Origin of the sequence: Streptomyces sp. NPDC002138 (assembly GCF_040296485.1) — a bacterium.
Classification (GTDB): Bacteria; Actinomycetota; Actinomycetes; order Streptomycetales; family Streptomycetaceae; genus Streptomyces.
The window spans coordinates 1-56,338 of record NZ_JBEOXE010000035.1; the positions used below are offsets into that span (position 1 = coordinate 1).

52 protein-coding genes and 1 riboswitch (1 of these 53 cut by a window edge) are annotated in these 56,338 nt (G+C 72.6%); of the genes, 33 read left to right on the forward strand and 19 right to left on the reverse strand.

The window, feature by feature from the left end:
* Positions 1-369: 369 nt before the first annotated feature.
* Positions 370-1,710, reverse strand: coding sequence for an SWIM zinc finger family protein (locus ABT084_RS22490; protein WP_351046689.1), 1,341 nt, complete (start codon positions 1,708-1,710; stop codon positions 370-372).
* Positions 1,711-1,845: 135 nt separating this feature from the next.
* Here ABT084_RS22490 and ABT084_RS22495 point away from each other — a divergent pair, with 135 nt between their 5' ends.
* The 5 genes from ABT084_RS22495 to sucD all read left to right on the forward strand — a co-directional run bounded on the left by ABT084_RS22495 (position 1,846) and on the right by sucD (position 8,915).
* Complete coding sequence (locus tag ABT084_RS22495; protein WP_351046692.1) at positions 1,846-2,952, forward strand: ATP-binding protein; 1,107 nt, start codon at positions 1,846-1,848, stop codon at positions 2,950-2,952.
* Complete coding sequence (locus ABT084_RS22500) at positions 2,949-5,324, forward strand: DUF5682 family protein (protein ID WP_351046694.1); 2,376 nt, start codon at positions 2,949-2,951, stop codon at positions 5,322-5,324. Before ABT084_RS22495 ends, ABT084_RS22500 begins: the two co-directional genes overlap by 4 nt.
* Positions 5,325-5,413: 89 nt before the next feature.
* Positions 5,414-6,547 carry a VWA domain-containing protein gene (locus tag ABT084_RS22505; protein WP_351046872.1) on the forward strand — a complete coding sequence of 378 codons (1,134 nt, stop codon included), beginning with the start codon at positions 5,414-5,416 and terminating at the stop codon, positions 6,545-6,547.
* 274 nt (positions 6,548-6,821) lie between these two features.
* The gene (gene sucC, locus ABT084_RS22510) at positions 6,822-8,000 is read left to right on the forward strand and encodes an ADP-forming succinate--CoA ligase subunit beta (protein ID WP_351046697.1); all 1,179 of its coding nucleotides are present in this window, start codon (positions 6,822-6,824) and stop codon (positions 7,998-8,000) included.
* A 21-nt stretch (positions 8,001-8,021) separates the two neighbouring features.
* Entirely contained in the window at positions 8,022-8,915 is an 894-nt protein-coding gene (sucD, locus tag ABT084_RS22515) for a succinate--CoA ligase subunit alpha (protein WP_351046700.1), read from the forward strand.
* Positions 8,916-9,041: 126 nt separating this feature from the next.
* Here sucD and ABT084_RS22520 read toward each other — a convergent pair whose 3' ends face one another.
* Positions 9,042-10,583 (reverse strand): helix-turn-helix domain-containing protein, encoded by a 1,542-nt coding sequence (locus ABT084_RS22520; protein ID WP_351046703.1) that lies wholly within the window; start codon positions 10,581-10,583, stop codon positions 9,042-9,044.
* A 119-nt stretch (positions 10,584-10,702) separates the two neighbouring features.
* Here ABT084_RS22520 and ABT084_RS22525 point away from each other — a divergent pair, with 119 nt between their 5' ends.
* Entirely contained in the window at positions 10,703-12,613 is a 1,911-nt protein-coding gene (locus ABT084_RS22525; protein WP_351046705.1) for a cell division protein PerM, read from the forward strand.
* Positions 12,614-12,650: 37 nt separating this feature from the next.
* Here the strand turns inward: ABT084_RS22525 and ABT084_RS22530 are convergent, their stop codons facing one another.
* The gene (locus ABT084_RS22530; protein WP_351046708.1) at positions 12,651-13,289 is read right to left on the reverse strand and encodes a hypothetical protein; all 639 of its coding nucleotides are present in this window, start codon (positions 13,287-13,289) and stop codon (positions 12,651-12,653) included.
* Between the two features lie 285 nt (positions 13,290-13,574).
* On the opposite strand from ABT084_RS22530, the gene purN reads away from it, so the two are divergent.
* Both purN and purH read left to right on the forward strand, forming a co-directional pair.
* Positions 13,575-14,174 (forward strand): phosphoribosylglycinamide formyltransferase, encoded by a 600-nt coding sequence (gene purN, locus ABT084_RS22535; RefSeq protein WP_351046711.1) that lies wholly within the window; start codon positions 13,575-13,577, stop codon positions 14,172-14,174.
* Positions 14,171-15,763, forward strand: coding sequence for a bifunctional phosphoribosylaminoimidazolecarboxamide formyltransferase/IMP cyclohydrolase (gene purH / locus ABT084_RS22540; protein WP_351046714.1), 1,593 nt, complete (start codon positions 14,171-14,173; stop codon positions 15,761-15,763). Before purN ends, purH begins: the two co-directional genes overlap by 4 nt.
* 83 nt (positions 15,764-15,846) lie before the next feature.
* Here purH and ABT084_RS22545 read toward each other — a convergent pair whose 3' ends face one another.
* The gene (locus ABT084_RS22545) at positions 15,847-16,452 is read right to left on the reverse strand and encodes a hypothetical protein (RefSeq protein ID WP_351046716.1); all 606 of its coding nucleotides are present in this window, start codon (positions 16,450-16,452) and stop codon (positions 15,847-15,849) included.
* Between the two features lie 254 nt (positions 16,453-16,706).
* Between ABT084_RS22545 and ABT084_RS22550 the strand changes: the two genes are divergently transcribed.
* Both ABT084_RS22550 and ABT084_RS22555 read left to right on the forward strand, forming a co-directional pair.
* On the forward strand, positions 16,707-17,582 hold the full coding sequence (locus tag ABT084_RS22550) for a bifunctional methylenetetrahydrofolate dehydrogenase/methenyltetrahydrofolate cyclohydrolase (RefSeq protein ID WP_351046718.1): 876 nt from the start codon (positions 16,707-16,709) through the stop codon (positions 17,580-17,582).
* On the forward strand, positions 17,579-18,178 hold the full coding sequence (locus ABT084_RS22555) for a DUF3017 domain-containing protein (RefSeq protein ID WP_351046721.1): 600 nt from the start codon (positions 17,579-17,581) through the stop codon (positions 18,176-18,178). The genes ABT084_RS22550 and ABT084_RS22555 overlap by 4 nt, the downstream gene beginning before the upstream one ends.
* Here the strand turns inward: ABT084_RS22555 and ABT084_RS22560 are convergent.
* Positions 18,165-19,097 (reverse strand): LysR family transcriptional regulator, encoded by a 933-nt coding sequence (locus ABT084_RS22560; protein WP_351046724.1) that lies wholly within the window; start codon positions 19,095-19,097, stop codon positions 18,165-18,167. The genes ABT084_RS22555 and ABT084_RS22560 overlap by 14 nt on opposite strands.
* Positions 19,098-19,168: 71 nt before the next feature.
* Here ABT084_RS22560 and ABT084_RS22565 point away from each other — a divergent pair, with 71 nt between their 5' ends.
* The 10 genes from ABT084_RS22565 to ABT084_RS22610 all read left to right on the forward strand — a co-directional run bounded on the left by ABT084_RS22565 (position 19,169) and on the right by ABT084_RS22610 (position 29,076).
* On the forward strand, positions 19,169-19,771 hold the full coding sequence (locus ABT084_RS22565) for a short chain dehydrogenase (RefSeq protein ID WP_351046726.1): 603 nt from the start codon (positions 19,169-19,171) through the stop codon (positions 19,769-19,771).
* A gap of 152 nt (positions 19,772-19,923) precedes the next feature.
* Positions 19,924-20,721, forward strand: coding sequence for an aspartate/glutamate racemase family protein (locus tag ABT084_RS22570; protein WP_351046728.1), 798 nt, complete (start codon positions 19,924-19,926; stop codon positions 20,719-20,721).
* On the forward strand, positions 20,721-21,737 hold the full coding sequence (locus tag ABT084_RS22575) for a DMT family transporter (RefSeq protein ID WP_351046731.1): 1,017 nt from the start codon (positions 20,721-20,723) through the stop codon (positions 21,735-21,737). The genes ABT084_RS22570 and ABT084_RS22575 overlap by 1 nt, the downstream gene beginning before the upstream one ends.
* A gap of 155 nt (positions 21,738-21,892) precedes the next feature.
* The gene (locus tag ABT084_RS22580; protein WP_351046734.1) at positions 21,893-22,801 is read left to right on the forward strand and encodes an iron-containing redox enzyme family protein; all 909 of its coding nucleotides are present in this window, start codon (positions 21,893-21,895) and stop codon (positions 22,799-22,801) included.
* A gap of 62 nt (positions 22,802-22,863) precedes the next feature.
* Positions 22,864-23,979 carry a fatty acid desaturase family protein gene (locus ABT084_RS22585; RefSeq protein WP_351046737.1) on the forward strand — a complete coding sequence of 372 codons (1,116 nt, stop codon included), beginning with the start codon at positions 22,864-22,866 and terminating at the stop codon, positions 23,977-23,979.
* The gene (locus ABT084_RS22590; protein ID WP_351046740.1) at positions 23,976-24,545 is read left to right on the forward strand and encodes a hypothetical protein; all 570 of its coding nucleotides are present in this window, start codon (positions 23,976-23,978) and stop codon (positions 24,543-24,545) included. The genes ABT084_RS22585 and ABT084_RS22590 overlap by 4 nt, the downstream gene beginning before the upstream one ends.
* 204 nt (positions 24,546-24,749) lie before the next feature.
* Positions 24,750-25,739 (forward strand): malate dehydrogenase, encoded by a 990-nt coding sequence (locus ABT084_RS22595; protein ID WP_351046743.1) that lies wholly within the window; start codon positions 24,750-24,752, stop codon positions 25,737-25,739.
* Positions 25,740-25,856: 117 nt separating this feature from the next.
* Positions 25,857-27,683, forward strand: coding sequence for an AbeC-like domain-containing protein (locus ABT084_RS22600; protein WP_351046746.1), 1,827 nt, complete (start codon positions 25,857-25,859; stop codon positions 27,681-27,683).
* Complete coding sequence (locus ABT084_RS22605) at positions 27,667-28,092, forward strand: hypothetical protein (protein ID WP_351046749.1); 426 nt, start codon at positions 27,667-27,669, stop codon at positions 28,090-28,092. Before ABT084_RS22600 ends, ABT084_RS22605 begins: the two co-directional genes overlap by 17 nt.
* A gap of 3 nt (positions 28,093-28,095) precedes the next feature.
* Positions 28,096-29,076 (forward strand): serine/threonine kinase C-terminal domain-containing protein, encoded by a 981-nt coding sequence (locus tag ABT084_RS22610; RefSeq protein ID WP_351046752.1) that lies wholly within the window; start codon positions 28,096-28,098, stop codon positions 29,074-29,076.
* A gap of 39 nt (positions 29,077-29,115) precedes the next feature.
* On the opposite strand, the gene ABT084_RS22615 is transcribed toward ABT084_RS22610, so the two are convergent.
* Entirely contained in the window at positions 29,116-29,628 is a 513-nt protein-coding gene (locus ABT084_RS22615; RefSeq protein WP_351046755.1) for a carboxymuconolactone decarboxylase family protein, read from the reverse strand.
* Positions 29,629-29,674: 46 nt separating this feature from the next.
* Here ABT084_RS22615 and pdxR point away from each other — a divergent pair, with 46 nt between their 5' ends.
* Positions 29,675-31,072, forward strand: coding sequence for a MocR-like pyridoxine biosynthesis transcription factor PdxR (pdxR, locus tag ABT084_RS22620; RefSeq protein WP_351046758.1), 1,398 nt, complete (start codon positions 29,675-29,677; stop codon positions 31,070-31,072).
* Positions 31,073-31,587: 515 nt separating this feature from the next.
* Here pdxR and ABT084_RS22625 read toward each other — a convergent pair.
* Positions 31,588-32,427, reverse strand: a complete 840-nt coding sequence (locus tag ABT084_RS22625; RefSeq protein WP_351046875.1) for a DMT family protein — start codon at positions 32,425-32,427, stop codon at positions 31,588-31,590.
* Between the two features lie 356 nt (positions 32,428-32,783).
* Between ABT084_RS22625 and ABT084_RS22630 the strand changes: the two genes are divergently transcribed.
* Complete coding sequence (locus tag ABT084_RS22630) at positions 32,784-33,098, forward strand: hypothetical protein (protein ID WP_351046760.1); 315 nt, start codon at positions 32,784-32,786, stop codon at positions 33,096-33,098.
* A 2-nt stretch (positions 33,099-33,100) separates the two neighbouring features.
* Positions 33,101-34,315 (forward strand): glutathionylspermidine synthase family protein, encoded by a 1,215-nt coding sequence (locus tag ABT084_RS22635; RefSeq protein ID WP_351046763.1) that lies wholly within the window; start codon positions 33,101-33,103, stop codon positions 34,313-34,315.
* 18 nt (positions 34,316-34,333) lie between these two features.
* On the opposite strand, the gene rocD is transcribed toward ABT084_RS22635, so the two are convergent.
* Complete coding sequence (rocD, locus tag ABT084_RS22640) at positions 34,334-35,566, reverse strand: ornithine--oxo-acid transaminase (RefSeq protein ID WP_351046766.1); 1,233 nt, start codon at positions 35,564-35,566, stop codon at positions 34,334-34,336.
* A 119-nt stretch (positions 35,567-35,685) separates the two neighbouring features.
* A riboswitch (ZMP/ZTP riboswitch) is annotated at positions 35,686-35,776 on the forward strand.
* Between the two features lie 35 nt (positions 35,777-35,811).
* On the opposite strand from rocD, the gene glyA reads away from it, so the two are divergent.
* From glyA to ABT084_RS22660, 4 genes are all read left to right on the forward strand, one after another.
* Positions 35,812-37,080: a serine hydroxymethyltransferase gene (gene glyA, locus ABT084_RS22645; protein WP_351046769.1), complete on the forward strand. Its 1,269-nt coding sequence runs from the start codon at positions 35,812-35,814 to the stop codon at positions 37,078-37,080.
* A gap of 604 nt (positions 37,081-37,684) precedes the next feature.
* Entirely contained in the window at positions 37,685-38,698 is a 1,014-nt protein-coding gene (gene trpS / locus ABT084_RS22650; RefSeq protein WP_351046772.1) for a tryptophan--tRNA ligase, read from the forward strand.
* A gap of 126 nt (positions 38,699-38,824) precedes the next feature.
* Complete coding sequence (locus ABT084_RS22655; protein WP_351046775.1) at positions 38,825-39,412, forward strand: 2'-5' RNA ligase family protein; 588 nt, start codon at positions 38,825-38,827, stop codon at positions 39,410-39,412.
* A gap of 178 nt (positions 39,413-39,590) precedes the next feature.
* Entirely contained in the window at positions 39,591-40,583 is a 993-nt protein-coding gene (locus ABT084_RS22660) for a YihY/virulence factor BrkB family protein (RefSeq protein ID WP_351046778.1), read from the forward strand.
* Here the strand turns inward: ABT084_RS22660 and ABT084_RS22665 are convergent.
* The gene (locus ABT084_RS22665) at positions 40,531-41,973 is read right to left on the reverse strand and encodes a D-alanyl-D-alanine carboxypeptidase (RefSeq protein ID WP_502968993.1); all 1,443 of its coding nucleotides are present in this window, start codon (positions 41,971-41,973) and stop codon (positions 40,531-40,533) included. The two genes, ABT084_RS22660 and ABT084_RS22665, sit on opposite strands and share 53 nt — an antisense overlap.
* On the opposite strand from ABT084_RS22665, the gene ABT084_RS22670 reads away from it, so the two are divergent.
* The 3 genes from ABT084_RS22670 (at position 41,912) to ABT084_RS22680 (ending at position 45,521) form a co-directional block, all read left to right on the forward strand.
* Entirely contained in the window at positions 41,912-42,211 is a 300-nt protein-coding gene (locus ABT084_RS22670; RefSeq protein WP_351046783.1) for an SCO4848 family membrane protein, read from the forward strand. The two genes, ABT084_RS22665 and ABT084_RS22670, sit on opposite strands and share 62 nt — an antisense overlap.
* A gap of 65 nt (positions 42,212-42,276) precedes the next feature.
* Positions 42,277-43,830 carry a metallophosphoesterase gene (locus ABT084_RS22675; RefSeq protein WP_502968997.1) on the forward strand — a complete coding sequence of 518 codons (1,554 nt, stop codon included), beginning with the start codon at positions 42,277-42,279 and terminating at the stop codon, positions 43,828-43,830.
* A 134-nt stretch (positions 43,831-43,964) separates the two neighbouring features.
* Positions 43,965-45,521, forward strand: a complete 1,557-nt coding sequence (locus ABT084_RS22680) for an ABC transporter substrate-binding protein (RefSeq protein ID WP_351046880.1) — start codon at positions 43,965-43,967, stop codon at positions 45,519-45,521.
* A 54-nt stretch (positions 45,522-45,575) separates the two neighbouring features.
* Here the strand turns inward: ABT084_RS22680 and ABT084_RS22685 are convergent, their stop codons facing one another.
* Genes ABT084_RS22685 through ABT084_RS22695 form a run of 3 tightly spaced genes read right to left on the reverse strand, consistent with a single transcriptional unit; the run spans position 45,576 to position 47,334 of the window.
* The gene (locus ABT084_RS22685; protein WP_502968994.1) at positions 45,576-46,424 is read right to left on the reverse strand and encodes a TetR family transcriptional regulator; all 849 of its coding nucleotides are present in this window, start codon (positions 46,422-46,424) and stop codon (positions 45,576-45,578) included.
* The gene (locus tag ABT084_RS22690; protein WP_502968995.1) at positions 46,406-46,927 is read right to left on the reverse strand and encodes a thiol-disulfide oxidoreductase DCC family protein; all 522 of its coding nucleotides are present in this window, start codon (positions 46,925-46,927) and stop codon (positions 46,406-46,408) included. The genes ABT084_RS22685 and ABT084_RS22690 overlap by 19 nt, the downstream gene beginning before the upstream one ends.
* Positions 46,928-46,929: 2 nt before the next feature.
* On the reverse strand, positions 46,930-47,334 hold the full coding sequence (locus tag ABT084_RS22695) for a hypothetical protein (RefSeq protein ID WP_351046789.1): 405 nt from the start codon (positions 47,332-47,334) through the stop codon (positions 46,930-46,932).
* A 154-nt stretch (positions 47,335-47,488) separates the two neighbouring features.
* Here ABT084_RS22695 and ABT084_RS22700 point away from each other — a divergent pair, with 154 nt between their 5' ends.
* Positions 47,489-48,814: a protein kinase domain-containing protein gene (locus tag ABT084_RS22700; protein WP_351046792.1), complete on the forward strand. Its 1,326-nt coding sequence runs from the start codon at positions 47,489-47,491 to the stop codon at positions 48,812-48,814.
* A 21-nt stretch (positions 48,815-48,835) separates the two neighbouring features.
* On the opposite strand, the gene ABT084_RS22705 is transcribed toward ABT084_RS22700, so the two are convergent.
* From ABT084_RS22705 to ABT084_RS22735, 7 genes are all read right to left on the reverse strand, one after another.
* Positions 48,836-49,399 (reverse strand): hypothetical protein, encoded by a 564-nt coding sequence (locus ABT084_RS22705; protein ID WP_351046794.1) that lies wholly within the window; start codon positions 49,397-49,399, stop codon positions 48,836-48,838.
* Between the two features lie 55 nt (positions 49,400-49,454).
* Positions 49,455-50,060: a Uma2 family endonuclease gene (locus tag ABT084_RS22710; protein ID WP_351046797.1), complete on the reverse strand. Its 606-nt coding sequence runs from the start codon at positions 50,058-50,060 to the stop codon at positions 49,455-49,457.
* Between the two features lie 207 nt (positions 50,061-50,267).
* Entirely contained in the window at positions 50,268-51,035 is a 768-nt protein-coding gene (locus ABT084_RS22715) for a succinate dehydrogenase iron-sulfur subunit (RefSeq protein ID WP_351046800.1), read from the reverse strand.
* Positions 51,035-52,789, reverse strand: a complete 1,755-nt coding sequence (gene sdhA / locus ABT084_RS22720) for a succinate dehydrogenase flavoprotein subunit (protein WP_351046803.1) — start codon at positions 52,787-52,789, stop codon at positions 51,035-51,037. Before sdhA ends, ABT084_RS22715 begins: the two co-directional genes overlap by 1 nt.
* An 11-nt stretch (positions 52,790-52,800) precedes the next feature.
* Positions 52,801-53,292, reverse strand: a complete 492-nt coding sequence (locus ABT084_RS22725) for a succinate dehydrogenase hydrophobic membrane anchor subunit (protein ID WP_351046805.1) — start codon at positions 53,290-53,292, stop codon at positions 52,801-52,803.
* Between the two features lie 5 nt (positions 53,293-53,297).
* Complete coding sequence (gene sdhC / locus ABT084_RS22730; RefSeq protein WP_330332151.1) at positions 53,298-53,678, reverse strand: succinate dehydrogenase, cytochrome b556 subunit; 381 nt, start codon at positions 53,676-53,678, stop codon at positions 53,298-53,300.
* 152 nt (positions 53,679-53,830) lie between these two features.
* Positions 53,831-54,433, reverse strand: coding sequence for a 2-oxo-4-hydroxy-4-carboxy-5-ureidoimidazoline decarboxylase (locus ABT084_RS22735; protein ID WP_502968996.1), 603 nt, complete (start codon positions 54,431-54,433; stop codon positions 53,831-53,833).
* Between the two features lie 318 nt (positions 54,434-54,751).
* Between ABT084_RS22735 and ABT084_RS22740 the strand changes: the two genes are divergently transcribed.
* On the forward strand, positions 54,752-55,627 hold the full coding sequence (locus ABT084_RS22740) for an RNA polymerase sigma factor (protein WP_351046889.1): 876 nt from the start codon (positions 54,752-54,754) through the stop codon (positions 55,625-55,627).
* A protein-coding gene (locus ABT084_RS22745; protein WP_351046808.1) for a hypothetical protein crosses the window boundary here: on the forward strand, positions 55,627-56,338 show its 5' portion. 290 nt of this gene lie beyond the right edge of the window; only the first 712 of its 1,002 coding nucleotides appear in the window; its start codon is at positions 55,627-55,629; the stop codon falls past the right edge of the window. The genes ABT084_RS22740 and ABT084_RS22745 overlap by 1 nt, the downstream gene beginning before the upstream one ends.

Genomic DNA, 56,338 nt, shown 5'->3' on the forward strand with positions numbered 1-56,338 from the left:
GGACGGCCGTGACGGCCGCCGCGTCCAGCAGGGCCCGCGGCGAGCCGGTCGCACCGCTGCCGCGCCGCCGCTCGGTGCCGAGCAGCGCGGCGGCGACCAGCTCGTCCCAGTCCGCGGGCGCGACCCCGCCCCCGTGTTTCTCCCCGTTCATGTGCCCCTCCCTCGTCGTCGCTTGCCTGCCGTGCGCTCCGGTCCCGCCCCCTCCGCGGGACCGGAGCAGTCTCCGTACCTCTCTATGGACCGGATCTCCGGAAGAGACGGCCTAGCTGGCGTGGTTGTCGTTCATCGAAGCCCCCCGGCTTGCTCGTTCGTGCCCCGTGGCGCCCCCGCGCCACCGGTACTGCCGCGCGGCTCGCGCCGCGTCGTCGTTCAGTTCAGGGCGACGGGCTCGGACGAGCCCTCCGCCCAGGCGGTCAGTGGGGTGAATCCGCGGTGCCCGCATTCGCCGAACACCGTCACCGGGCCGCCCCCGGACAGGGCCGCCAGCTGCCACAGCCCCGACCGCGATCTCCCCTGGGCCGTGGTCACGGGCAGGGCGGACGTCCCCTCCGCGTCCGCCAGCTGCCAGCCCCGCTCCCCGGGTATGGGGACCACCGGGCCGAGCACCACCGGCCAGGAGTCCAGCCACGGGTCCTCGCGCAGCGCCGTTCCATAGGCGTCGAGCGCGGCCCCCGTCGAGATCCCGGCCGGCGCCCGCGGCCACGGCGAGGGCGCGGCGAACCGCTCCCCCAGATCAGCCCGCAGCCCCGCCGACCCGGGCCGGAACCGGGCTTCCGCGTCCAGCGCCAGACCCACCGGGAGCGCCAGCGCGGGCGGCCGGCCGGGCGGACCGAAGTCCAGGACCAGCGCGGCCCGTCCGCTCACCGCACCGCGCAGCCAGATCCGGCGCGTGGTGAGTCGGCCGTCCGGCGAGACGGTGTCGTACTGGGCCAGCACCAGCCATCGGTCGCGCACCGCGTCTCCCTCCGCGGTGGCCGTCACGCCGATCCTGGTCCGTACGGTCGCTGCCAGCGGCCCGGGCAGTTCCCCCACCCCGAGCCACGCCCGGTCCAGCAGATGGAGCAGCGCGCACTCCTCCAGCATCCGGCCGGGCCAGCCCGGACCGGAGGTGGGAATCGTGCCCAACTCCCTTACGCGGGCGGCCAGTCCGGGCGCCTGTGCATCGACCATACGGGCCGCCGTCTCCTCCCACAGGGAATATCCGGCGTGCTCCTGACCGGCCAGTCCGCCGCGCAGCAGATCGGCCAGCCGCTGCTCCAGCTCGCTCACGCCCGCGCCGATCCGGGCCGCCCTGCGCTCCCCGCGGCGCCGGGCGGCTTCCGGGTCGGCCGCCCCCGGGGCCGGGCCCTGCCGGGCCCGGCCCGCCCGCGCGGCCCGCTCGGTCAGCCAGGCCGAGGCCCACTCCGGCGCCTCGGCCGGCTCGCCGAATCCCTCCGCCGCCCAGAGCAGCAGCAGCCCCAGCGCGTGCTTGCACGGGAACTTCCGGCTCGGACACGAGCAGGTGTACGCCGGGCCCGTCAGGTCCACGACCGTCCGGTACGGCGTACTGCCACTGCCCTTGCACCACCCCCATACGGCACCGGAAGCGGAACCTCCGGTCTGCGACCACGGACCCGCCCCACCCAGCTTGGCCCCCGCCTTGCGTGACGCCACGTCAGGAGCCAGAGCCAGTACCTGTTCCGCTGTCCAGCGGACCCCCTGCTCAGTCATGTGTCCCACCGTAGGGACCGCCACTGACAATCGCTCTGACCTGCAACAACGCCATGAGCAGGGGGCGTTGTCAGTGGTGTGGTGCACGGTGGTTCACAGCAGCCGGAAGCGGCTGTCGAGCATTGGAGGGGGACCATGACCATGCCCGAGAACGGCGCCGGTGCCGAGGTGCTGCGCCCGCACGCCGAAGACGCCTTCGCGCACGAACTGAAAGCCCTGGCGGCCGCCGACGACCGGCCCCGCCCGGCCCGCTGGAAGCTCTCGCCGTGGGCCGTCGCCACCTACCTGCTCGGGGGCGCGCTCCCCGACGGCACCGTCATCACGCCCAAGTATGTCGGCCCGCGCCGCATCGTCGAAGTCGCCGTCACCACCCTGGCCACCGACCGCGCCCTGCTCCTGCTCGGCGTCCCCGGCACCGCGAAGACCTGGGTGTCCGAACACCTCGCCGCCGCGGTCAGCGGCGACTCCACCCTGCTCGTCCAGGGCACCGCGGGCACCCCGGAAGAGGCCATGCGCTACGGGTGGAACTACGCCCGGCTGCTCGCCCACGGCCCCAGCCGCGAAGCCCTCGTTCCCAGCCCCGTCATGCGGGCCATGACCGAGGGCATGACCGCCCGGGTCGAGGAGCTGACCCGGATCCCCGCCGACGTCCAGGACACCCTGATCACCGTGCTGTCCGAGAAGACCCTGCCCATACCCGAGCTGGGCCAGGAGGCGCAGGCCGTCCGCGGCTTCAACCTCATCGCCACCGCCAATGACCGCGACCGCGGGGTCAACGAACTCTCCAGCGCGCTGCGCCGCCGCTTCAACACCGTCGTACTGCCGCTGCCCGCCACCGCAGACGCCGAAGTCGACATCGTGGCCCGCCGCGTCGACCAGATGGGCCGCGCGCTGGACCTGCCAGCCGCGCCCGAGGGCCTGGACGAGATCCGCCGCGTCGTCACGGTCTTCCGCGAGCTGCGCGGCGGCATCACCGACGACGGCCGGACCAAGGTGAAGTCTCCGAGCGGGACGCTGTCGACCGCCGAGGCGATCTCGGTGGTCACCAACGGCCTGGCCCTCGCCGCCCACTTCGGCGACGGCGTCCTGCGCCCCTCGGACGTGGCCGCGGGCATCCTCGGCGCGGTCGTCCGCGACCCGGCCGCCGACACGGTGGTCTGGCGGGAGTACCTGGAGGCCGTGGTCCGCGAGCGCGACGGCTGGAAGGACTTCTACCGCGCCTGCCGCGAGGTGACGGTATGAGCCCGCGCGCCGCCGGCCCGCTGCTGCTGGGCGTGCGGCACCACGGGCCCGGTTCGGCCCGGGCGGTGCGGGCCGCGCTCGACGCCGCCCGGCCGCGGGCCGTGCTGATCGAGGGACCACCGGAGGGGGACGCGCTGCTGCCGCTGGCCGCCGACCCCGGGATGCGGCCGCCCGTGGCGCTGCTGGCCCACGCCGCCGACGACCCGGGCCGGGCCGCGTTCTGGCCGCTCGCGGGGTTCTCCCCGGAGTGGGTCGCCATCCGCTGGGCCCAGAGCCGGGACGTGCCGGTCCGCTTCATCGACCTCCCCGCCGCCCACACGCTGGCCGCCGCGCCCGAGACGGACCCGGACGCCGGGGCGGGGGACGGCGGCCCCGCCGCCGGGGCCCGGCTCGACCCCCTCGCCGTGCTCGCGGAGACGGCCGGGTACGAGGACCCGGAGCAGTGGTGGGAGGACGTCGTCGAACACCGGGGGAGCGACGGCCGGGCCGCCCCGCTCGCCGCGTTCGAAGCGCTCGCCGAGGCGATGACCGCGCTGCGCGAGGTGTACGGCGACGGCGGCGGCCCCCGGGATCCGGTCCGCGAGGCGTACATGCGCCAGCGGATGCGGGCCGCCCGCCGCGAGTTCGGCGACGACTACGCGGTGGTGTGCGGGGCCTGGCACGTGCCCGCGCTGCGCGCCAGGAACACGGCGAGCGCCGACAAGGCCCTGCTCACCGGGCTGCCCAAGGTCAAGGTGGAGACCACCTGGGTGCCCTGGACCCACCGCAGGCTGGCCCGGGCCGGCGGATACGGCGCGGGCATCACCTCGCCCGGCTGGTACGCGCACCTCTTCGCGGCCCGCGACCGGCCTGTGGAGCGCTGGCTGACGAAGATCGCGGGGCTGCTCCGCGAGGAGGACCGGCAGGTCTCCTCGGCGCATGTCATCGAGGCGGTCCGGCTCGCGGAGACCCTGGCCGCGATGCGCGGCCGCCCGCTGCCCGGCCTCGGCGAGACCCTCGAGGCGGCCCGGGCGGTGATGTGCGAGGGCTCCGGCATACCCCTCGCGCTCATCGAGGACCGCCTGGTCGTGGGCGACGTACTCGGCGAGATACCGGACGCGGCGCCCGTCGTGCCCCTGCAGCGGGACCTGACCCGGCTCCAGCGCTCCCTGCGCCTCAAGGCGGAGGTCCAGGAGCGGGACCTGGAGCTCGACCTGCGCAAGGAAACGGACAGCGCCAAGTCCCTGCTGCTGCACCGGCTGCGGCTGCTGAACATCGGGTGGGGCGCGCCGACCGCCTCCCGGGGCGGCACCGGCACCTTCCGCGAGAGCTGGCGCCTGCGCTGGGAACCGGAGCTGTCGGTGCGGGTCGCCGAGGCCGGGATCTGGGGCACCACCGTGCTCGCCGCGGCCACCGCGAAGGCCGAGGCCGACGCGGCCGCCGCCGAGGAGCTCGGCCAGGTCACCGCCCTGGCCGAACAGTGCCTCCTGGCCGGGCTCTCGCAGGCGCTGCCCGCCGTCCTGCGGGCCCTGGCCGACCGGGCCGCGCTGGACACCGACGTGGCCGGCCTCGCCCGGGCGCTGCCCGCCCTCGCCCGCTCGCTGCGCTACGGCGACGTGCGCGGCACGGACACCGCCGCGCTGGGCACGGTCGCGGCCGGGCTCGCCGAGCGGATCTGCGTGGCGCTGCCGCCCGCCTGCGCCACCGGGCTCGACGCCGACGCCGCGGCCGAACTGCGGGGCCATGTCGACGCGGTCCACGGCGCGATCGGGCTGCTCGGCCGCGGCGATGACGCCGAAGACGCCGGTGATGGCGATGACGCCGGGCTGCGCGGGCGCTGGTCGGCGGTCCTGCGGGCGCTGGCCGGACGGGACACGGTGCCCGGGCTGATCCGCGGCCGGGCGGTCCGGCTGCTGCTCGACGACGGCGCCCTCCCGGCCGAGGAGACCGCCCGGCTGATGGGGCTCGCGCTGTCCCCGGCGGCCGGTCCGGCCGACGCGGCCGGGTGGATCGAGGGCTTCGCGGGCGGGGCCTCCGGCGGCGGCACCCTGCTGGTCCACGACGAGCGGCTGCTCGGCCTGATCGACACCTGGCTGACGGGGGTGCCGGAGCGCGCGTTCGTCGACGTACTGCCCCTGCTGCGGCGGACGTTCGGCGCGTACGAGCCGGGCGTGAAGCGGACCCTGGGCGAGCTGGTGCGGCGAGGCCCGGGCACCGCGGGCGCGGCCGCGGCCACGGCCGGGGCGGCGCCCGAGGGCTTCGGCCCGGAGCTGGACCCGGAGCGGGCGGACGCGGTGGTGGCCCTGGTCCGGATGCTGCTGGCGGGGGCCCGCGGCGAGGACGACGACCTGGTGGACGAGCTGGTGGACGACATGGTGGGGGTGGCCCGGTGAACACGACGTACACGACGTACACAGCGGAGACGGCGGAGACGGCAGTAACAGCGGAGACGGCCGGGACCGCGGACGCGGCGGGGGAGCGGCTGCGCCGGTGGCGCCTCGTGCTCGGCGGGGGCGAGGCCGACGGGACCGGACACGCGCTGACCGGACGCGACGCGGCGATGGACGCGGCCCTCGGGGCGCTCTACGGCGGCGCCGGGAGCGGGACCGGCAAGCCGCCCCGCCGCGCGGGCGAGCGGTCCGCCGGACTCGGGGCGTCCGCCCCGGCGGTGGCCCGCTGGCTCGGTGACATCCGTACGTACTTCCCCGCCTCCGTCGTCCAGGTCATGCAGCGCGACGCCATCGAGCGGCTCGGGCTCTCCGCCCTGCTGCTGGAACCGGAGATGCTGGAGGCCGTCGAGCCGGACGTCCACCTCGTCGGCACCCTGCTCTCCCTCAACAAGGCGATGCCCGACACCACCCGGGAGACCGCCCGGGTCGTGGTCCGCAAGGTGGTCGAGCAGCTCGAGAAGAAGCTCTCCGGCCGCACCCGGGCCGTCCTCACCGGCGCGCTCGACCGGTCCGCCCGGATCAGCCGCCCCCGGCACCGGGACATCGACTGGGACCGCACGATCCGCGCGAACCTCAAGAACTACCTGCCCGAATACCGCACGGTCGTCCCCGAACGGCTGATCGGCTACGGCCGAGCGGCGCAATCGGTGAAGAAGGAGGTGATCCTCTGCATCGACCAGTCCGGTTCGATGGCCGCCTCCGTCGTCTACGCCTCGGTCTTCGGCGCCGTCCTCGCCTCCATGCGCGCGATCGCCACCCGCCTGGTCGTCTTCGACACCGCCGTCGTGGACCTGACCGACGAGCTGGAGGACCCCGTGGACGTCCTCTTCGGCACCCAGCTCGGCGGCGGCACGGACATCAACCGGGCCCTGGCCTACTGCCAGTCGAAGATCACACGGCCGGCGGACACCGTCGTCGTCCTGATCAGCGACCTCTACGAGGGCGGCATACGCAACGAGATGCTGCGCCGGGTCGCGGCGATGAAGGCGGCCGGCGTCCAGTTCGTCACCCTGCTCGCGCTCTCCGACGAGGGCGCCCCCGCTTACGACCGCGAACACGCGGCGGCCCTCGCGGCCCTGGGCGCTCCGGCCTTCGCCTGCACTCCCGACCTGTTCCCGGAGGTGATGGCGGCCGCGATCGAGAGGAAGCCGCTTCCGGTGCCGTAACGAGCCATGGCCGTCGCTGGACAGGGGCGGATCACACGAATCTGCAGATCAACCGTGAGGCGATCTGTGACAGGTATCACCGCTCAGGTGTGATCTGCGATTTAGGGACCTACGGCCCACGGGGATAACCTGCGAGACGGACATGCCGCGTTCACGGTCACCGTGTGCGCCTCCCTTGTGACAGCGCCGTCACGTTGCCCTCCGCGGCACGCCCACGCAGATAGCAGAAAACCGCGAATCACTGCGAATCTTTGAAGACAAGGGACGGACGCGCGTGGACCTGTTCGAGTACCAGGCGAGGGACCTCTTCGCCAAGCACGGTGTACCGGTGCTGGCCGGTGAAGTGATCGACACGCCTGAGGCAGCCCGCGAGGCGACCGAGCGCATGGGCGGCAAGTCTGTCGTCAAGGCGCAGGTCAAGGTCGGCGGCCGCGGCAAGGCGGGTGGCGTCAAGCTCGCGGCGACCCCGGACGAGGCCGTCGCTCGCGCGACGGACATCCTCGGCATGGACATCAAGGGCCACACGGTCCACAAGGTGATGATCGCCGAGACCGCTCCCGAGATCGCCGAGGAGTACTACGTTTCGTACCTCCTCGACCGGACCAACCGCACCTTCCTGGCCATGGCCTCGGTGCAGGGCGGCATGGACATCGAGGAGGTCGCGGAGAAGACCCCCGAGGCCCTCGCGAAGGTCCCGGTCAACGCCAACGAAGGCGTGACCATCGAGAAGGCCCGCGAGATCGTCGCCCAGGCGAAGTTCCCGGAGGCCGTCGCCGAGCAGGTCGCCGAGATCCTGGTGACCCTGTGGGCGACCTTCATCGCCGAGGACGCGCTCCTCGTCGAGGTCAACCCGCTCGCGAAGGTGGCCGACGGCCGCGTCATCGCGCTCGACGGCAAGGTCTCGCTCGACGAGAACGCCGAGTTCCGCCAGCCGGGCCACGAGGAGTTCGTGGACCACGCCGCCGCGAACCCGCTCGAGGCGGCCGCCAAGGCCAAGAACCTCAACTACGTCAAGCTCGACGGCGAGGTCGGCATCATCGGCAACGGCGCGGGTCTCGTCATGAGCACCCTCGACGTGGTCGCGTACGCCGGTGAGAACCACGGCAACGTCAAGCCGGCCAACTTCCTCGACATCGGCGGCGGCGCGTCCGCCGAGGTGATGGCGAACGGTCTCGAGATCATCCTCGGTGACCCGGACGTCAAGTCCGTCTTCGTCAACGTCTTCGGTGGCATCACCGCCTGCGACGAGGTCGCCAACGGCATCGTCCAGGCCCTGGCCCTGCTGGAGAGCAAGGGCGAGGCGGTCACCAAGCCGCTCGTCGTCCGCCTCGACGGCAACAACGCCGAGCTGGGTCGCAAGATCCTCTCGGACGCCAACCACCCGCTGGTCCAGCGCGTGGACACCATGGACGGCGCGGCCGACAAGGCCGCCGAGCTCGCGGCTGCGAAGTAAGGGCAGAGGTCACAGACTCACATGGCTATCTTCCTCAACAAGGACAGCAAGGTCATCGTCCAGGGCATGACCGGTGCCACGGGCATGAAGCACACCAAGCTGATGCTGGCTGACGGCACCAACATCGTCGGCGGCGTGAACCCGCGCAAGGCCGGCACCAGCGTCGACTTCGACGGCACCGAGGTCCCGGTCTTCGGCTCCGTCGCCGAGGCGATGGAGAAGACGGGCGCCAACGTCTCCGTCCTCTTCGTCCCGCCGGCCTTCGCGAAGTCCGCGGTCGTCGAGGCCATCGACGCCGAGATCCCGCTGGCCGTCGTCATCACCGAGGGCATCGCGGTGCACGACTCCGCCGCCTTCTGGTCGTACGCGTCCGCCAAGGGCAACAAGACGCGGATCATCGGCCCGAACTGCCCCGGTCTGATCACGCCGGGCCAGTCCAACGCCGGCATCATCCCGGGCGACATCACCAAGCCCGGCCGGATCGGTCTCGTGTCCAAGTCCGGCACGCTGACCTACCAGATGATGTACGAGCTGCGTGACCTCGGCTTCTCCTCCGCCGTCGGCATCGGTGGCGACCCGGTCATCGGCACCACGCACATCGACGCCCTCGAGGCGTTCGAGGCGGACCCCGACACCGACCTGATCGTCATGATCGGCGAGATCGGCGGCGACGCCGAGGAGCGTGCGGCGGACTACATCGCCAAGCACGTCACCAAGCCGGTCGTCGGTTACGTCGCGGGCTTCACCGCCCCCGAGGGCAAGACCATGGGCCACGCCGGCGCCATCGTCTCCGGCTCCTCCGGTACCGCGCAGGCCAAGAAGGAGGCCCTCGAGGCCGCCGGTGTCAAGGTCGGCAAGACGCCGACCGAGACCGCGAAGCTGGCGCGCGAGATCCTGAACGCCGCGAGCGCCTGATTTCAGCCGCCGCGCTGGCGACGCGCGTCTGACGTACGCGTCTGACGTCCGCGTCCGATGTACGAGTACGGGCGTGGCCCGCACCCCTGGTGGGTGCGGGCCACGCCCGTTCGCGCGTTCCGGGCCCTACTCGCCCTTCGGGTGCAGCCGGTGGGGCCCGGCGGCCGGTTCCGAGCGGAGCTTCTCGTGGAGCTGCCTGCTCGCGTCGCTGAGCCGCGGCGGACCGTTGTGCGGCGCGGGCACCCCGCTGACCATGGCGCCGGGGGCGGGCGTGGGCTCGTACCGGGTGGGCGCCGTGACGGCCGTGTAGGAGGTCGCCGCCGTGATGGCGGCCGTCAGCCCGACGACCGCGCGGGTCCAGAACCGGGTGCGGTGCTCGGAGGTCTTCCGGACGGCCGCCGCCGGGCGCGGTTCGAGCGATACGGCGGGCGCGAGCGAGCCGAGCCGCTCGCGGAGCAGCGCCGACTGCTTCTCGGGCGGTACGTCGACCAGCTCGGGCAGCCGGTGGGCCAGCGCGGCATGCGCGTTGACCAGCCGGTTTCCGGCGGTCGGCGTGCTGGCCTCGGTCTCGGCGGCGGTGTCCGGGAGGTCGAGGCCGATGCCGTCGTAGAGCAGCACGGTGCGCCGGTGGGCCGGGGGCAGAGCGAGCATCGCGTCCATGAGGATGCGGTCGGCGGGCGCGGCCGGGGGCTTGTCGGGGTGCTTGTGCGCCCGGCCGAGCCGGTGCCAGGGGGAGAGCGCGTACTCGTACGCCGCCGCGCGGACCCACCCGACCGGATCGGGGTCGGTGGCGACCTCGGGCCAGTGCTGCCACGCCCGGTGGAAGGCGCGCTCGACGGACACGCGGGCGAGGGTGCGGCGGCCGGTGAGCAGGTACGTCTGGCGTACGAGCGCGGGCGCGGCGTACGCGTAGAGCGCGTCGAAGGCTTCGGCGGGGCCGAGGGGGCGGGGCGGGGGCTCGGGCTCGGGGTGCTCGTGGGCGGAGGGGGCGGGGTCTTCGGCTGTGGGCGGGGTGGGTGCGAGGGCGGCCAGGGGTTGAGGTGCCGGTGCCGGTGCCGGTGCCGGTGCGGGGGCGGGGGCGGCCGGGGTGGGGGCGGTGGCCGGGTGCGCGTGGGCGGTGCGGAGGGCGGCGAGGGCGGCGGCGGTCCGGGCCTCGTGGCGGGCCGCCGTGGCCGGGGGCTTCGCGGCCCGCTTGGCCGCGGGCTTGGGCCGGGTCTGGGCCGCGGCGGGCCGGGCGGGGGCGCCGGACTTGGTGAAGGTCCGCACGGCCCCGGTGGCGTGCGGCGGGGCCGGGGCGTGCTCGGGGTCGCCCGCGGCTCCGGTCGCGGCGGTTTCGTGCGGTGCGGTGTCGTGCGCAGCGGTCTCGCTCGGTGCGGTGTCGTGCGGGGGAGCCGGGGGCTGCGGGTCGGGGTCGGGGGCGCTGTCCGGGCTGCTCTCAGCGGCCTTGTCCGGGGAACTGTCCGCGCCGGTCAGCAGCTTGATGTACGCCTCGCGCTTGCGGCCGCGGGGGGTCGTGCGGCCGGTTTCCCAGGAGCGCACCGTGGAGGCGGTCACGCCCACGGCGGCGGCGACTTGATCGGGCGTCAGGTCGGCCGCCTCGCGCAGCCGGCGGCGCTCCTTCGGGGAGGGAAGGCGCAGCTTCGAGGTCGTCTCGACGCTTCGTGTCATGCCACACTCCCCGCGACCCGGCAGTCCTGGGCGAAAAAGTACATAAACGTATATTGAGCGACACCACGGGCAATCGCCTGTTACCCGCCCATAGCGCGTGTCGTTGGCACCATGGCGGGGTGACCCAAGTGACCGAACGCGGGACCTCATTGCCGACGGCGCCGCGGTCCGGCGGACGGCGGGGTACTCCGGCGGCCGCCGCGTGCGTGCTGGGCGGAGCCGTGGCCGCCGGACTGGGGCTCGGCTGCGTCGCCGTCCTCGTCATGGTGCTGTGGATCAGCTCGCCCTACCCCGACAGCGGCCCCGGCGGGGCCCTGCACGTGGCGGCCGGGCTGTGGCTGCTCGCGCACGGCACCGAGCTGATCAGGTACGACACGCTGTCCGGGGTGCCGGCGCCGGTGGGGATCACTCCGCTGCTGCTGCTCGGCCTGCCCATTCTCCTCATGCGGCGGGCCGCCCGGCTCGCGACCGACGACGGCGCCGGGGCCGGTGGTGGTGCCGGTGGCGGTGGCGGTGCCGCGGGTGAGGTGCTGTCCGCCGGGACCGTCTTCGCGGCGGTGCTCTGCGGCTATCTGGCCGTGGGGGCGGGCGCCACCGTGTACGCCGCCCGGGGGCCGGTGCCGGCCGATCCGCTGAGCGCGGCCTGGCACGTACCGCTGGTCGCGGTCGCCTCGGCCGCCGCCGGGGTCTGGGCCGCCCGCGGGCACCCGGCCGTGTGCTGGCCGTCCTGGGTGCCGGCAGGCGCGCGGAGGGCCTTCACGCGCCCCCGGTACGCGCTGGCGCTGCGGGCGGGGAGCGCGGGGGCGCTCGTTCTCGTCGGCGGGGGCGCGCTGCTGCTCGCGGCCTCCCTCGTCTGGCACGGCGGCCAGGTCCAGGCGTCGTTCCTGTCGCTGACGGGGGTGTGGTCCGGCCGGTTCGCGGTGCTGCTGGTGGCGCTGGCGCTGGTGCCGAACGCGGCGGTGTGGGGCGCGGCGTACGCGCTCGGGCCCGGCTTCGCCGTGGGCACCGGGGCGACGGCGACCCCGCTCGGCTTCGCCGGATCGCCCGCGATGCCGCGGTTCCCGCTGCTGGCGGGGCTCCCGCCGGAGGGGCCCGGCTCGCCGCTGACCTGGGCGGTCGCCGGGGTGCCGGTGGTGGCCGGGCTGGTGGTGGGGTGGTTCGTGGTGCGGCGGGCGCGGGAGGTCTCGTACGTCGAGACCGCGCTGACGGCGGCGCTGGGCGGGGTGGTGTGCGGAGTGCTGCTGGGCGGGCTGGCGGCGATGGCCGGGGGGCCGCTGGGCTCGCGCGAACTGGCCGACTTCGGGCCGGTGTGGTGGGCGACGGGGGCCGCGGCGACGGCGTGGACGCTGGGGCTGGCGGTGCCGGTGGCTCTGGTGGTGCACGGGTGGCGTGAGCGGCCGGCGCGGGGTGAGGCGGGCAGCTGGCACGACAGCGGTGTCCGCGAGGCGCGCTGGGCGGCCCTGCGCAAGGCCGCGGGCACCCTGGTCCCGGACTTCCCGTCCCCGTCCGCCTCCCCCTCCCCCTCCCCGTGGCCGGGCGGGGGTGCGGTGGCGGAGGGAGGCTCGGGTGCGGGTGCGGGTGCGGCGGTGGTGCCGGGTCCGGGGTCGGCGTCCGGGGCGGTGCCGGTGGCGGCCCCGGGGCCCGCGGCGGCAGCTCCGCCCGCTCCCTCGGACACGGACGCCACCCCCGCCTCGGCCGCGGCCCCCACGCGGGGCTCGGCCCCGGTTCCGGGCTCGCCTCCGGCCGTGGTGCCGCCGGGGGACCCTCGGGGCGTCCTCCGTCCGGGCCCGGCCCCGCAGGGTGCGCCCGCTCCGGGTGGTCAGGGTGGCGGGCCGCACGCGGATGCCACTGCCGAGGCCCTGCGGGCGGCCCTCGAGACGCTCGCCCCCGGCCCGGCCTCCGGTCCTGCGGAGGGTGCCCCCGGTGCCCCGGGGGCGGCCGGGGCCCGCTCCTCGACCCCGAGCCCTTTGTCGCCCGGGGTGGTGGGTGCGCGGGTCCTGACCAGGCGCGTCCCCCCGGGCGAGCAGTAGCGGGCCGGGGGGCGTGCCGCGTCCCGCTCCCCCCTCGTTACTCCTGGACCTTCAGCAGGTCGCCCAGGAAGTTGTCCGGGAGCTTCGTGTTGCACTGGAGGGCTGCGGTGCGCGTGAGGGCGTCGTCGCGGCAGATGTAGAAGTCCTTGTACGCGATGTGCGAGGCGTACGTGCCGAGGGCCAGGAGCAGTGCCAGCGACGCCGTCACCAGGCCGCTCACCGCCGCCGCGCGCTGGGGGCGGGCCGCCGGGCCCAGCGCGGCCAGGCCGCTTTCCGTGGGGCGGGGCGGGGCGGACGGCGCCGGGGCGTCCGACGGCTGCGGCTGCGCGGGGCGCTTGGCGCGCAGGGCGCTCACGCCCCAGTACAGGGCCAGCGCGCCCAGGAGCAGGCCCGCCGACGGGAATTCGAAGACGCCCAGGAAGAAGCCCCACATACCGGCGAGCAGCGCGTACCGCGCGCGCCGCTGGATGGGGTCGGTGGGGTCCCAGCGGGCCGGGCCGCCCCCGAGGCCGCCCGGTCCGTCACCGCCGTCCCGGTTCCGGCGTTCCTGCTCGTCCGCGCCCCTCCGCGGCTGCCACGGCTGGTCGGGCCGCCCTTCCGGGGGAGCCGCGTAGGGGTTGTCGTTCTCGGGCGCGGACGGCGGGGTGGGAGAGGAGGGCTGACGGCGGTCCGGCATCGGGTGCGTTTCTTCCCCTGTGGCGTGGTGTGTGAAGTGGTGTGGGCGCGGAGTGCGGTGTGGGGCGTGGTGGGCGGTGTGACCGGGTGGTGTGTACATGGGTGTGGACGGGTTGTATGCCTGACGCTACCTGCCGGTCGTCCCCCCGTCCCTCGGGGGCCGTCCGGTGTGCCGGTATCGTTGCAGGCGGTCGGTGGCTTCGTATGGTCCCCCGTATAGCGGGGTACCCGAGTTTCGTACGACCGTACAAAGACGAAACCCGCATTCCGCAAGAAAGGGCCTCCGATGGCCGCCTCCCGCCTGGTCGTGCTGGTCTCCGGCTCCGGCACCAATCTCCAGGCCCTGCTCGATGCCGTCGATCTCGGTGCCGAAGTCGTCGCCGTGGGGGCCGACCGCGAGAACATCGTGGGTCTGGAGCGGGCCGAGAAGGCCGGCATCCCCACGTTCGTGTGTCCCGTCAAGGGGTACGCCGACCGCGCGGAGTGGGACGCGGCGCTCACCGAGGCCACCGCCGCGTACGCGCCGGACCTGGTCGTCTCCGCCGGGTTCATGAAGATCGTGGGCCCGCGGTTCATCGACCGCTTCGGCGGCCGGTTCATCAACACCCACCCCGCCCTGCTGCCCGCCTTCCCCGGCGCGCACGGCGTACGGGACGCCCTCGCGTACGGCGCGAAGGTCACCGGGTGCACGGTCCACTTCGTGGACTCCGGCGTGGACACGGGTCCGATCATCGCCCAGGGTGTGGTCGGGATCCGGGACGAGGACGACGAAGCCGCTCTCCATGAGCGCATCAAGGAAGTCGAGCGCACGCTGCTCGTCGATGTCGTGGGGCGTCTAGCCCGGCACGGCTACCGCATTGAGGGACGAAAGGTAACAATCCAGTGACCGCCGTAGAGACCGCACAGAGCAACGACCCCGTGACGACCCAGCGGCCGATCCGGCGCGCGCTCGTGAGCGTCTACGACAAGACGGGACTGGAAGAGCTGGCCCGCGGCCTGCACGAGGCGGGCGTCACGCTCGTCTCCACCGGCTCCACCGCCTCCAAGATCGCCGCCGCCGGTGTGCCCGTCACCAAGGTCGAGGAGCTGACCGGCTTCCCCGAGTGCCTGGACGGCCGGGTCAAGACGCTGCACCCCCGCGTGCACGCCGGCATCCTCGCCGACCTGCGCCTCGAGGACCACCGCCGCCAGCTCGCCGAGCTGGAGGTCGAGCCCTTCGACCTGGTGATCGTCAACCTCTACCCCTTCCGCGAGACCGTCGCCTCGGGCGCGAGCCCCGACGAGTGCGTCGAGCAGATCGACATCGGCGGCCCCTCGATGGTCCGCGCCGCCGCCAAGAACCACCCGTCGGTGGCCGTGGTGACCAGCCCCGAGCGCTACGCCGACGTCCTCGCCGCGGCCCAGGGCGGCGGCTTCGACCTGACCGCGCGCAAGCGGCTGGCGGCCGAGGCCTTCCAGCACACCGCCGCCTACGACGTCGCCGTGGCCTCCTGGTTCACGAACGCGTACGCGCCGGAAGAGGGCGCCGTACTCCCCGAGTTCCTGGCCGGGGCCTGGGACCGCAAGGCGAGCCTGCGCTACGGCGAGAACCCGCACCAGGCCGCCGCGCTCTACACGGACGGTCAGCCGGGCGGGCTCGCCAACGCCGAGCAGCTGCACGGCAAGGAGATGTCCTTCAACAACTACGTCGACACGGAGGCCGCCCGCCGGGCCGCCCACGACCACGACGAGCCCTGCGTCGCGATCATCAAGCACGCCAACCCGTGCGGCATCGCGGTCGGCGCGGACGTCGCCGAGGCGCACCGCAAGGCGCACGCCTGCGACCCGCTCTCGGCCTTCGGCGGCGTCATCGCCGTCAACCGCCCGGTGACCGTCGCGCTCGCCGAGCAGGTCGCGGAGATCTTCACCGAGGTCATCGCCGCCCCGGCGTACGAGGACGGCGCCCTGGAGGTCCTCGCCAAGAAGAAGAACATCCGCGTCCTGAAGGTGGACGGCGACCCGCACCAGCCGGGCGACCTCAAGCCGATCAGCGGCGGCGCGCTGCTCCAGCACGCGGACCTCTTCCAGGCCGAGGGCGACGACCCGGCGAACTGGACGCTCGCCACCGGTGACGCCCTCTCGGAGAGCGAACTGGCGGAGCTGGCCTTCGCGTGGAAGGCCTGCCGCGCCGTCAAGTCCAACGCGATCCTGCTGGCCAAGGACAGCGCCTCGGTCGGCGTCGGCATGGGTCAGGTCAACCGCGTCGACTCGGCGAAGCTCGCCGTCGAGCGGGCGGGCGCCGAGCGCGCGCAGGGCTCGTACGCCGCTTCGGACGCGTTCTTCCCGTTCCCCGACGGGCTGGAGATCCTGACCGCCGCGGGCATCAAGGCCGTGGTGCAGCCGGGCGGTTCGGTCCGTGACGAGCAGGTCATCGAGGCCGCGAAGAAGGCGGGCGTGACGATGTACTTCACCGGGACGCGGCACTTCTTCCACTGACCCGGGACAGCTGAGAACGGCGAAGGCCGCGACCCGCGTTGCGGGTCGCGGCCTTCGCCGTGTGCGGGGGTGCCGGGAACGCGTCAGACGTTCTTGGGGCGGTTGAACCACGCGGCGCCGTCGGCCTTCGCCAGGAAGACGATGACGAGGATCGACAGGATGGTGTGCACCAGACCGATCAGGATGAACGGGTAGATGCCGAGCAGCGCGGTGATCGAGGCGAACACGATCGCCGTGATGCGGACGGCGTTGCCGCCGTTGCCGAACTTCGCGCCGAGCACGATGGCGACGATGCCCCACACGAGGATCGCGACCGCGAAGCCGTAGAGAACGCCGGTCGGGAAGTCCTTCAGCGCGTCGAACTGGCTGCTCGCCTGCACCGAGGGGTCGTTCTTCGCCTTGTCGATGGCGCCGGCGCCCAGCACGAAGAGGGCCGCGCCGATGACCTGGAACGCGCCGATGATGAACAGCATGACGCGCGCGCCGGAGACACCACCCGGCATCGTCAGCGGAGCGCCCGAGTAACCGCCCGGGTATGCCGGGGCGCCACCCTGCGGGTAGCCGTAGCCGCCCTGAGGCGGGACTCCCTGGGGGGCCTGCTGCGGGTACCCGTAGCCGGGCTGGCCGCCCTGCGGGGCCGCCGGCTGCTGCTGCTGGCCGTAGGGGTTGTTCGGGTCGCCGAAGCTCATGTTGGGCTGTTCCTCCGTAGAAGTGCGGGGACGCGTGGTCAGCGCGGAGGAACTCTTGCGATTGCGGTACGCCCCCCGGCCCTGCCCGCGGCACTATTGCCGCCATCGTGGTCGGATCCGCAGGAGATTGTCCAGTCCATGGCCGCCGGAGCCTGTCACTTGTTGTGCAAGTGCAATGAACCGGGCGCGGTCAGGGCTGGCTTGGACGCGGTGCGAGTGGAACCGGGGGCCGTCCATCCGGGAGGATGGGGCACATGACCGCCCAGATTCTCGATGGCAAGGCCACCGCGTCCGCGATCAAGTCCGAACTGACGGCCCGCGTGGCCGCCCTCACGGCCCGGGGTGTCACCCCCGGCCTGGGCACCCTGCTGGTCGGAGACGATCCGGGGAGCCGCTGGTACGTCAACGGCAAGCACAAGGACTGCGCCGAGGTCGGCATCGCCTCGATCCAGCGCGAACTGCCCGCGACGGCCACCCAGGAGGACATCGAAGCGGTCGTCCGTGAACTCAACGCGAACCCCGAGTGCACCGGGTACATCGTCCAGCTGCCGCTCCCCAAGGGCATCGACACCAACCGGGTGCTCGAACTGATGGACCCGGCGAAGGACGCCGACGGGCTGCACCCGATGTCGCTCGGGCGGCTGGTGCTGAACGAGCCGGGTCCGCTGCCGTGCACGCCGTACGGGATCGTGGAACTCCTGCGCCACCACGGCGTGGAGATCAACGGCGCGCACGTCGTGGTGCTGGGCCGCGGGATCACCGTCGGCCGGTCCATCGGGCTGCTGCTGACCCGCAAGTCGGAGAACGCGACCGTGACGCTGTGCCACACCGGTACGCGCGACCTGCCGGCTCTGCTGCGGCAGGCGGACATCATCGTGGCCGCGGCGGGCGTGCCGCACCTGGTCAAGCCCGAGTACGTGAAGCCGGGGGCGGCCGTCCTGGACGTCGGGGTCAGCCGGGACGAGAACGGCAAGATCGTCGGGGACGTGCACCCGGGGGCCGCGGAGGTGGCCGGGTGGCTGTCCCCGAACCCGGGCGGCGTCGGGCCGATGACGCGGGCGCAGCTGCTGGTGAACGTGGTGGAGGCGGCGGAGCGGCTCGCCGCGGCGGCGGAGACGGAGACCGCGTGAGCACGCCGGAACCGGCGGCGGCGAACGGCAAGGTCCCGCAGTCCGAGGCACCGCGGCCCGAGGCCCCGCAGTCCGAGGCACCGCAGTCCGAGGCCCCCGACTCCAAGGCCCCGCGGTCCGAGGCCCCCTCGGTCGATACGCCTGCCGCCACGCCCCGCAAGCCCCCCGCCGCACCCGACGGCCCCGCCGCCGGGCAGGAGCAGGCCGGGGCGCGGTCGCGGCGGCCGCCCGCCGTCACGCTGGACACCGCCCGGCCCGAGGGCGGTGGCCGGGCGGCCCCCGGCGGGGCGCCCGCGCCCGCGCGTCAGTGGCCCATGCTCAGCGTGCTCGGGGCCACCGCCGCCGGGCTGCTCATCACCGCGTTCGGGCACTCCCGGGTCGGCTGTCTGTTCATCGGGGTGGCGCTGGTCGCCGCCGCGGTGCTGCGGCGGGTGCTGCCGTCCGTGGGGATGCTCGCGGTGCGCTCCCGCTTCACGGACATGGTCACCTACGGCCTCCTCGGCGTCGCGATCATCCTGCTCGCGCTGGTGACGGAGCCGAAGCCGTGGCTGGAGATCCCGTTCCTGACCGACGCCGTGCGCTTCACCGTCCGCTGAGATCCGGATCGGCGTCCGGGGCGCCGGATCCCGGAGCGCCGAGCGCCGCCAGCGTGGCCAGGGTCGCCGCGATGGCGGGCTGCGCCTTGGCGCCCGTACGCACCAGCGCCTCGATGGTCCGGCCGCGCCCCGGCAGCGTGATGATCGCGGTGCCGGGCGGCGGGCTGTCGCACAGCAGCCGCGGCAGGATCGTCACCGCGTGTCCGGTGGCGACCAGCCCCAGCGCCCCGCGCAGGTCCCCGCAGTCGTGCTCGATCCGCGGGGTGAACCCGGCGTTGCGGCACGCGTGCAGCAGCATCTCGCGGCAGCTGCTCGGCGCCGGCGCCGAGATCCACGCCCGGTCCCGCAGGGCCGCGAGACCCTCCCGCGCCACGAGCGGCCGCAACGCCTCCGGCAGCGCCAGGCACAGCGGATCGTCGAAGAGGGGCACCGAGGTGGTGCCGATCGCGGTCGGTTCGCCGAGCAGGTGGTAGTGGAACGAGACGGCCAGGTCCAGCTCGCGCCGGCGCAGCCGCGGGACGGCGTCCTCCGGCTCGGCCTGGATGATCCGGGGCCGCAGCAGCGGATGGCGGCGGGCCAGCTCCGCGACGAGCGGGGCCGCGACCGGGCCCAGCGTGCTCGGGGCGCAGCCGATGCTCAGTTCCCCGCTGAGGTCGTCGTCGAGCGCCCGCACCGCCCCCTCGGCCCGCTCCAGCGCGGCCAGGACGTGCTCGCACTCGGCCGCGAGGGCCACTCCGGCCGCCGTCAGCCGCAGCCCGCGCCCTTCGCGCCGCATGAGCGAGGCGCCCGCCTCGGACTCCAGGGCCCGTAGCTGCTGGGAGACGGCGGAGGGGGTCACGCCGTGCAGATCGGCGACCGCGGTCACCTTTCCGTGTTGTGCCAGGTCACGAAGGATCACCATGCGCCTCACATCAAGCATGAGTTCATCTTAACGATGGTTGAAGCCTGAGTAGCTGGACTTCACGGTCTTTTCCGCGTCATCCTCGACCCATGAAGACTCTGCTGATCGGCGCGAACGGAACCCTCGGACGAGCGGTTCACACGGCTCTGCGGGACCGCGGCCACGAGGTCGTCACCGCCTCCCGCAAGGAATCGGACCTCTTCGTCGACATCACCGACCCCGAGTCGATCCGCTCCCTGTACGACCAGGCGGGCCCGGTCGACGCGGTGGCGAACGCGGCGGGCAGCACCCCCTGGAAGCCGCTGGGCGGCCTGGCCACCCAGGACGTCCGCGACGGCCTCGAGGGCAAGGCCGTCAGCCAGATCGAGCTGGTCCTCCAGGGCCTGGAGCGGCTGCCCGAGCACGGCTCGTACACGCTGATCACCGGCATCCTGGCCCGCGAGTTCCTGCTCACCGGCGCGGTCGCCTCCCTCGCCAACGGCGCCATCGAGGCCTTCGTCCGCGCGGCCGCCATCGAGCTGCCCGGCCGCCAGCGGATCAACGCGGTCAGCCCGACCGTCTTCGAGGAGTCCCTCGACGTCTACGGCGACGCCTTCGCCGGATTCGACGCGGTACCGGTGAGCCGCGCCGCGGCCGCCTACGTGAAGTCGATCGAGGGCCACCAGACCGGACAGGTCTTCCGCGTCGGGTAACCACACCGGACCGGGGACATTCGTCGAGTTCACCGCCGCGTCGATAACCGCACTGCGCAAAGCCGAACCATCAGCGCACCTTCCGCCCGCCGCCCGTGGAATGCACAGTCGGTGGGTATCTCTGGAATTTTCCGGATTACGGAGGGGCAGTGATGAACGCAACGGATGACGCCTCGGGAACGGGAACGGCTCCCCGGGTACTGAAAATCGGTCTGGTCGGGGGCCTCAGTTTCCCGTCGACGATCACCTACTACTACCGGATCAACCGGGAGATCAACAGCCGGCTCGGACTCGCGCATTCCCCGCGCATCGCCCTGGAAAGCCTGGACTTCCAGCCGATGGTGGAGGCGATCGCGGCCCGGGACGGCGACTCGGTGGCCGGTCAGATCGCGGGCGCCGCGCGCCGCCTGGAGGCCGGCGGCGCCGACTTCTTCGCGATCTGCTGCAACACGGTTCACGAGTACGCCGACCTGGTCACCGCGCAGACCGACCTCCCGCTCATCAACATCTGCAAGGCGACCGCCGCGGAGACCGCCCGGCGCGGCTTCACCAGGATCGGCCTGCTCGGCTCCGCCTTCTCGATGGAGGAGTCCTTCTACCGCGACGAGTTCACCGCCCGCGGCATCGAGGTGGTCACCCCGGAGGCGGACGACCGGGCCTTCATGCAGTACTCCATCGAGCGCGAGCTGTGCACCGGGACCATCTCCCAGGCCACCCGCGACCGCTTCCTGAGGATCTCGAACGACGTCCTCGCGCAGGGCGCGCAGGCGCTCGTCCTGGCCTGCACCGAGGTGCCGCTCGTGGTCCGCCCCGAGGACTTCGACGCCCCGGTGATCGACACGGTCCACGTGCACACCGAGGCCATCGTGGAGTACGCCCTCGCCCATGCCGGGCCGGCGGCCCAGGTCCCCGCCGTCGAGGCGGCCACCGCGGGCGCCGGGCGCTCGTGATGCGCGCCGTCCACGTCAAGATGACGGTCGCGACGGTCCTCCTCGGCTCGTACCTCGTCGCGAGCAAGCTGATCCTGCGCGAGGTGCCGGTCTTCACCGCCACCTTCGTGCGCCTGATCGCCGCGGTCCTGGTGCTCTCCGTGTACCTACGGCTGCGGCCCCCGGAGCGCGGCGGGGGCGCCCGGCCCGCCCGGCCGGGGCGCCGGGACGCCGCGGTGCTCTTCGCGCAGACCCTGCTAGGGGTGTTCCTGTTCAGCGTGTTCGCCATGTACGGGGTGAAGATGACCGGGGCCATCGAGGCCGGCGTCCTCCTCGGCATGGTGCCCATCTCGATCAGCCTGGTCGCGATCCTCTTCCTCGGGGAGCGGCTGACCGGGCGGCGCGGGCTGGGGATCGCGCTGGCCGTGCTCGGGGCGGTCAGCATCAACGTGATGAGCGGCGGCGGCCGCACGGCCGGCGCGCACGCGGCGCTCGGCGTGCTGCTGCTCGTGTGCTCCGTGCTGTGCGAGGCGGTCTTCGTCACCTTCGGCAAGCTGCTGACGACGCCCATCGCGCCCGCCCGGCTCTCGCTCATCCTGTCGGTGGCGGGCTCGCTGATGTTCCTCGTGCCCGCGGGCGTCGAGTCGCACTGGGGGGTGGACCTGGCCGGGGTCGGCTGGCAGACGTGGGCGCTGATGGCCTACACCGGGGTGGCCATCAACGGGATCGCGGTCGTGCTCATGTACGACAGCCTCGACAGCGTGGACACCACGGTGGTGGCCGCCTTCACGGCGCTCACCCCGGTCAGCGGCGCCGTGCTCTCCGTCCTGCTGCTCGGCGAGGAACTGCGCGCCTATCACCTGGTGGGCATGGTCCTGGTGGTCGGCGGGGTCTTCGTCGTGGCGAAGGAGAAACCCGCGGCGAAAGGAGAAGAGGTGACCGCTGATTGCGTCGCTGATTCCGTCGTGGATTCCGTGGATTCCGTGGATTCGGCGGTGGACGGCCATCCTGCGTATTCGAGCAATGCGGTTAGCTGAACCTTGAGGGGCCTTCTCCGCCGTGGCCCGGACACGGCAGAGTTTTGGGCAGGACGAGACTCTCACGAAGGGAATCGGTACCAATGGCGACTGCCCTTGCTGCCCCTCTCATTTCCACCACCACCGCTTCCGCGCATTCCCTTGGCCAGGACCTCGTGAACGACCTGGAGAAGGCGTTCCCGCAGTCCGGGCCATTTGACCGCGAAGTGCGGCTGAAGCTCTTCAAACGGCTCCACGCCCACTACGTCGCCTACATGGCGGGCCCCGAGGAGTTCGCCTCCATCCCCCGGCTCAACGGCGACCCGGGCATCGCGGCCATCGAGGACGCCTGGCTGTCCTGGGAGGACGGCCAGGTGGACCCCGACACCCTGCCGAAGACGGGCGCCGAGTTCCGCAGCTGGTTCCTGACCACCGCCGACCAGCACACCCAGCCCGAGTTCTGTGCCTACCTCGCCGACGAGGCCGACCTCAACGAGATCGCCCTCTTCTTCATGGGCGAGGAGCTGGTCGACAGCAAGTTCGACGACCTGATGGCCATGGTGCAGATCGGCACCCAGGGCCCCACCAAGCTCACCATCGCCGAGAACTACTGGGACGAGATGGGCGAGGGGAACATCGAGCACATCCACACCCGGATGTTCGAGCACTCCGCCCAGTACATGCGCACCCACTTGGCGCAGTCCGGCATCGACTACTCCAACCTCCAGTTCCCCGAGGCGTACGAGAACGCCTCGCTGCTGCTCCAGTACGGCATCCACCGCCACCTCAACCCCCGCGCCCTCGGCGCGATGGGCGTCCTGGAGCAGAGCGCCTCACCGCGCTTCCAGGCGATGGTCGACGGCTGCCGCCGCCTCGGCGTCCCGGAGGACGTCATCGACTACCAGCGGATCCACGTCCACGTGGACGCCGATCACGGTGCCGAGTGGTTCGAGGGGGTCTTCGTACCGCTCGTGGACCGCTCGCCGGGCCTGCTCCGGGAGATCTCCCTCGGGGTGCTCACCCGGGTGCGCGTGGCCAACGGCTACTACACGCGCATCTGGGACGCCATGAAGGCCCTCCGCTAGCAGCCGGGGCCCGCGAGGGCCGGGACAGCCGGGACAGGGAACGTCGAGAACGGGTGGAATCGATGCCGATCGCAGAAATACCCCGGAAGCCGCAGCTCCTGTACGCACGAGCCCGCGTGACCGGGAACGACCAGACCATCTACCTCATCAAGCTGTTCGTCGCCGCGGCGCTCGTCGCCGCGGGCGTGCTCCTCACGGCGCAGGACGGACTGCTGCCCTCCGCGGCGGGCGTGGTGCTGCTCGCCGCCGTCTATACCCACATGGTGGAACTCCAGCACCAGGCGCTGCACCACACCGCCTTCACCTCCGCCAAGCCCCACCGGATCGTCGGGATCCCGCTCGGGCTGCCGCTGCTCGTGTCGTACACCCACTACCGGGTGCGCCACCTGCAGCACCACAAGGCGCTCGGGACCCCGCAGGACTCAGAGTTCTTCGGCTTCGACACCAGGGCCCCCCTCACCTGGGGGATGCTGGCGCGCGGCGCCTTCGACTACTCGCGGCTGTACGTCATCGGCCGCGAGATCGTCCGCAGCTGGCGGGGCACCTGGGAGTACGACGCCGGGGACATCTCGGAGCGCCGGCGCGGCGAGATCATGTCGGAGTACCGGTGGATGGCCGTCCTGCCGGTGGCGGCGGTGGCCCTGGCGCTCGCCGGATACGGCGGCCCCGTACTGGAGTTGTGGGTGCTGCCGCTGCTCGTCGCGGCGCCGATGCACTTCTTCCTGGAGCTGCCGGAGCACATCCTGTGCGACACGGAGACCACGGACGTGCTGCGCAACACCCGCTCCATCACCGGGAGCTGGTTCAGCACCTGGTACACCAACGGCAACAACCTGCACGTGGAGCACCACGCGGCGATGACCGTGTCGATCAACCGGCTGCGCGCCCGGCACGACGAGGTCACCACCCTGGCGAAGTACGTCGACCGCAGCTACCCGGCGTTCTTCCTGTCGGTGGCGCGGGAGGCGGCGCGCAACGCGCGGCGCTCGCCGGAAGCCCTGGCCGAGCAGGCCGAGGCGGCCCGCGCGGTCCGTGCGGCCGAGCAGGCGGGTAAGGCCCGTGCGGTCCGTACGTCCCCGGGCGCCCCGGAGTCGGTCCCCGCGGCCACCCCCGCGCCGGCCCCGGTGCCCGTGGGGGCCGCGGGCGGCTCGCACCGCTCCCGGGAGGGGTCGGAATGAACCGGCGGCCCGTCCAGGTGCAGGGGCCGGCGATCCATCTGGCCGCCGCGGTCTCCGCCCAGCGGATCCCCGGGCTGATCAGCGCTTCCTTCATCGGGAGCCAGATCCGGCTGGAGGTCCCGGAGGCCGAGTTCAGCATCTGGGTCGGGGCACACGGACCGGCCGGGCTGGCGCTGCGCGTCGAAGCGGTGTTCCGGGAGCTGGGCCAGGACCGCGGGGCGGGCGGCACCTGGTGGAACGCCTGGGACCTCACGGTGGAGTCCCCGGCGCCCGCCCCGGGGGCGGAAGCCGCGGGCGCGGAAGCGGCCTGCGAGGACTTCCGGCCCCGGGACACGCCGGGCGCGCCCGGGCCGGATGCGCCGGGAGCGGACACGCCGCGCGCCGGCGCCCGGGCACCGGCCCTCGTCCCGGGCGCGGGCGCCGTCGGCCCGGGCCACCCCCGGGCGCGGAGGTGCGTACCGGCCGAGCGCACGGCGCGGGCCCTGGCCGGGGAGATCGCCGTGGCCCGGCGGAAGTTCGCCGACCTGCTGGCGGAAGCCAGGGAACAGGGACGGGTCGCGGCCTGAACGGGGGCGCCGGCCGGGGAAACCCGGCCGGCGCCCCCGTCCGTGTGCCGTGGACCACAGGGACCGGGGGCATGGGCCGCTCCCGGGTCGGATAGCCTGACGGCGGATGTCTCTTCACGTCAAGATTCACTGCGGATATGGAGCGGCGTCCTCCCGCACATGGGGCGGGGACGCCCCACCGCCAGCTGTCTAACGGAGAAGGCCATGACCCGCACTCCCGTGAATGTCACCGTCACCGGCGCCGCCGGCCAGATCGGCTACGCGCTGCTCTTCCGCATCGCGTCCGGTCACCTGCTCGGCCCGGACGTGCCGGTCAACCTGCGCCTCCTGGAGATCCCGCAGGGCCTCAAGGCCGCCGAGGGCACCGCCATGGAGCTCGACGACTGCGCTTTCCCGCTGCTGCGCGGCATCGAGATCACCGATGACGCCAACAAGGCCTTCGACGGCGCGAACGTCGCCCTCCTGGTCGGCGCCCGCCCGCGCACGAAGGGCATGGAGCGCGGCGACCTGCTCGCGGCCAACGGTGGCATCTTCAAGCCCCAGGGCAAGGCCATCAACGACAACGCCGCGGACGACATCAAGGTCCTCGTCGTCGGCAACCCGGCCAACACCAACGCGCTCATCGCGCAGGCCGCGGCCCCGGACGTACCGGCCGAGCGCTTCACCGCGATGACCCGCCTCGACCACAACCGCGCGATCTCGCAGCTGGCCGCCAAGACCGGTGCCGCCGTCTCCGACATCAAGCGTCTGACCATCTGGGGCAACCACTCGGCCACCCAGTACCCGGACATCTTCCACGCGGAGATCGCGGGCAAGAACGCCGCCGAGCTGATCGCCGACCAGGCCTGGCTCGCCGACGACTTCATCCCGACCGTCGCCAAGCGCGGCGCGGCGATCATCGAGGCCCGTGGCGCGTCCTCGGCCGCCTCGGCCGCCAACGCCGCCATCGACCACGTGTACACGTGGGTCAACGGCACCGCCGAGGGCGACTGGACCTCCATGGGCATCCCGTCGGACGGCTCCTACGGCGTGCCGACCGGCATCATCTCGTCCTTCCCGGTCACCACCAAGAACGGCGCGTACGAGATCGTCCAGGGCCTGGACGTCAACGAGTTCTCCCGCACCCGCATCGACGCCTCCGTGGCCGAGCTGGTCGAGGAGCGCGACGCGGTCCGCGAGCTGGGCCTCATCTAGTCGTCGCCCCCCACCCCGCGCATCTCGCGCACCCCTTGCGCCCCGGCCAAACCTGGCCGGGGCGCTTTGGCTTGGATTCGACTGTCGGGCGAGGTAAAAGAAATCTAAGGTCGCCCGGTGACCGACCAAGCTCTTCCCCACCAGCCCACACCTTCCGATCGTGGCGGCGGCGGGGACGTCGTCCAGAGCGGCCGCCCCCCGGTGCACCCCGCGCTCAGCGAAGCGGGCCGGATGCTGTGTGCGGGCACCTACCTCGACGCCTCGTACCGCGATCGCGTGATCAACGAGCTGTACGTCCACGAGGAGCGCATCGTCGCCCCCTCGTACGGCTTCGACGCCGCCCGCGTCCTCGCCCACGCGCTGCGCGCCCGGCGCGCCGAACTCGGCTGGGCCGCCGGGATCATCGGCGCCTGGTTCATCGGCATGGTGCTCACCGGCGGCGCCCTCATCGCCCTGCTGCTGCCCTTCCTCCTGCTGAGCCTGTCCGGCTGGCTGCGCGGCCAGGACAGCAGACTCGTGCGCTTCCTGGGCATGGTGCTGCGCGTCTACACCTGGGTGCTGCAGTTCGTCCTGGTGATCGCCCTCATCGGGGCGGGGCTGGCCGCCGGGAACGCCTTCGGTCCGCTCGGCGTCCTCGGCGCCAACGCCTTCTTCTCCGGCTTCAGCGGTTCCGTCACCGGAACCGGGGACCCCTTCTCCTCCGGTTACGACGGCTACGGCTCCTCCGGCGCCTACGGTTCCTCCTCGGGCTCTTCCGGCCTCGGGGCCGCCTCGCCGCTCTGGTGGGTGCTCGCCGTCTTCGTGGCGCTGGTGGCGCTCGTCTGGATCCAGCGCGGCCAGGCCGCCCGGGCCATCGCCGGGGAACTCTCCCCGCGCCGGTACGCCGATCTCGCGAGCGACCCCGCCGAGGCCGCCCAGGGCGTGCGCTTCGCCCGGATCCGCGGCCGGGTCCGGGCCGAGCAGCACAACCCGCTGATCATGTACAACGTCAACGACCCGTTCTGCGGCGCGGGTGATCCGTACCGCCCGTGGCACCTGTCCGTCGAGCTGCGCCCGCGCGAGGACCTCGGCCCCGACCGCAAGGCCGTCCCGGTCACCAACAGCCACATCGTGCACCGGATCGTCCCGCTGCTCCAGGCCCTGCGCGTGCCCTCGCCGCACGGCTCCCCGGCCGCCGAGGCCGCCGTACTCGACCGGATGCGCGAACTCGTCGTCGACGAATGCGTGTTCCTGCCCGGCGGCGGGCTCCCGCACCGCGACGCCGTCCCGCTCACCCCGGACGCCTGGGCCGAGCACATGACCGGCGCCATCGAGGAAGGCGGCGAACGCCGCCGCCACTTCCTGCGCATCCGGGTCGGCGGCTGGGACGAGAACCTGGTCGTCACCCTCTTCGTCCGGGTCCACACCCAGGGCGGCATGATGATGCTGGAGGTCGCGCCGCACGTGCTGCTGCCGCTGCGCACCGTCTTCCAGAACGCCGACGCCGACGCCCACCGCTACCTCCACAACAACTGGCTGGGCAAGGCCGCCTGGGCCCTGCGCCACACCCCCGGCTCGCTCGCCTCCTCCGTCGTCATCCTCGGCCGCGGCATCGCCAGCTGGTGGCGGATCGTCACCGGCGGCCACGGCGGCGCGCTCCCCGAGGGCCCCGGCCTCTCGGTGCGCGAGCTCGCCTCCCAGGACAACGGCTCGCTCTTCCACCTCATGGACCTCGACCGGTATCTGAAAACCATTCAGGACCGGGTGGTGAGCGGTGTGACACTGGCCCTGCACGAAGCGGGCTGGCACACCGAGGAGTTCGCCCAGCGCGCGATCGTCGTCGCGGAGGGCGGGACGTTCATCCAGTCGGTGAGCAACAGCGCCTTCAGCGTCGGCGGCAGCGGACACACCAACACCACCAACCACTCGGGCAGGAGGAGGAGCAGCGGTGGCCACCAGCGGTGAGCAGGAGCGCGGCCGGGAGACCGGACAGGGGTACGGGCGGGACGCCGGTCAGGACGCCGGACGGTCCGTCCGGATCGGCGACGTCAGCGGGAGCAGTTTCAGCATCGGCGGCAGCAACAACACCAACACGGTCCACCACGGGAGCGCCGCCGCCGCGCCCGGCCCCGAGGAGCTGCTGGAGGCGGTACGGGACCTGCGCGCCGCGCTCGTACGGCTGCCCCGCGGCCCGGAGCGCAGCGCGCTCGACGCCGAACTGGACGCGGTCGCCGGTGACCTGGAGGACGCCGACGAGATCCGGCCCGGGCTGCGGGAGCGGCTGCGCGGCGCCCTGACGCGCTGGGCTCCGCTGGTCGAACCGCTGAACGCGGCGACCGCGCTCGGCGCCCTGCTCGTTTCCCTGGGGGGCTGAGCCGTGCCCCCCGCGTCCTCCGGCACGCCCCGCTGGGACTCGCAGGCGCAGCGCTGGGTCTGGGACTCCGCGGCGCCGCCCACGGCCCCGCCGACCGTGCCCGCGCAGCCCGCCGCCCCGCCGACACGGCCGGCCGACCCGCCCGCGCAGCCGCCGTACGGGCCGCCGCCGCCCGTGCACCCGGGATACGGGCCGCCGGACCCGGGGCCGCTGCCGCCGCTGGTCTTCCCGCAGCAGTATCCGGGCCATCCGCCGACGATGCCGGCGGGTTACCCGGGCGGCGGGCCCCTGGACGGGCCGTCGCCCCGGCGCTGGATGACCCCGGCGACGGCGGGCATCGCGGTGGCCGCCGTCGCGATCGGCGCGGCCGTCGTGTGGTTCGTGCTGCGCGACTCCGGCGGCGCCGCCCCGGACCAGGCGCACGGCACCGCGACGCCCAGCGCCTCGGCGCCGGTGTCCCCGGGACCGGCGGACACCCCGTCCGCCTCGGCGTCGTCCTCCGCCTCGCCCGGCGCGAGTACGAGCGCCAGTGCGAGCGCGAGTGCGAGCGCGTCGGCGGGCCACGTCACGGTGACCGACCCGAAGGGCTTCACGGTCGCCGTCCCCAAGGGCTGGACCCGGGACGACCCCGGCAACGGCATCTTCTACCGGTCCGCCGACCGCTCCTCGCTGCTCCAGATCTTCCGGGTGGTCGAACCGGAGCTGAGCCCCCTCGACGCGGTCAAGGGGGCCTCGGCGGACCTGCGCAACCGCACCAGCGGCTACACGGAGATCAAGGTCGGCGCGCTCCCCGGCGGCTCGAACGCCGCCGAGCTGGTCTACGAGTACGACAGCGCGGAGTCGCACGGGCGCAGGCGGGGCGTGGAGCGGGTCTTCTTCGCCCAGGACGGCAACAAGTGGGCCCTGCTCACGGCCGGTCCGGCCGGCGAGTGGGAGACCACCCAGGACCACCTCTCGGCGGCGGTGGGGGCCTTCCACCCGTAGGCCGTCTCTTTCGGCTCGGCGGCCGCCGCGGGGCGCGGATCAGTTCTTGTACATGCCCGGGGTGTAGTGCCCCGGCACCAGACGGGTGGTGACGCCGAACCGGTTCCATACGTTGATCGTGGCGATGACCGAGATCAGCTGGGCCAGTTCGGCTTCCTCGAAGTGCTTCGCCGCGTGCGCGTACACCTCGTCGGGAACGAAACCGTCGGTCAGGACGGTCACGGCCTCCGTCAGCTCGATCGCGGCCAGTTCCTTCTCGGTGTAGAAGTGCCGCGACTCCTCCCACGCGCCGAGGAGGACGATCCGCTCGACGCTCTCGCCCGCCGCGATCGCGTCCTTCGTGTGCATGTCCAGGCAGAAGGCGCAGTGGTTCAGCTGCGAAGCGCGGATCTTCACCAGCTCGACGAGGGCCGGGTCCAGGCCCTTCTTCGCGGCGATCTCCAGGGCGATGACGGCCTTGTAGACCTCGGGGGCGAGTGTGGCGATGTGCATCCGGGGGGAGTGCTCGGGAGCGTGGTGGTCGTGAGCGCTGTGCTGTCCGTTCGTGGTCATGGACCCACCGTACGCAGCGGGCGGCCCACCGATATGGTCCATCCTCATGACGGATTCATGGGCCACTTTCGGCGCTGACCTGCATCTGGAGCTGTCCGCGGGACGTGGTCTGCGGGCCGGGCTCACCGAAGCGCTGCGCGAGGCCGCGCGGGGCGGGCGGCTCGCCCCCGGGACCCGGCTCCCCTCCTCCCGTACGCTCGCGGCCGATCTCGGAATCGCCCGCAACACGGTCGCCGAGGCGTACGCCGAACTGGTCGCCGAGGGCTGGCTGACGGCCCGCCAGGGCTCCGGGACCCGGGTCGCGGAGCGGGCCCGCCCGCGCCGGGCCGCGGCGGCCGCGGCGGTACGCCGGCCCGCGCGCCGGGGGCCCTCGTACAGCCTGATGCCCGGCAGCCCGGACCTCGGCGGCTTCCCGCGGGCGGCCTGGCTGACCGCGGCCCGGCGCGCGCTCGCGGACGCCCCGAACGAGGCCTTCGGCTACGGCGGCGATCCGCGCGGGCGGGTGGAACTGCGCGAGGCGCTGGCCGGGTACCTGGCGCGGGCGCGCGGGGTGTACGCCGACCCGGACCGCATCGTGCTGTGCTCCGGCTTCGCGCACGGGCTGCTGCTGATGACGCGGCTGCTGCGGGCGCGCCGGGTCCGGGAGACGGCGGTGGAGGCGTACAGCCTGGACGTGCACCGCGAACTCCTCACGCGCGGGGGCCTGCGGACCAGGCCGCTGGCGCTGGACGCCGCCGGGGCGCGGACCGGGGACCTGGCCGGGCTGGGGGTGGGAGCGGTGCTCCTCACCCCGGCGCACCAGTTCCCCACCGGGGTCGCGCTGACGCCCGGGCGGCGGGCGGCCGCCGTCGACTGGGCGCGGACCAGCGGGGGCCTGATCCTGGAGGACGACTACGACGGGGAGTTCCGCTACGACCGCCAGCCGGTCGGCGCGCTCCAGGGCCTGGACCCGGACCGGGTGGTCTACCTCGGCACGGCCAGCAAGTCCCTGGCGCCGGGGCTGCGGATGGGGTGGATCGTGGCCCCGCCGGGCCTCGTCGACGAACTCCTCGCCGTCAAGGGGCGCACCGACTGGACCTCCAGCGCGCTGGACCAGCTGACGCTGGCGCAGTTCATCACGTCCGGGGCGTACGACCGGCACGTGCGCGGGATGCGGCTGCGGTACCGGCGGCGGCGGGACGAGCTCGTGGCGGCGGTGGGGGACCGGGTCGCCGTCTCCGGCATCGCGGCCGGGCTGCACGCCGTGCTGGACCTGCCCGTGGGGACGGAGCGCTCGCTCCTCCAGGCCGCGGCCTGGCAGGAGCTGGCCCTGGAAGGCCTGGCCCGCTTCCGGCACCCGGAGGCCGACATGCCGCCGCGCGACGCCCTGATCGTCGGCTACGGCACCCCCCCGGCCAGCGCCTGGACCCCCACCCTGAAGGCCCTCCAATCCACCCTCCCGTAGCCCCCCGAGGCCGGCTGGCGCTCGTGGGCGGTGCCGGGGGTGCCTGGCCCGGGAGGGCTGGTGCTGCCTCCGGCGGCGCCTCAAACGCCGGCGGGGCTGGTATTCGGCGGCGGGGCCGGGGGTGCCTGGCTCGGGAGGGCTGGTGCTGCCTCCGGCGGCGCCTCAGACGTCGGCGGGGCTGGTATTCGGCGGCGGGGCCGGGGGTGCCTGGCTCGGGAGGGCTGGTGTTGCCTCCGGCGGCGCCTCAAACGCCGGCGGGGCTGGTATTCGTCGGCGGGGCCGGGGGTGCCTGGCGAGTGCGTTCGTACCGTCAGTTGTCGGCTTGAGGTGCCACATGCAGCCTCGCCGGCGTTTGAGGCGCCGCCGGAGGCAGTCCCGGGCCGGCCGGGGCGTCGCGCGAGCGGTCGGCCTCCGGGGGAGGTGGGCTCGGGCCCCGCCGGTCTGTCAGGAGGCGCCCTCAGGGGCGAGCGGCGGGCAGGGGCCGCCCGACCGGGGCGGAGCCGGTGCCGCCCGGGTCAAGGGGGCGGCGGCCCGGTCGGAGGGGGTGGTTCGCCGAAGCGGGCCAGGGCCAGGGCGCCCGATACCGCCACCGCGAAGCCCAGGGCCGCCAGCCAGGTCAGCCCCGGCCGCGTACGGTCGCCCAGCCAGACCACGCCCACCACGGCCGGCCCGATCGTCTCGCCCAGCACCAGCCCGGCCGTGGCCGCCGTCACCGACCCCCGCTGCAGGGCCGAGGTCAGCAGCAGGAACGCCGCCCCGCCCCCCAACAGCAGCGCGTACGTCGCCGGGTTCGCCACCAGCGCCCCCGGCGCGAAGCCGTCGATCAGCCGGACCGCGACCTCCACCACCCCGAACCCGGTCCCCGCCCCCAGCCCCAGCACCAGGGCCCGCGAGCGATCCGGCAGCCGCCCCGCCACCGCCCCCACCAGCAGGACCCCCGCCGCAGCGCCCAGCATCGACCACTTGAGCGCCGTACTCCCGGGCCGGGAGCCCTCCGCCCCCGACGCCAGGCCGAGCAGTGCCAGGCCGAGGCAGACCACCCCGACCGCGCCCCACTCCGCACCGCTGAGCCGGACCTTCAGCAGCCGCGCCGCGACCACCGCGGTCACCGCCAGGCTGGCGGCCAGCGCCGCGCCGACGGCGTAGATCGGGATCGAGCGCAGGGCGATGATCTGGAAGACGAAGCCGATCCCGTCCAGCGACAGCCCGGCCAGGTACCGCCACTGCCGCAACGCCCGCAGCAGCAGCGCCGGATCCACCCCCGACCCCGTCCCCGGCTCGGCCGCCCGCGCGGCCACCGCCTGGAGCACGGAGGCCGTACCGAAACAGACCGCAGAAGCCAGCGCGCACACCATCCCGATCAGCACGGCCCCCACTCTGACACCCTCCCGCCGCCCCTGCCGGGCGCAACCCCGACAACGGCGGCGTCCAGGGGACTGGATCCAGCCGTGATCGCGGGCCCGGAGGTACGCCGGCGTCGACCTCGGCCTGCCGTTCCTATCGCCGGCCCCCCGTTGACCCGGCAGGAGACCGCGATGCGCACCGTCACGTACCACCGCGCACGCCCTGTTCGCGCGGGTCCTCGCCGACTCCGGCCTGCGCGGCTGGAGCCGGGTCGGCGGGCCCGCCTGAGGGTGGCCGGATTCCATCGGCGCGAGCGCCGCTCTAGGGTGGGGGGCCAACAGCGTCGGCCAGGGGGAGCAGCACCTACATGGACAGCGGCAGCAGCACCGGTACCACGCGGCGGCGGATGCGATCCAGCGCCGTCGCCCTCGGCGGGATGGGACTGCTCGCCGCCTCCCTCGTCGCCTGCGGTTCCAGCGACGCTCCGGACAAGCGGTGCGTGTCGAAGACCTCCCTCGACAAGCTGGACGACAAGGAGTGCCGCAGCGGCGGCCGCGGCTCCTACTACTACGGCGGCACCACGAGCAACGGCAGGGTCACCGGCGGCAGCTTCGACAAGTCCGCCGTCAGCCGCGGCGGCATCGGTGGCGGCGGCGGCAGCCACAAGTCCAGCGGCGGCTGAGCATGCGCCGTCACACCATCGAGCCCCGGCCCGACTGGCAGCGGATCGTCGAGGAGCAGGGGCTGATCTACCCCCTCACCCGCTACCCGGACGACTCCCTGCGCCCGTACTGGGACGAGAGCGCGTACTACTCCTTCACGCTTCCCGAGGTCGAGGCGCTCGAGGACGTGGTCGAGGAGCTGCACAGGATGTGCCTCGCCGCCGCCGCGCACATCGTGGAGCACGACCGCTTCGCGGACCTCGGCATCACCGATCCCCGGCTGGCCGCGCTGATCACCGGATCCTGGCGGCGGCGCGCCGAACAGCCCTCCCTCTACGGCCGTTTCGACCTGCGCTACGACGGCGCCGGCGGCCCGGCCAAGATGCTGGAGTACAACGCCGACACCCCCACCTCCCTGGTGGAGGCGGCCGGTCCGCAGTGGTTCTGGATGGAGGAGCGCTTCCCCGGCGCCGACCAGTGGAACTCCCTGCACGAGCGGCTCGTCGAGGCCTGGCGCCGCCAGGCCCGGCTGCTGCCGCCCGGGCCCGTGCACTTCGCGCACTCCGAGGCCGACGAGCTGGGCGAGGACCTGATGACGGTCGCCTACCTCCAGGAGACCGCCGAGCAGGCCGGGCTGGCGACCGAGGCCCTGCCGGTCGAGCGGATCGGCTGGGACCGGCTCTCCGGCCGGTTCGTCGACGAGAAGCTCCGCTTCATCCGCAGCTGCTTCAAGCTCTACCCGTGGGAGTGGCTGGCCGAGGACGAGTTCGGCCCGCAGGTGCTCGACACCATGGACCTCGGCGGATCCTCCGGTTCCACCCTCTGGATCGAACCGGTCTGGAAGATGCTGCTGTCCAACAAGGCGCTGCTGGCGATCCTGTGGGAGCTGTATCCGGACCACCCGAACCTGCTCCCCGCCTACCTCGACGGCCCGCGCGAGCTGGCGCACACCACGGGGTACGCGGTGAAGCCCCTGCTGGGCCGCGAGGGCGACGGGGTCACCCTGCACCCCGTCGGCGCGCCCCCGTACGCGCCCCCGCACGCACCCCCGGCCGACGCCGAGGACGACGGGCCGGTGTGCTTCCAGGGCCTCGCCCCGCTGCCCGACTTCGACGGCAACCGGGTGGTGCTCGGCGCGTGGGTCGTCGAGGACGAGGCGGCGGGGCTCGGCATCCGGGAATCCGCGGGGCCGGTCACGGACGAGTACGCCCGCTTCCTGCCCCACGTCATCCTGTAGCCGTCCTGCGGGGAACCGTTACGCCGAGAGGACCGCGCGCAGCTGGTCGAGGCCCCAGTCCAGGTCCTCCTTGCTGATGACCAGCGGCGGCGCGATCCGGATCGTGGAGCCGTGGGTGTCCTTGACCAGGACCCCCCGCTCCATCAGCTTCTCGGAGATCTCCCGGCCCGTGCCGAGCGCCGGATCGATGTCCACCCCGGCCCACAGCCCGCGCCCGCGTACGGCGGTCACCGCGCCGCCGCCCACCAGCAGGCCCAGCTCCCGGTGCAGGTGGTCGCCCAGCTCGGCGGCGCGCTGCTGGTACTCGCCGGTGCGCAGCATCGCGATCACCTCCAGGGCGACCGCGCAGGCCAGCGGGTTGCCGCCGAAGGTGGAGCCGTGCTCGCCCGGGTGGAACACCCCGAGCACGTCCCGGTCGGCGACCACCGCCGACACCGGCACCACACCGCCGCCGAGCGCCTTCCCCAGGATGTAGAGGTCCGGTACGACGCCCTCGTGGTCCAGGGCGAAGGTCTTGCCGGTCCGCCCGAGCCCCGACTGGATCTCGTCGGCCATGAACAGCACGTTCCGCTCGCGCGTGAGCTCCCGTACGGCCGTGAAGTAGCCCGGCGGCGGTACCAGCACCCCCGCCTCGCCCTGGATCGGCTCCAGCAGCACGGCGACGGTGGTGTCGGTGACGGCCGCCGCGAGGGCGTCCAGGTCGCCGTAGGGGACGATGTCGAACCCCGGCGTGTAGGGCCCGTAGTGGTCACGGGCCTCGGGGTCGGTGGAGAAGGACACGATGGTCGTCGTACGGCCGTGGAAGTTGTTGGACGCGACGACGATCCGCGCCTGGCCGTCCGGGACGCCCTTGACCTCGTAGCCCCACTTGCGGGCGGTCTTCACGGCGGTCTCCACCGCCTCCGCGCCCGTGTTCATCGGCAGCACCATCTCCTTGCCGCACAGCTCCGCCAGTTCGCGGCAGAAATCGGCGAAGCGGTCGTGGTGGAAGGCGCGCGAGGTGAGCGTGACCCGCTCCAGCTGCGCGCGGGCGGCGTCGATCAGCCGCCGGTTGCCGTGGCCGAAGTTGAGGGCCGAGTAGCCCGCGAGCATGTCGAGGTAGCGCTTGCCCGCCACGTCGGTCATCCACGCGCCCTCCGCGTGGGCGACGACGACGGGGAGGGGGTGGTAGTTGTGCGCGCTGTGCGCGTCGGCCGCGGTGATCGCGGCCGAAGTGGCGGCATTGCTCTGGGCGTCGGTCTGAGTCGACACGGGGTCTCCGTTTCGTCCGTTTCGTCCGTGCGGGACAGTGACGAGGGTGGCGTCATTCTCTATCTCGCTCACCACGCGGACGCGGAAACCTCATCCGTGGCGCGGCCGCTAAGCTGGGCGGCACGCACGGCGACTGGCGTACGGAGAACGAACTCCGGGGGAGTCGTGCGCGCAGGACCGCATCAAGGGCCGCTCGCCTGGGCCTCGCGGGGACGAGATCTGACATCGACCCCGGAGGAGCCGCCATGTCCGCGAGCCGCCATCCCGCCCTCTTCGCCACCGACCCCGAACTCGCGTCGTTCGTCGCGGCGGAGGAACAGCTGCAGGCCGACACCCTGCGCCTGATCCCCAGCGAGAACTACGTGTCCGCGGCGGTGCTCGAAGCGTCCGGCACCGTGCTGCAGAACAAGTACAGCGAGGGGTACCCGGGCCGCCGCTACTACGAGGGCCAGCAGAACATCGACCGGGTCGAGGCCCTCGCGATCGAGCGGGCCAAGGGTCTGTTCGGCGTGGACCACGCCAACGTCCAGCCGTACTCGGGCTCCCCGGCGAACCTGGCCGTCTACCTGGCCTTCGCCCGGCCCGGTGACACCGTGATGGGCATGGCCCTGCCGATGGGCGGGCACCTGACCCACGGGTGGGGCGTGTCGGCGACCGGGTCGTGGTTCCGGGGCGTGCGCTACGGCGTGCGCGCGGACACCGGCCTGATCGACTTCGACGAGGTCCGCGACCTGGCCCTCAAGGAGCGGCCGAAGATCATTTTCTGTGGTGGTACGGCGCTGCCCCGGACCATCGACTTCGCCGCCTTCGCCTCGATCGCGGAGGAGGCCGGGTCGGTCCTGGTGGCCGACGTCGCGCACATCGCGGGCCTGATCGCGGGTGGGGCGCACCCCAGCCCGGCCGGTCACGTGGACGTCATCTCCACCACCACGCACAAGACCCTGCGCGGGCCGCGCGGGGCGATGCTGATGTGCCGCGAGGAGCACGCGAAGGCCATCGACAAGGCCGTCTTCCCCGGGCTCCAGGGCGGGCCGCACAACCAGACGACGGCGGGCATCGCGGTCGCCCTGCACGAGGCGGCGCAGCCGGCGTTCGTGTCGTACGCGCACGGGGTCGTGGCCAACGCGAAGGCGCTGGCGGCGGCGCTGCTGGAGCGGGGCTTCGACCTGGTGTCGGGCGGCACCGACAACCACCTGATCCTGATGGACCTGACCTCGCGGGGCGTCGCGGGGAAGGTGGCGGCCAAGGCGCTGGACCGGGCGGGGATCGTCGTGAACTACAACACGGTGCCGTTCGATCCGCGCAAGCCGTTCGATCCCTCGGGGGTGCGGATCGGGACGCCGTCGCTGACGTCGCGGGGGCTGCGGCCGGAGCACATGCCGGTGGTCGCGGAGTGGATCGCGCGGGGGGTGGCGGCCGGGGCCGCCGGTGACGAGGCGGCCCTGGCCGCGATCCGCACCGAGGTGACCACCCTGATGTCCGCCTTCCCGGCCCCGGGCCTCCCCCTGGCCTGACCCCCGCGGCGGAACGGTCCGGCGGGCCCGACCCCCCTCCGGGGTGCGCCTCAATCGCCGGCGCGGCCAAGGGTGCCGCGCCGGCACCAGGCCCCACCGGCCGTCGTCCCCTCCGGGGGCGCCTCAATCGCCGGCGCGGCTGGATTTGCTTCCCCCGGACCTCAGCCCTCGGGCGAGGCCCGTACCCACCCCACACCCCTCGGGCGAGGCTCGTGCTCACCCCACACCCCTCGGCCGATCCCCACGCCCGGCCACCCCAGCCCCGCCGGCGTTTGAGGCGCCCCCGGAGGGGAGGGCGACCGTCAGCCGGGTCGCCCCTCAGCCTCGGCGGCGCGGCCGGGGCCCGGCCATCCCAGCCCCGCCGGCGTTTGAGGCGTGCCCCGGTGGGGTGGCGGCCGCAGGGCGGGCTGGGGTGGGTCGGAGCCAGGCCACCGCCGGGGGAAAGCGGTCGCTTGATTCGTGCAAGATCAAGCCGACCGGGTACGCACGGGTACGGACGGTGACGCCCGGCCGCACCGGGCCCGACCCCCCACACCCCGCCGGAGGCAACCGGTTCCGGCCAGCGCGGGCCGAAGACCGCCCCCGCACCTGAGAGAATGGCGGCATGGCCTCTGATCGTCCCCGCGCGCTCTCCGGTATCCAGCCCACCTCCGGTTCGTTCCACCTCGGGAACTACCTCGGAGCGATTCGGCAGTACGTCGCCCTGCAGGAATCACACGACGCCTTCTACATGGTCGTCGACCTGCACGCGATCACCATGCCGCAGGATCCGAAGGAACTCCGCGCCAATACGCGGCTCTCCGCCGCTCAGCTGCTCGCCGCCGGCCTCGACCCGGAGCGCTGCACCCTCTTCGTCCAGAGCCACGTGCCCGAGCACGCGCAGCTCGGCTGGGTCATGAACTGCATCACCGGCTTCGGCGAGGCCAGCCGGATGACCCAGTTCAAGGACAAGTCCGCGAAGTCGGGCGCCAACAACGCCACCGTCGGCCTGTTCACGTACCCGATCCTCCAGGTCGCCGACATCCTGCTGTACCAGGCCAACGCCGTCCCCGTCGGCGAGGACCAGCGCCAGCACATCGAGCTGACCCGCGACCTGGCCGAACGCTTCAACCAGCGCTTCGGCAAGACCTTCACCGTCCCGGCCGCCCACATCGTCAAGGAGGTCGCGAAGATCTACGACCTCCAGGACCCGGCGATCAAGATGTCGAAGTCCGCCTCCACCCCCAAGGGCCTGATCAACCTCCTCGACGAGCCCAAGGCCACCGAGAAGAAGATCAAGAGCGCGGTCACCGACACCGAGGCCGAGATCCGCTTCGACGCCGAGAAGAAGCCCGGCGTCAGCAACCTGCTCACGATCTACTCCACCCTCACGGGTACGGCGATCCCCGTCCTGGAGGAGAAGTACGAGGGCAAGGGCTACGGCGCGCTGAAGACCGACCTGGCCGAGGTCATGGTCGATTTCGTCACGCCGTTCAAGCAGCGCACCCAGGAATACCTGGACGACCCGGCGACGCTGGACGACGTACTCGCCAAGGGTGCGCAGAAGGCCCGCGCGGTCGCTTCGGAGACCCTCGCGAGCGCGTACGACCGGCTCGGTTTCCTGCCCGCGAAGCACTGACGGCGGGCCCCCGGAGTGCCGGGGACCTGCGACTCTGGCCGTTTGGAAGAGCTGGCCCCACACTGGGGTCGGAACACCTCGCACAGGCGACGCACAGACCGCATCCAGATGACTGAGGAGACATACGTGGGGACCGTAACGCTCGGCGTTTCGATCTCGGTCCCGGAGCCGTACGGCAGCCAGCTCCAGCAGCTGCGCGCCGGCTTCGGGGACGCTGCCGCGCACGGCATCCCCACGCATGTCACCCTCGTGCCGCCCACGGAGGTGGAGGAGGACTGCCTTCCGGCGATCCGGGCCCACCTGACCGAGGTCGCGGCGGCCTTCCGCCCCTTCGCGATGCGGCTCTCGGGCACGGGCACCTTCCGCCCGCTCTCGCCCGTCGTCTTCGTCAAGGTCGTCGAGGGCGCCGCGGGCTGCACCCGGCTCCAGGGCCAGGTCCGCGACCCCGAGGGCCCGGTCAGCCGCGAGCTGGCCTTCCCGTACCACCCGCACGTCACCGTCGCCCACGGGATCTCCGAGGAGGCGATGGACCTGGCTTTCGAGTCCCTCGCCGACTACGACGCCGACTGGCTCTGCACGGGCTTCGCGCTCTACGAGCAGGGCTCCGACGGGGTCTGGCGCAAGCTGCGCGAGTACCCGTTCGGGACGGGCCCGACGGGCGTTCCGGCACAGGCGGGCTCACCCGTCGACGAGCCGACCGCACGCCGCGCCTGACCCCGCTCCCGGCCGACCGGACGCAGCGGCCGCAGGGCCCGCAGCGTGCGGAACCGGAGCTTTCGAAGGACCAGGTCGTGGAACGGGCGAGCCGTCGGGCGGAAAGTCACAATCGACGACCGTAGCGCCCGAAAGCGGCAATCCCGGCTATTTCCGGACGCTGAATTACGGTGACCCCATGGACTGGCTGACGAAACTCCCCCTGATCGGGCCCCTGGTGAGCCGTCTCATGCGGACCCACGCCTGGCGTTCGTACGAGCGCCTGGACCGGGTGCGCTGGAGCCGGCTCGCCGCCGCCATCACCTTCATCAGCTTCCTCGCGCTCTTTCCGCTGATCACGGTGGCCGCGGCCATCGGCGCGGCGCTGCTCACCCCCGACCAGCTCACCCGGCTGGAGGCCAACCTGGCCAAGCAGGTGCCCGGGATCTCCGACCAGCTCGACCTCGACGCCCTGGTCGCGAACGCGGGCACGGTCGGCCTCGTCGCCGGCGCGGTCCTGCTCTTCACCGGCATCGGGTGGGTCACGTCCATGCGCGGCTGTCTGCGCGTGGTCTGGGACAAGGACGACGAGGACGACGGGAACCCCTTCGTCCGCAAGGGCAAGGACGCGCTCGTCCTCATCGGCCTCGGCGGCGCGGCCCTGGCGTCGGCCGGTGCCTCGATCCTCGGCTCCACCGCGGTCGGCCGCTTCGGCGCGTGGCTGGGCCTGCCCGACCACGGCGCGGGCGGCGCGGTCCTGCGCGGCGCCGCCTTCGCGGTCGGGGTGCTGGCCGCCTTCCTGCTCCTGCTGTACGTCCTGACCCTGCTGCCCGGGGTCCAGCCGCCGCGCCGCCGCCTGGTCCAGGCGGCCCTCATCGGCGCGGCCGGCTTCGAACTGCTGAAACTGCTGCTCAGCAGCTATATGCGGGGGGTCGCGGCGAAGAGCATGTACGGGGCCTTCGGTGTCCCCATCGCCCTGCTGCTCTGGATCAACTTCACCGCGAAGCTGCTCCTCTTCTGCGCCGCCTGGACGGCGACCCGCGACGACGCGGAGGACCCGGAGTCCGCGCAGGACCCGAAGATCACGCTGGACAAGCGGGATGAGCAGGACGAGCGGGACGAGCCGAGTGATCGGGAGATCAGTCCTTCTCCCCGCCGCGCGCCTGACGGCCCCGCGGCCAGCGCCGGTTGATCACGAAGGCCGCGGCCGCGAGGGCCGCGACCACACCGCCCGCGATGCCGAGCGCCGTACCGAGCCCGCCGCCGCCCTCCTCGCTCGCCGCCGCGGTCTGCTTGTTCTCGTGCGACTGCGCGGGGGAGCCGTGCGAGGAGGTGTCCGCGCTCTTCGGCGGCACCAGCTCGCCGATCGGCTTCACCTTCCCGGCCGCCGCGAAACCCCAGTCGAAGAGGGTCGCGGTCTCCTCGTAGACCGCGTTGACGCCGCCCGCGGCCGGGTTCATCACCGTCACCACGAGCTTCTTGTCCCCGCGCTGGGCGACGCCGGTGAAGGTGGACCCGGCCATGGTGGTGTTGCCGTTCTTCACGCCCGCGATGCCCTTGTACGGGGTGATGCCCCCCGCGCCCGTCATCAGCCGGTTGGTGTTCTGGATCTCGAAGGCGTCGCGCGGCTGGCCGGGCTTCTGCTCGCCCGGGAACTTCGCGCTCGCCGTGGCGGCGTACTCCCGGAAGTCCTTCTTCTGCAGACCGGAGCGGGCGAAGAGTGTCAGGTCGTACGCGCTGGACACCTGGTCCGGGGCGTCGTAGCCGTCGGGGGAGATCACGTGCGTGTCGAGGGCCTGCAACTCCTCCGCGTGCGCCTGCATGTCCTTGACGGTCTTCTCCACGCCGCCGTTCATGGACGACAGCACGTGCACGGCGTCGTTGCCGGAGCGCAGGAACACGCCGAGCCACAGGTCGTGGACGGTGTACTCGAGGTCCTCCTTGACCCCGACCAGGCTGCTGCCCGCGCCCACCCCGGCCAGGTCCTCCTGGCTGACCTTGTGCACCTGCTCCTTGGGGAGCGTGGGCAGCACGGTGTCCGCGAAGAGCATCTTCATGGTGGAGGCCGGGGGCAGCCGCCAGTGCGCGTTCTGCGCGGCCAGCACCTCGCCGGTCTCCGCGTCGGCCACGATCCAGGAGCGCCCGGTCAGGTTCGTCGGCAGCGCGGGCGCGCCCGGCAGCAGATGGACCTGCGGGCCCGGCTGGCCGAGCAGGGCGCCGCCGACCGCGGACATCCCCGCGGGCGGCGCGGGCGCCTTCACCGGGGGCTTGGCGCCCTTGCCGTCCGGTGACGGGGTGGGCGTGGGGGCGGGAGTGACGGCGTACGCGGGGGCCACGGCCAGGGCGGGCAGCAGCAACGCGGCGGAGAGGACCGTCAGCGCGGTCTTTTTGGCAGACACGGACGAGAACGTACATCGCATTGCCGCGTCAGCCGGTCCGCTCCGGCCAACCCGCCGCAACCACCGCCGGGACAGCCCACCCCGGCGCGTCCGTCCTGGGGACGGAACCGATACTGGGCCCATGAGACTCAGCCGCGCCGCCTCCTGGTTCCTGCTCGCCTTCGGAGTGTGGAGCTGGTTCATCTGGGTTTCTTTCGTCCGGAACCTGTGGAAGGACGGCAGCGGACTGGCCTTCGACGGCGCCGGTGACCCCACCGCGTACTTCTGGGTGCACCTGACGCTCGCCGTTACGTCCTTTCTGCTGGGGACGGGTGTGGGGGTCATCGGGTTGCTCGGGGTGCGGGCGCTGCGGCGTGGATCACGTGACGCGGGCTCGGACGGTGCGGGCTCGGGCGGCGCGGGCTCGGGCGGCGCGGCGTGACCGTCCTGATCTTCGCCCTGGTGGCGCTGGCGGTCCTGGCCCTGTTGGTGCTGGTGCACCGCTGGTTGTGGATCCGGCTGGTCCGCGATACGACGGCCCCGGGCGGGTGGCCGCGGCGCGTGCTGACCGGTTGTGCGGTCGGGCTGCCGGTGCTGTCCGTGGCGGCGCTGGTCGCCGGGCGGGCGGGGGCGCCGTTCTGGGTGCAGCGGGGGGTGGCGTGGCCGGGGTTCATGTGGCTGGCGGTGCTCTTGTACCTGTCCCTGGCCATGCTCGTGGCCGAACCGGCCCGCCTCCTCCTCCTCCGCCACCCGCGCCCCACCCCGGCCGACGCCTCAATCGCCGGCGGGGCTGGGGTTGCCGACGGGCCGCCCGCCCAGGCTTCGTCCGCGGCTCCGCTGGCCTCCGGCGGCGCCTCAATCGCCGGCGGGGCTGGGGTTGCCGCCGGGCGGGCTGGTGAGTCGGTGCTGGGTTCTGGGGTTTCGTCCGCGGGTCCGTTGGCCTCCGGCGGCGCCTCAATCGCCGGCGGGGCTGGGGTTGTCTCGGGCGAGGCTGGGTTTGTCTCCGGCGGGGCTGGGATTGCCGACGGGCCAGCGGGGGAGCTGCGCTCCGGGAGTGCGGCGGCTTTGGTCGCGCCGACCTCTTCAGCCTCGCCGGCGTTTGAGGCGCCGCCGGAGGCGAAGGCGGGCGGGCGGGCGGAGGGGCAGGCGCCGGCCCCCCAAGCCTCGCCGGCGATTGAGGCGCCGCCGGAGGCGACGCGGGCGGGGGCAGCCCAGGCCGCCAGGGGGGTGGGGAGCAGTCGGCGGGTGTTTGTGGCGCGGGTGCTGGCCGGGGCGGCGGTGGCGGCGGCCGGCGGGACCGTCGGGTACGGGACGTACGGCGTGCTGCGCGGACCCCGCGTCAAGCGCGTCACCGTCCCCCTCGCCAAACTGCCCCGCGCAGCCCACGGCTTCCGGATCGCCGTCGTGAGCGACATCCACCTCGGCCCCATCCTCGGCCGCGCCCACACCACCCGCATCGTCGACACCGTCAACGCCACCCAGCCCGACCTGATCGCCATCGTCGGCGACCTCGTGGACGGCTCGGTCCACGACCTCGGGCCCGCCGCGGAACCCCTGGCCCGGCTCACCGCACGGCACGGGAGCTTCTTCGTCACCGGCAACCACGAGTACTTCTCCGGGGCCCGGCAGTGGGTGGACCACGTCCGCGAGCTGGGCCTGCACCCGCTCGAGAACGCCCGCCAGGAGCTGCCGTACTTCGACCTCGCCGGCGTCAACGACGTCGCGGGCGAGAGCGAGGGCGAGGGCCCGGACTTCGACAAGGCCCTCGGCGGCCGCGACCGCGCCGACCGGACGGCCGTACTCCTCGCCCACCAGCCGATCGTGATCCACGACGCGGTCCGCCACGGGGTGGACCTCCAGCTCTCCGGCCACACCCACGGCGGCCAGCTGTGGCCGGGAAACTACCTCGCGGAACTCGCCAACCCGACCGTTGCGGGCCTGGAGCGGTACGGGGACACTCAGCTCTACGTGTCGAGGGGAGCCGGTGCGTGGGGACCGCCCGTGAGGGTCGGTGCACCCTCTGACATCACCGTCGTGCAACTCGCGTCATACCAGACATAATTCCTCCAACCCGACACCGAAACGCCCTTCCACCCCCGAATTTTCCGTGATTGGGTGACCGGTAATCGGATAAACATGCGTCAGCAGCGGACACGCGGCCCGGCGCGGGGTGGGCAATGAGGAGTTCAGGGATGCTGCGGTCTGTCCGCTCCAAGATCATCGCGGCTGGGCTGGTCCTGGCTGTCGCCGGCGCGGGGGCGTGGGTGATGCTGCCGGACGACGCCGCCGGACATGGCGCGATCACGGTGGGTACGACCGACGCCGTGTCCTCCCTGGACCCGGCCGGGGCGTACGACGCCGGCTCCTGGGCGCTGTACAGCAACGTCTACCAGTCGCTGCTGACCATCAAGCCCGGCTCGGACGTCCCGGTTCCCGACGCGGCCACGGCCTGCAAGTTCATCGGGGCCAAGCTCACCACGTACCAGTGCGAGCTGCGCACCGACGTGAAGTTCTCCAACGGCCGCGCGATCACGGCCGAGGACGTGAAGTTCTCGTTCGACCGGATCAAGGCGATCAACTCCAAGCAGGGCCCGGCGCCGCTGTTCAACACCCTGGAGTCGGTCAAGGCCGAGGGCAGGACGGTCACCTTCAACCTCTCCGCCCGTGACGCCACCTTCCCCTTCAAGATCGCGACGGGCGCCGCCGCGATCGTCGACAAGGACAAGTACCCGGCGAAGGCGCTGCGCGAGGACGACAAGGTGGACGGCTCGGGACCGTACGTCCTGGGCGCCTACAAAGAGGGCGCGAGCGCCGAGCTGAAGCCGAACGCGGGCTACAACGGTCAGGTCAAACCGGCCAAGTCGGCCGTCACGGTCAAGTACTTCAAGGACTCCGAGACGCTGAACGCGGCCTGGAAGGACCACAGGATCCTCGTCGCCCACCGCGACATGCCCCCGGAGGTCCTCGCGGCTCTCAACCCGGGCCTGAAGGACACCCGCTACCAGGAGTCCGGCGGCACCGAGACCCGCAGCCTGGTCTTCAACGTCCGCCCGGGTTCGGCCATGGCGAAGCAGCCGGTCCGCCAGGCGATCGCCGCCCTGCTCGACCGGTCGAAGATCGCGGGGGAGACGTACAAGGGAACGGTCACCCCCCTGTACTCCATCGTCCCGGCGGGCATCGCCGGCCACAGCACGCCGTTCTTCGACTCTTACCCGGCACCGAACGCCGCAAACGCGAGGAAGATCCTCAAGGACGCCGGCATCGATGCCCCCGTCAGCTTCAAGCTCGGGTTCAACGTGCGCGGTGCGAACGTCCAGGAGGGCGCCGAGATCAAGCGGCAGCTGGAGTCCTCGGGCCTCTTCCAGGTGCAGACCGAGTCCGTGCCCGTGTGGGAGGACTTCCAGAAGGACTACGCGGCGGGCAAGTTCGACGCCTACACCATCGGCTGGATCCCCGACTTCCCGGACGCGGACAACTTCGGCGCTCCGCTCGTCGGCGCCGACTCCAGCATGAACAACGGCTTCGCCGACAAGACGGTGGGCGACCTGATCACCCGTACCCAGTCCTTCTCGAACCGCAGCGAGGCGGCGAACGACTTCCGCGAGCTCCAGCGGGTCGTCTCCCAGCAGATCCCGCTGCTGCCGATCTGGCAGAAGAAGGACTACGTCCTGTCCCGCGAGAGCGTCACCGGTGCGCAGTACCTCTCCGACGGCACGGGCGTGTGGCGCCTGTGGGAGCTGAACTGGCTGTAGGCCGCGGGGGGCAACGGGTCCCCGAGGCCCCCGGGCCCGCAGGCGTCGGACGGCTCAGCCGTCCGACGCCTCTTGCGTTCCGGCCCCGGCGCCCTTCCCCGGCTTCCCCGCCCTGTCCGCCCTATCCGTCTTATCCGTCTTCTCCGTCTTCTCCGACTTGGAGAACCGGGACGCCTTCTTCCTGGCGGCGGCCGCCTGGGCCATGCCGGGCAGGAAGTCCGAGAACAGCTCGTGCAGTTCGCGCACGAGCGGCCGCAGCACCCGGAAGCGGGCCAGCACGATCCCGCGCGTGGTCAGCTGCGCGCCGCGGTCGGCCAGCCGCCGTGTCTTCTCGCTGTTCTCCGAGCGGTCGAAGACCCAGTAGAGGACCAGCCCCATCTGCGAGAGCCACATCAGCTCCGGCAGTACGTCGGCCAGCTCCTCGGGCACCTTCGTCTTCGCCCCGGCCAGGACTTCCTTGTGCATCAGGATGGCCTGCCGCCGGGCGGGCTCCGATTCGGGGGAGAACGGGCTGAGCGGGCTCTCGGGGTCCGCCGCGTTCTTGAAGAACTGCGCGGCGAACTCGTGGAAGGGCTCCGCGATGTCCAGCCAGCTGGTCAGGACCCCCGCGAGCCGCGTCTGCAGGTCGGTCTCGTTGTCCAGGATCGGCCGGACGGCAGCCTGGTGGGCGGTGCCGATCCGGTCGTAGAAGCCCTGGACCAGGTGTTCCTTGGACTCGAAGTAGTAGTAGGCGTTGCCCACCGAGACTCCGGCCTCCTTGGCGATGGCCCGCATGGTCGTCTTGTCGTAACCGCGCTCCTGGAAGAGCTTGAGGGCGGTCTCGAGGATGAGCGTGCGGGTCTGTTCGCTCTTCGGAGCCTTTTGATCAGTCACGGTGTCCGACCTTATCGGGGTACGGCGCATTGGTCGTCACAGAGCATCCCGGACGCGGGATCCCCCGGGCCCCGGGCGGCGCCCCGCCAGGCCGCCGCCGCGAGCATCGTGGCCCGGGCGAAGGGCCTTCCGGCCGGTGTGGCCAGCCAGTTGGCCTTCGGCCGGTGCTCGACGAGGGCCCACAGGACCACGATGAAGGCGTCCGTACCGGTCCACACCTGCCCGCCGTCCCCGACCACGGTGATCTCGCGGAGCGTCGACGCGTGGTCGAGGCGCGGGAAGCGTTGCCAGGCCGCCTGCGAGCCCGCCGGGATCAGTGCCAGCGGGACGAGCCAGCGCTGGCTCAGCAGCCAGTTCCGGATGTGCCTGCAGAGCGAGCAGTGGGCGTCGTACAGGACGACGAGCCTGCGTACGGGGGCCCGTCGGGGTCCGGCGGCCGTCATCTGCGGCTGCGGCTGCGGCTGGGCCTGCGACGGATTCTGCGGTTGCGGCTGCGGCTGGGCCTGCGGCTGGGTCTGCGTCGTGGTCGTCATCGTCAGACGCCGGCCGGAGCGGTCCAGGCCTGGGGTGCGACCGGCGGGGTCTGCTGGCGCTCCATGATGCTCCGCCGGCGGATCTTGTTGAGCACCCACACGTTGCCGAGGTGCATGACGCCGAGGACGAGCAGGACGACGCCGAGCTTGACCGAGAGGGCCTCGAAGATCCCGCGGGCCTCGGTCACGGCCTCGTCCGCTTGCAGGTAGAGGGCGACGAATCCGAGGTTGACCAGGTAGAACCCGACGACCAGGAGGTGGTTGACGGCGTCGGCCAGCTTCTCGTTGCCCTGGAGGACGTCGGCGATGAAGATGCGTCCGTTGCTGGTGAGCGTGCGGGCCACCCAGACGGTCAGGCCGACGCTGACGACCAGGTAGACGACGTACGTGATGACGGTGAGATCCATGACCCGAAGCTCCTTGAACGTGTTCAACTTCCGACAGGGATGACTCTAGACCTGATTTTGAACACGTTCAAGCGAATGGGGGAAGGAACGTGGAGCCGAACCGGGCCCGGGCGATGCGCCGTCGGGCGGCGGCCGCCTGATCTACCATCCGCCCATGGGGGATTTGTTCGAGACCGGTCGGGCGGTGGCCCAAGGGCGGTACCGCATAGAGGGCTTACTCGGCGGCGGCGGGATGGCCCAGGTCTACCGCGCCCACGACGAAAGGCTCGCGCGCACGGTCGCGCTCAAGGCGATGCGCGGCGACCTCCCGCACGACCCGGGCTGGGCGGCCCGCTTCCGGCGCGAGGCGCAGGCGATGGCGGCGCTGAGCCACCCGAACGTCGTCGCGGTCCACGACACGGGTGAGGAACCCGGCGCCGACGGGGGGCCGTCCGTCCCGTACATCGTGATGGAGCTGATCCCCGGCCGCACCCTCGCCGAGCACCTGCGCGAGCGCGGCCCCCTCCCGGTCGCCGAAGCCCTCGACCTGGCCGCCCAGATGCTCGCCGCGCTGGCCGCGGCCCACGCGCGGGGGCTGGTCCACCGGGACATCAAGCCGGCCAACGTCCTCCTGGCCGCGGACGGCACGGCCAAGGTCGCCGACTTCGGCATCGCCGCGACCGCGGAGGCCGACGGGACCGCGCTGACCCGCACCGGTACGGCCATCGGCACCCCGCACTACATGTCGCCGGAGCAGGTCGAGGGCCGGCGGGGCGTCGACGGGCGCTCCGACCTCTACTCGCTGGGGATCGTGCTCTTCCAGATGCTGGCCGGGCAGGTCCCGTTCGACGCCGCCTCCGGCTACTCCATCGGCTACCTGCACGTCCACGGCGAGCCGCCGACGCTGGCCTCGGTCGGCATCGACGTACCGGCGCCCGTCCAGGGGCTGCTGACCACGGCGCTGGCGAAGCGTCCGGAGGACCGTTTCCCCGACGCGCCGACCATGCGGGCGGCGGCCCTGACCGCGGCCAGGGCCCACCCGCCGACCGAGGTCGTACGGATCTCCGCGCTGGGGGCGGTGCCCACGCAGTCGGCTCCGGCCCGCGCACTGCCGCGCCTGCCCGACGGGCCGCCGGCCGTGCCCGCGGCGGCCCGGCGCCCGGGGGGAGCGCCCGCCGGGCGGAGCCTGCGCACCGCCCTGGGCGGCCTGCCCACCCCGCGCCGCCCGTCGCGCAAGGCGGTCAAGTTCGGGCTGCTCCTGCTCTCGTACCTGATCGGCTGGCTGATCCTCACCCTGGCGTTCGGCGGCGGCCACCCGCTGCGCCTGAACCTGACCCTCGCGCTGACGGGACTCGTCTGCGTCTGGTTCGGCGGCGCGAACCGGCGCCGCCGCATGCGCGGCCCGGTCGACTTCCTGTACGAGGTGCTCACGGCCGCCGCCTGGCTGTTCCACCTCGTGGCCGCGCTGATCGCCGGGATCATGCTCCTGGTGAAGAAGTAGCCCGGCGCGGCGGGGAGAGCGTCAGATGCTGAGCGAGCGGGCGTAGTTGAGCTGGTTCATCACCCAGGGGAAGGTGTTCAGGTCGACCGCCGGGATCATCGTGGAGTGGTGGCGGCCGCCGCTGGTGACGGTGATCTGGATGTAGCCGGTGGTGACCTTCTCCTTCATCAGGAGGAAGAGCAGACCGAGCAGGCAGAAGACGGCGAAGACGACCGCGAGCACGATGGACGAGGTGGGGATCTTCTCCTCGGTGCGGGAGAAGTCCGTCGCGTTCCACATCGCGCCCCTGAGCGGCATGGGACCGCTCGGGGTGATGATCTGGTCCCCGGCGATGGTGATGTCCCCGAGGACGAAGGACGCCATCGCGGGCGCGCCCAGGTCGGGCGTCGCGTACGGCATGCCCGCGCCACCGACGGTGGGCTGCTGGTACGGCGGGGGCGGGACGTCGGACGGCGGGGGGTACCCGTACCCGGGACTGCCGGGCGCGGGGTATCCGTACCCGGGGTTGCCGGGCCCCCACTTGGGCTGGCCCTGTCCACCCTGGCCGGGCTCGCCTGCGTACGGGTTCGGCTGCTGCTCACTCATATGGCCGATCTTTCCACAGTCCCCGCACGGGGCCCACGGATCCGGGTGCACGGCACTAGCGAGCGGTGAGGTCCCCGGTGATCGTCAGGCCCTTGGCGGGGCCGTCGGGGATCGTGACGGGGGTGCCGTAGCCGACCCGGGTCTTCGTGGCGTACGCCCCCTTGACCGGGTCGGGGGAGCTGAACACGGTCACCGTGCCGTCGTCGTCGAAGTCGTCGATGACGACGTAGACGGGGACGCCGGCCTGGGCGTACCAGCGCTGCTTGCGGATGTGATCCCGGCGGCGGGCGTCCTGGCCGGGGGAGACGATCTCGGCGACGAGGGGGACGCGGGTGGCATCCACGCCGAGCCCCTCTTCATCAGGGATCTCGTCCAGGTCGTGCGGTCCGACGAAGAGGTCGGGGATGCAGACCTTGCGGCCACGGATGATGTTGCCGTCTTGATAGACGTCGAGATCGCTGTCGGCCAGACGGGCTTCCAGAGCCTTGCGCAGGCGGTGAATCAGTACGGTGTGGCGGCGACGGCCGGTGGGAGACACCTCGATGGACCCTTCGATGATCTCGGCCCGGTAGCCCTCCGGAAGGTCCATCGCCTTCCAGGCCTGCCAGAGGACCTCATCGAGCCCCGGGTCACATGGGGTCTCATGGGCAAGAGCGGACATGGGAAGCACCTCCTTCTCTCAGTGTGGGTGCGGACAGCGCTTCGGTACAAGCGACGTCGGGGACCGTACCGCCGTTCGCGTGCCGCCCTGGTCCGATGAAAGGTTCATCCGCACGATTTCCACTCCGACGAGTGAGAACGCGGCGAGGGCCCCGCGCCCGGTGCGAACACCGGGCGCGGGGCCCTCGTACGAGCACGGACCCAGGGGTCAGAAGCGGCGCGTGATCAGGGCGCGCTTGACTTCCTGGATGGCCTTCGTGACCTCGATGCCGCGGGGGCACGCGTCGGTGCAGTTGAAGGTCGTGCGGCAGCGCCACACGCCGTCCTTGTCGTTCAGGATCTCCAGGCGCTGCTCTCCGGCCTCGTCACGCGAGTCGAAGATGAAGCGGTGCGCGTTGACGATCGCCGCCGGGCCGAAGTACTGGCCGTCGTTCCAGAACACCGGGCACGAGGACGTGCACGCGGCGCACAGGATGCACTTGGTGGTGTCGTCGAAGCGCTCGCGGTCCTCGGCGGACTGCAGGCGCTCGCGCGTCGGCTCGTTGCCCTTGGTGACCAGGAACGGCATGACGTCCCGGTACGCCTGGAAGAAGGGCTCCATGTCGACGATGAGGTCCTTCATCACCGTGAGGCCCTTGATGGCCTCGACGGTGATGGGCTTCTCCGGGTTGATGTCCTTGATCAGCGTCTTGCAGGCGAGCCTGTTCTTGCCGTTGATCCGCATCGCGTCGGAGCCGCAGATGCCGTGCGCGCAGGAGCGGCGGAAGGTCAGCGTGCCGTCGAGGTCCCACTTGATCTTGTGGAGACCGTCGAGCACGCGCTCCTTCGGGTCGATCTCGACCTGGAAGTCCTGCCAGGTCGACTCCTCCGAGATCTCCGGGTTGAACCGGCGGATCCGGAAGGTGACCGTGATGAACGGGGAGGCCGCGGCCGCCGCTTCCATCTCGTCCGTCTTGGACATGGTCGGGGTGGCCATCAGTACTTACGCTCCATCGGCTGGTAGCGGGTGACGACGACGGGCTTGTAGTCCAGGCGGACGGAATCCTTGCCGTCGGCGCCGACCTCGCGGTACGCCATGGTGTGGCGCATGAAGTTGACGTCGTCGCGGTTCGGGTAGTCCTCGCGGTAGTGGCCGCCGCGGGACTCCTTGCGCGCCAGGGCCGAGACGGCCATGACCTCGGCCAGGTCGAGCAGGTTGCCCAGCTCGATGGCCTCCAGCAGGTCCGTGTTGAACCGCTTGCCCTTGTCCTGGACGGAGACGTTCAGGTACCGCTCGCGCAGCTCCGCGATCTTCTCGACCGCGGTCTTGATCGTCTGCTCGGTGCGGAACACCATCACGCAGGCGTCCATCGTCTCCTGGAGCTCCAGACGCAGGTCGGCGACCCGCTCCTTGCCCGTGGAGTTGCGCAGGCGCTCGACCTGGTCGATCACCAGCTGGGCCGGGTTCTCCGGCAGCTCGGCGAAGTCGTTCTCGGCCGCGTACTTGGCGGCCGCGATGCCCGAGCGCTTGCCGAAGACGTTGATGTCCAGCAGCGAGTTGGTGCCCAGGCGGTTGGCGCCGTGCACGGAGACGCAGGCGACCTCGCCGGCCGCGTACAGGCCCGGGACGACGGTGGTGTTGTCCGAGAGGACCTCACCCTCGACGTTGGTCGGGATGCCGCCCATGGCGTAGTGCGCGGTGGGCTGGATCGGGATCGGGTCCGTGTACGGCTCGATGCCCAGGTACGTACGCGCGAACTCCGTGATGTCGGGCAGCTTGGCGTCCAGCTGCTCCGGCGGGAGGTGCGTCAGGTCCAGGTACACGTGGTCACCGGCGGGACCGCAGCCGCGGCCCTCACGGATCTCGGTGTAGATGGAGCGCGAGACGACGTCACGGGACGCGAGGTCCTTCATGACCGGCGCGTACTTCTCCATGAAGCGCTCGCCGTCCTTGTTGCGGAGGATGCCGCCCTCACCGCGGGCGCCCTCCGTCAGCAGGATGCCCATGCGCCAGATGCCCGTCGGGTGGAACTGGAAGAACTCCATGTCCTCCAGCGGCAGACCGCGCCGGTAGCAGGCCGCCTGGCCGTCACCGGTGAGGGTGTGCGCGTTGGAGGTCACCTTGAAGAACTTGCCCGTGCCGCCGGAGGCGTAGATGACGGACTTCGCCTGGAAGACGTGGATCTCGCCGGTGGCCAGCTCGTACGCGACGACGCCGGCCGACTTCTGGACGCCGTCCTCTTCCACGAGGAGCTGGTCCAGGACGTAGAACTCGTTGAAGAACTCCACGCCCTCCTTGACGCAGTTCTGGTACAGCGTCTGGAGGATCATGTGACCGGTGCGGTCCGCGGCGTAGCAGGACCGGCGGACCGGCGCCTCACCGTGGTTGCGCGAGTGACCGCCGAAGCGGCGCTGGTCGATGGTGCCGTCCGGCGTGCGGTTGAACGGCAGGCCCATCTTCTCGAGGTCGAGGACCGCGTCGATGGCTTCCTTCGCCAGGATCTCGGCGGCGTCCTGGTCGACCAGGTAGTCACCGCCCTTGACCGTGTCGAAGGTGTGCCACTCCCAGTTGTCCTCTTCCACGTTGGCGAGCGCGGCGGCCATGCCGCCCTGCGCGGCGCCCGTGTGGGAGCGGGTCGGGTACAGCTTCGTGAGCACCGCGGTGCGGCTGCGCTTCGTCGACTCGATGGCCGCGCGCATGCCCGCGCCACCGGCGCCGACGATGACGGTGTCGTACTTGTGGATCTTCATCAGGAATCGCCTCAGCCCATGCCGCGGATGTTCGGGTCGAAGGTGAAGATCACCAGCGTGCCCAGAAGGATGGTGAACACCGTGGCGGTGTAGAGCAGGCCCTTCAGCCACAGCCGCGTGTTGGCGCGCTCCGCGTAGTCGTTGATGACGGTGCGCAGACCGTTGGAGCCGTGCAGCATCGCCAGCCACAGCATCAGCAGGTCCCAGGCCTGCCAGAACGGCGAGGCCCAGCGGCCCGCCACGAAGGCGAAGCCGACCTTGGAGACGCCGCCGTCCAGCACCAGCTGGATGAGCAGGTGGCCGATGACCAGCACGACGAGCACGATGCCCGAGAGGCGCATGAAGAGCCACGCGACCATCTCGAAGTTGCCACGGGTCGAGCGCGGGGTCTTGCCGGTGCGCTTGCGCGGGGCCTCGATGTACGGCGCCGGGTTGTCGACGTCGTAGAGGCTCACGCTCTCCACGTCGCTGACGCCCTGGGCGGAAGAAGTGTCAGAAGACATGCGTGTCACTTCCCGAACAGTTCGAGGTAGGCGTGGTGCAGGACGGGGTACACGGCCCCGGCCATCAGCACGACCCAAACACCCACCACGGACCAGAGCATCTGCTTCTGGTAGCGCGGGCCCTTGGACCAGAAGTCCACGGCGATGACACGGAGACCGTTGAGCGCGTGGAACAGGATTGCGGCGACGAGGCCGTATTCCATCAGCGCGACGATCGGGGTCTTGTAGGTAGCCACGACATCGTCGTACGCCTCGGGAGAGACGCGGACGAGAGCGGTGTCGAGGACGTGTACGAACAGGAAGAAGAAGATGAGGACGCCGGTGACTCGATGAGCCACCCATGACCACATTCCTTCCCGGCCGCGGTACAACGTTCCAGCCGGCACGGAAAACCCTCCGGAAGCGGGGCGGGGGCCAGCCGGCTTCTTTGTCGGTCGGGCCCGGCCGGGTACGGTCCTCCGGCCCCGGACATCGTAGCGACGCTTTGTCGGTTCCCTTGCGCGGGGGCCATCGGTGTGATCAAACAGGCACGGACGGACTATCCCACAGGAGCGAAACGCCCCAATTCAGGCGCATCATCGGTGGTTCCTCCGCCCACCGCGCCCGGCATCCGCAGAAGTCCCACGAGCTGGGCGAGTCGCGAGCGCGCCACCCGGCGCAGTTCGTCCGCCGAGGTGGCCCGCTCCTCGTCCACCTCGTGGGCCATCCGCCGCCGGATGGCGGCCAGCACCTGGTGCGCGTGCTCGTCGGCCGGGTGCCCGTCGAGGCAGATGACGAAGGCGTGGCCGAACTTCCGCTCGTACTCCGCGTGCGCCGCGCCGAGCGCGAGGTGGGCGGCGTACGGCGCGTCGCGGTCCAGCTCCGCCGAGGACTCCTGGGCCAGCGCCTGCGCGAGGTCGCTCTGCCGCAGGTCGTACGCCGCCTCGTCGGCGGCGGCCAGCAGCGCGTCCAGATCCGGGTACGGGCGGTGCTCGGCCACCCGGTGCGCCCAGCGGTCGCTGCCGCAGCAGTGCAGCAGGGCCTCCCGGGCGGACGCGGCCGACGCCGCGTTGAAGCGCGCCAGCGCGCTGCCGCGGACCTGCGCCGGAAGGTGGCTGGACAGCGTGGGGCTCCTCGGGGTGTGGGTGGGGTGCCACGCCACGCTATCGACGCGGCGGCCGTAAGGACGTACCCAACCGCGGATTTCACCCGGAAGAGAGCCGAAAGGAGGAGTGAAGACGCGTTGTGAAGGGGAAGGCGACCGAGACCGCCACCCCCCACAGGAGAGGCCCCGGCCGCCATCCGTTACGGGCTCGTGCGACAAGCCCGTACCCCTGTCAGCGCCTCGAGTGCGTTTTGTGTCACACCTCGCTTCGCGCACGCTTGGTTGCAGGTTGTACAACGCGTGGACGAGAGCCCCGACACGCCGTAACGTGCTGATTTGCGCCAGACGTACAGGACAGTGAACGGGTTGGGGACTTTGCTGGGGGACGACGCGGAGCTGACCGCCGCGGTGCTCGCGGCACAGGACGGCGATGAGAGCGCGTTCCGGACTGTGTACCGCGCTGTGCACCCGCGCCTGCTGGGCTATGTCCGCACGCTCGTCGGAGACGGCGACGCGGAGGACGTGACCTCCGAGGCGTGGCTGCAGATCTCGCGCGACCTCGACTCCTTCACCGGCGACGCCGACCGCTTCCGCGGCTGGGCCGCGCGCATCGCCCGCAACCGGGCCCTCGACCACATGCGCATGCGCGGCCGCCGCCCCGCGATCGGCGGCGACGAGACCGAGCTCACCGGGCACGCCGCCGACAGCGACACCGCGGGCGAGGCCATGGAGTCGCTCTCGACGGGCCGCACCATGGCCCTGATAGCCCAGCTCCCGCAGGACCAGGCGGAGGCCGTGGTGCTGCGCGTGGTCGTCGGCCTCGACGCCAAGTCCGCCGCCGAGACCCTGGGCAAGCGGCCCGGCGCGGTACGGACGGCGGCGCACCGGGGGCTCAAGCGGCTCGCCGAACTGATCGCGAACGACGTGGACGCCGGGACGGACCCGGACACGGACATGGGGACGGGCCTCGGGACGGACGCGGGAACGGGCGCCGCGGCGGGCCCGTCGGGGCGTCCCCCGGCCGGAGCGGGGGCGGCCGCCGGGCGGACCAGGGGCTTCGGGGATAATCGCCGGGACGACCGGCCGGGCCGCACCGGCGGCGGTGGCGCCGCGGGCGGCCCCAAGGGCGCCGGTGACGCCGGTGGCGGCCGGGATCTGGACGCCGTACCCGCCCAGCGCGGCCGGGTCGCGGGGCTCGCGGAGCGAACCGGTGTGACGCATTCACGTTGGCGGACGCAGAAGGACATGTGATGGCCGACGATCGCACCAGGTGGCTGGACAAAGCCGCGGCGGACAGACTGCTGCGCGGTGAACCGGTGGACCCGCGGGGCGACCACCGCACCCGGGCGGACGCCGCGCGGCTGCGCGACGCCCTCGACTCCCTCGCCCCGGACCCCCGCACGGCCGCCACGGCGGAGCTGCCCGGGGAGGCCGCGGCCCTCGCCGCCTTCCGCGCGGCGCACCCACGCCGGGCCGCCACCACCGCCGCCGCCGGTTCCGGCGCCGCCCGCGCCGAGGAACCGCTGGTCGCCATCGTCCCCGTACCGGCCGCGGCCGGGTCCGCGCACGGGCGGGCCCCGCAGCGGGTCGGCGCGTGGCGCCTCGGCCTCGCGGCCGCCCTGGCCAGCGTGACCATCGGCGGCGTCGCGGCCGCCGCGGGCGTCGGCGTGTTCGACCGCGCCCTGCACCTGAACGCGGGCCCCGCGCCCACGGCCCAGATCACCAGCGGCATCACCCCGGACCCGATGGGCGGCACCGCCGGACCGAGCGCCGAAGCGCCCCGGCGGCCGCTGCCCCTGGGCACCGGCGACACGCTCGGCATCTCCGGCGGCCCGCGCACCCCGGGCCTGGAGGGGCGCCCCCCCACGGGCGCGACCGGAGCGGCCGTGGGCGGCGGAGCGGGTGGGACGGGTGCCGGTACGGGCACCGGCACCGGCACCGGCAAGGACAACAAGGAGCACT

Coding starts and splice junctions, on each gene's coding strand:
- ABT084_RS22545 (WP_351046716.1), bottom strand. CDS start 16,452: ATGAGCTTCGGCGACCCGAACAACCCCTACGGCCAGCAGCAGCAGCCG.
- ABT084_RS22595 (WP_351046743.1), top strand. CDS start 24,750: ATGACCCGCACTCCCGTGAATGTCACCGTCACCGGCGCCGCCGGCCAG.
- ABT084_RS22495 (WP_351046692.1), top strand. CDS start 1,846: ATGACCATGCCCGAGAACGGCGCCGGTGCCGAGGTGCTGCGCCCGCAC.
- ABT084_RS22625 (WP_351046875.1), bottom strand. CDS start 32,427: ATGGTGTGCGCGCTGGCTTCTGCGGTCTGTTTCGGTACGGCCTCCGTG.
- ABT084_RS22590 (WP_351046740.1), top strand. CDS start 23,976: ATGAACCGGCGGCCCGTCCAGGTGCAGGGGCCGGCGATCCATCTGGCC.
- ABT084_RS22695 (WP_351046789.1), bottom strand. CDS start 47,334: ATGGATCTCACCGTCATCACGTACGTCGTCTACCTGGTCGTCAGCGTC.
- ABT084_RS22690 (WP_502968995.1), bottom strand. CDS start 46,927: ATGACGACCACGACGCAGACCCAGCCGCAGGCCCAGCCGCAGCCGCAA.
- ABT084_RS22670 (WP_351046783.1), top strand. CDS start 41,912: ATGAGACTCAGCCGCGCCGCCTCCTGGTTCCTGCTCGCCTTCGGAGTG.
- ABT084_RS22550 (WP_351046718.1), top strand. CDS start 16,707: ATGACCGCCCAGATTCTCGATGGCAAGGCCACCGCGTCCGCGATCAAG.
- ABT084_RS22490 (WP_351046689.1), bottom strand. CDS start 1,710: ATGACTGAGCAGGGGGTCCGCTGGACAGCGGAACAGGTACTGGCTCTG.
- ABT084_RS22520 (WP_351046703.1), bottom strand. CDS start 10,583: ATGACACGAAGCGTCGAGACGACCTCGAAGCTGCGCCTTCCCTCCCCG.
- ABT084_RS22630 (WP_351046760.1), top strand. CDS start 32,784: ATGGACAGCGGCAGCAGCACCGGTACCACGCGGCGGCGGATGCGATCC.
- trpS (WP_351046772.1), top strand. CDS start 37,685: ATGGCCTCTGATCGTCCCCGCGCGCTCTCCGGTATCCAGCCCACCTCC.
- sucD (WP_351046700.1), top strand. CDS start 8,022: ATGGCTATCTTCCTCAACAAGGACAGCAAGGTCATCGTCCAGGGCATG.
- ABT084_RS22660 (WP_351046778.1), top strand. CDS start 39,591: ATGGACTGGCTGACGAAACTCCCCCTGATCGGGCCCCTGGTGAGCCGT.
- ABT084_RS22530 (WP_351046708.1), bottom strand. CDS start 13,289: ATGCCGGACCGCCGTCAGCCCTCCTCTCCCACCCCGCCGTCCGCGCCC.
- ABT084_RS22565 (WP_351046726.1), top strand. CDS start 19,169: ATGAAGACTCTGCTGATCGGCGCGAACGGAACCCTCGGACGAGCGGTT.
- purN (WP_351046711.1), top strand. CDS start 13,575: ATGGCCGCCTCCCGCCTGGTCGTGCTGGTCTCCGGCTCCGGCACCAAT.
- ABT084_RS22570 (WP_351046728.1), top strand. CDS start 19,924: ATGAACGCAACGGATGACGCCTCGGGAACGGGAACGGCTCCCCGGGTA.
- glyA (WP_351046769.1), top strand. CDS start 35,812: ATGTCCGCGAGCCGCCATCCCGCCCTCTTCGCCACCGACCCCGAACTC.
- ABT084_RS22585 (WP_351046737.1), top strand. CDS start 22,864: ATGCCGATCGCAGAAATACCCCGGAAGCCGCAGCTCCTGTACGCACGA.
- ABT084_RS22710 (WP_351046797.1), bottom strand. CDS start 50,060: ATGTCCGCTCTTGCCCATGAGACCCCATGTGACCCGGGGCTCGATGAG.
- ABT084_RS22725 (WP_351046805.1), bottom strand. CDS start 53,292: ATGTCTTCTGACACTTCTTCCGCCCAGGGCGTCAGCGACGTGGAGAGC.
- ABT084_RS22635 (WP_351046763.1), top strand. CDS start 33,101: ATGCGCCGTCACACCATCGAGCCCCGGCCCGACTGGCAGCGGATCGTC.
- ABT084_RS22715 (WP_351046800.1), bottom strand. CDS start 51,035: ATGGCCACCCCGACCATGTCCAAGACGGACGAGATGGAAGCGGCGGCC.
- ABT084_RS22705 (WP_351046794.1), bottom strand. CDS start 49,399: ATGAGTGAGCAGCAGCCGAACCCGTACGCAGGCGAGCCCGGCCAGGGT.
- ABT084_RS22560 (WP_351046724.1), bottom strand. CDS start 19,097: ATGCTTGATGTGAGGCGCATGGTGATCCTTCGTGACCTGGCACAACAC.
- ABT084_RS22685 (WP_502968994.1), bottom strand. CDS start 46,424: ATGCGCCGTACCCCGATAAGGTCGGACACCGTGACTGATCAAAAGGCT.
- ABT084_RS22700 (WP_351046792.1), top strand. CDS start 47,489: ATGGGGGATTTGTTCGAGACCGGTCGGGCGGTGGCCCAAGGGCGGTAC.
- ABT084_RS22500 (WP_351046694.1), top strand. CDS start 2,949: ATGAGCCCGCGCGCCGCCGGCCCGCTGCTGCTGGGCGTGCGGCACCAC.
- ABT084_RS22615 (WP_351046755.1), bottom strand. CDS start 29,628: ATGACCACGAACGGACAGCACAGCGCTCACGACCACCACGCTCCCGAG.
- sdhA (WP_351046803.1), bottom strand. CDS start 52,789: ATGAAGATCCACAAGTACGACACCGTCATCGTCGGCGCCGGTGGCGCG.
- ABT084_RS22575 (WP_351046731.1), top strand. CDS start 20,721: ATGCGCGCCGTCCACGTCAAGATGACGGTCGCGACGGTCCTCCTCGGC.
- pdxR (WP_351046758.1), top strand. CDS start 29,675: ATGACGGATTCATGGGCCACTTTCGGCGCTGACCTGCATCTGGAGCTG.
- ABT084_RS22665 (WP_502968993.1), bottom strand. CDS start 41,973: ATGAACCAGCTCCACACTCCGAAGGCGAGCAGGAACCAGGAGGCGGCG.